The sequence below is a fragment of the Ekhidna sp. ABH4_415 genome (assembly GCF_056161305.1).
On record NZ_JBSWYW010000004.1, the window covers coordinates 173,015 to 230,685 of the forward strand.

The window sequence follows — 57,671 nt, forward strand, 5'->3', positions numbered from 1 at the left end:
TCATTGAGTATCATCCAAATGATCAATATCAGAATAAGAGTGCCTGATCACTCAACCCATTCAAGCAATATTAGAAATTTCATTCGCATCAATTCGGAATCTCACAAGTGAGTTACTATTCCTTAACGGTAATAGCTGGTAGAAAAGTGACACGATGAAATCTTATTGATTCTTTTCATGCCACATGTTACTCAACAACGGAGGTCGTGAATTTACTTATCTTATCATTTGTAATTTTAAGATATGAGCAGAGCTTTTGTAAATGAAGACAATCAGGAGGAAACTCCTATAATACCTCCAAGAGCTCCATTACCAGATGGCGTACCGAACTACGTCACCAGGAAAGGTTTGACTTTACTCAAACATGAAAAAGAAAGTCTGCTTGAAGAAATAGAGCAAGTACGTTCGCTGGAAGACGAGAAAGACAAACGCTTTAAGATGCAACTCGCTAAAGGCAAGTTGGCTTTATTGGAAGAACGTATAAACTCCGCACGCATGCCAGAGGTCTCTGAGAGTGAAATGCATGAGGTGAGGTTTGGTGCAAAGGTGACACTTAAGTTTTCGAAGGAAAACCGCAAACAGTCATTTCAGCTCGTAGGTGTGGATGAAGCAGATGTAAAAGAACACAAGATCGCCTTTACTGCACCCATAGCCAAAGCTATTACCGGCAAAAAGATTGGCGATAAAGCAATTCTTCAACTTGGAAAGGAAACACAACCAATGGAGATCATATCCATTGATTATGACACATAAGCTCAGTTTGGTCGCTCGATGATATCACCCCTGGTATTCATAATCAACTGAACGTTTTTCACTTTATTGTAAGCTAAAAGCTCATGAAATGGGCCACATACCACACGATAACCGCCAAATTCAATGTCTTTATATGTTTTAATCCCCAAATCCCTTTCAAGTTTGTGAGCAAATGAAGAGGGAATAAATATTTTGGTTTCTTCTCGATTCTTCAATGAATCCTGAAGAATCATTTGAACAAGTAACTTGGTAATGACCTGTTGTGCATTCATGATATACATAGATTGTGAGTTAGAGTTAATAATGGTTCTTAATGGTTACATAAGTTAGTTTAATGTTCCGCTAACTGAAATACCCTAATTTGGGTATTTTGATAAAACATCAATTTTGATCGATGAATTTCATTGATTCATGTATTCAGATGAGTGGTTCAACGGATTACTTAACCGTCAGGTTGAATATAGTACATAAAAAAACCTCCACACATTATGCGGAGGCTCTAATAGTGATAGATAAATTATCTGATCATAAGTCAAGAATCTTATAAACGAGGATGGGGATTTTGGATTCGTTTACTACATCTTCAGCAATGGAACCGCCAATGATGTGAGCAATTCCTTTCTTTCCATGCGTTCCCATAACTATAAGTCCGGCGTTTACTTCTTCAGCAAATTTCACGGCCCCTTCATCGGCAAAGTCTGCCTCGATGGTATTCACCGTATAATCTTTTAGTGAATTTCTCTGAGCAAAGTGCTCCAACTGTTTTTGAGCTTGCGATTCCTCCAACCAATTGTAGGGTGTTTTTACTTTTACCAGGTGCATATTTAATCCAAGTAGTCCCTGCATATCCTTGGCATGATCTGCAATCAGGTCTTGTTCCTGACTTAAGTCTGAGACATATGCCATACTTTTCATGTTTTTAAGGTGAGTCTCCCCTTTGATGATAAACACAGGACACGTTGCATGACGAATCATACGCTCTGCATTTGAACCTATAAATACTTCCCTTAGTCCGGATGAACCCTTAGACCCCATAATGATCCAGTTGGCATTCTCCTCTGCAATGAGCTTGCTTATGTTAGTGAAGGCATTACCAAATTTCATGTGCATAGATACTTCCTGGCTGGCATCAGACACTCGCTTGGACCACTCATCAAGCTTATTATGTGTGGCTTTGATAAACTCCCCAGTATAAAAAGCTTCCATACCAGAGGTGTTGACCTCACCTGTGAAGCTTAAATGGCCAACGGGAATTTCAATCACGTGAACAAGTACGATCTCCCCTTTAACCTTTTCATTGAACTCAATGGCGAAATTGAGCGCATGTGAGGCCATCTCAGAGAAATCAACTGGAACAATTATCTTTTTCATAGGGTATAATATTTGTTTTTAAGAAGTTAAAACTTCGATTTTCTTATACTCTGGTTTTCCGTGAGCATTTTTTACACTGTTTAAGCTAATGGATTTTTCTTTCTTATCCATCTTGAATGACCAAACCGGCACGTTAATGTGATTAACGGTATCCTCAGTCAAGCTACCAGATAACCAGTGAGAAAGACCTCTTCGTGCATGTGTTTGCATAGCAATCATATCTGCTTTTGTATCATCTGCGTGCCACAAAATTCCATCAGATGGAAATACATTTTTCACGATTGTGAACTCATAGTTTGAAATACCATGCTCATCTAGTAAAGTTCCAATTTCCTCACCCACAAGCTCTTCATTCTCAATATTATGAGGTGTCTTAACCCATAAAAACTCAAACCTTGCATCAAATTGTTTTTGAAGACCTGCAACTTCTTTAAAGAAGGATGTTTTCAATTCTCTGATATCAATTGGTACCAATATTCGTTTAACTGCATTCGCATCACTTCGACCTGGCACAGAAATAACCGGGCATTGTGCATGTCGTACCACCTTTTCCGTATTAGAGCCAATTAAGGCTTCCTCAAGTCCAGATGCTCCATGCGTTCCAACTACTACCAGATCATAACCATCTTCTTTTACTAGTTCTTTAATGGAGTTAATTAATGAAGACTCATGAATCAACATATTGATTTTCAAACGAGTATTAAACGTACCCACAAAATCTTTCATTTTAGCTTCCATTGCCTCTTTTACTTCTTCCATCATGGATTTTGCTGTAGCAAAGGAGGTAAACTGATAATCAGTAAAATAATCAAAATGAACGCTGTTGATCAGCGTTAAATGTGCATCATTCTTTTCCGCAATCTGTATGGCGAACCGAACGGCATCACCACTTATTTCGGAAAAATCAACGGGTACTAGAATCTTTTTCATGGCTATAATATTTAATCCACTTCAAATGTAGCCCTCCAATAAAGTCCTTATTATGATTTATAAAAGGGCAGCCATTGATTTTCATCACTCACTGATGAAGATCAGCTTCATTACTAAATATCATCACATTTTTAGTCTTAAGCTACTCCTAACTTGTGAGTCAAATTAGAAAGTCATGGAAAAGATTAAAACAGTAAAACAATTAGTTAGAGCACTTGATGATTGTCATGAATGTGGCAATCATGTGTTAGATGTAATGAGTAACGTTCATATACCACGAACTGAGTTTGAGCGGTACTATTCATGGAGCGATGATAGATATGCCAGAAACGTGTTGGCAAGAACTTCCGATTTTGAAGTGTTATTAATTTGCTGGGAAGTTGGTCAATCCTCTCCTATCCATGATTTCAATGCGCAGGAAGCTTGGATTCATCCAATCGAAGGTATGCTTAGAGAAGAGCGATATAAGATCAATGTAGAGGATGATCGGCTGGAAAAAGTCAGCAATGTACTGTTGGGTACTGATGAGTTTTCATACATGAATCAAATCGGTATTCATCGTTATTCCAATGCCAACAAAGCACGGTCCGTTAGTTTAAACATCTATCGCAAGCCAGTCACTGAATGGCATGTATATGATGTAGACAGCTCTGATAGTACCATGGTAGAAACGTGGGAAAACAAGCACTATGATCTGCTAGGACAGGAGGTTTGAAGCCTCCTTTTTTTAAAAATCTTTCACTGCAGATTTCCTTATCATAAAAGTAACTGGGATTATTACCCATACCAGAAGGATTCCAACGGATATCAGAAAACCAAACTGTGTTCCGAAAAACTTCTGAAACAGAGCGCCTGTATATCCGAGAAGTGCAGAAATCTCCAGCTTCAGCAAAATCATGATCCGACTTAAATCAATAGGATTGAAAAGGGAGGCTCCAAGCGCAAATTTGTCCAGTGGATAATCCCCAAACACAATTAGTGAGATCATGAACAGGCCATCATAGATCACCGCAAAAAAGAGCCACATCAGAATGGCGTAACCAAAACCTTTAATTTTGTTTGAGTTTCCCAGCCCGATATTGAGTGATAATGCCACGAAAATGAATGTAAGAAATGTGCCGGAGGCTAATAATGTGATAAAGTTGCCTACCGCCTCTGATTGGGTAATTCCATACAACAAAAATGGAATGCCGAGACCGATGATCAAGCTCATGGAGAGCGATAATGACAGTCCAAGGTATTGTCCCAGAAAAATGGTAGAACGTTTCACCGGCTGAGAGAGTAACAACTCTGTGAACTCACGAGAATTATAGAAGTACATGATGCCAAAGATGGTACCGATCATGGGTGTAAGCACGACGATGATATTCATCAACGTGATCGTAGCTTTTGACAAGTCTGAATTCAGAAACAGTAATACAAACCCCAGAAGCATGTAAAAAGCCAGGTACACGTAGCTCCATCTGCTACGCATCAAGTCATAAAAACTGTATTTTAATATTTTTATCATCGTATCGTATTAAGCTTGATTAGGCACAAGCATCGCTGCGATTGCGTGTTCCAAATCTTTCTCATTCGTCTGCTTCTGCATCTCTTCCAGTGTTCCCTGAAAGTGGATCTTCCCATCTAATAGGAAGATGATCTCTTCAGCCACCTCTTCCACCAAACTCATGATGTGGGTAGTGATAAGTATCGTCTTCCCTTTCTCGCGTTCTTCTTCAATCAGCCTCTTTAACTCTATGAGTGCTACCGGATCCAGTCCAGCCGTGGGCTCATCCATGATGCAGATGTTCGCATCGAACATGAAAGCCAATACAATATTCACCTTCTGTCTCGTACCCCCAGAAAGATCAGACAGCTTCTTATCCAGAAATTGCTCCAATCCAAAACGTTGAATTAGCTCTACCTCTCTACCCTTCCGATTTCTAATATCCAAAATCATCTTGATAAGCTCATTGACTGTCAGGTTCTCCGGAAAACGAGCAATCTGTGGTAAGTAAGCTATGTCCTTTCGGTATTCCCAGCTTCTTTTAATGGTTGTTCCATTGATCTGAAGTTCACCATTATTAGGAATGACCATACCCAAAATGGTTTTTAGCAGCGTCGTTTTACCGGATCCATTGTGCCCTAGGACAGCAAAAACACCGGGACGATCGATTGAAAAGCTCACACCTTTCAATACCTCCAATTTGCCAAAGCTTTTATTTAAATCTGTAACTTGAATCATTTGAATGCGTTCATTGCCGGTGTTTGATCCACCAGGTTGTCAGGAGTAAAAACAGGAGAAACCCTTTCGGAAAAGTTCATGATATCCACAAACAAGCTTCTGAGTAAAATGATGGTTTCAGGGGTTTTATTTACAATGTATGAAAACAACTTAACCGGGCGATACGGCACGTCACCCACGCCATCTTTATCCAGATCGTATCCGGTATAATCCCCCCAGTAATTTCCATCAAACGTATTGTCATTCATTTTGGAGTTATAGGACACATCAAAAGAGTTTCCTTTGAAGTCATTTCCGGTGATCCGATTGGTGTAGCAACCTCCGGATACCTTAATCGCCCACCCATTTCTATTAAATACATTACCTACATAATTAATGCGGCTGGTACCATCTATAAAAACAGCCGTCGTGTTTTCGGTGAATTCATTATCCAGCACTTCAGCATCGTATATTTCTTTTAATAGCAGCCCATAACTTGCCGGTCCCCAATTATTAATAAAGACATTGCTTTTCATGATAATAAACTTTGAAAACATGACAGCCACCCCTGCTCCATTGTGTTCAAATCGATTTCCGATATAATCATCATTATTGGAAAACATGAAATGCAATCCATATCTAACATTGTCATGTGCATAGTTTTCTTCTATAATGCTTTCATCCACAAACTCCAGGTAAATACCATCCCTCATTCTGAATACTTCATTGCCATGGATCTGAAGGTTGGAGCAATGCCATGCGTGAATGCCATTCCCCGCTTCATCCTCTTTTACATTCTCTCCATAAACCCTATTATTCCTGATTATTACATGCTTCGATTTTTCAATCAACAAACCGAAAAATGGATCTACCACAATGTTGTTTTCTATAAGCAAATGATTCGCTCTGGAGGCATAGATCGCAGCATAGTCTTTCGTATAGCTTTTACCGGCATTGATAATTTTCAGTCCGGAAATGGTAATGCTGTCAGCGAGCAACTTTAACACGTAGCTTTTATTCTGACCGTTCAATATGGCGCCCTTTTCCCCAATAAGTGATATGGGTTTGGTTATTTCAAGATCCATTACCGGATAAACACCGTTTTTTATGATGAGGGTATCATGTGGCTCAGCGAGGTTTACAGCTTGTTGCAAATCCTTGATCTCACAGCTTGGACAAATAATGGATTGTCCACTTATCTGCAGAAAAATCAAAGTAAGAAGTGAAGCAAGCAATAATCTCATGTTAAATAGCATATCTCAGACCGATCGTAAATGAGCCTTTTTCGTTCATCTGGATTCCTTCCACCTTTTGGTACACAGGCAATCCATAGGATAGTCCGGCTTTGAAATCCCTCAACACCGGACTTTCACCAAAGGAAAAGTTAAGGGCTACATTGGAGTATACCTTAGTGAATCCGGTATTTTTTGTGTCTGCAGTGGTCACCATCATGGGGTTTAGCATTTCATCGCGACCCTGCAATTGTGTTTGCTTTTTAGCGCTGAATTGGCCTGCTATGCTTACCCATTCTGCCAGATTATATCCAACCCAGGTATTAATTACGAATTCATTCCCCCACTTGTAGCCTTCCGTGTTATCTCCGGTACGGATCGTAGCTAGTGGCTGTACTCCCCAGCTGACATTCTCAGACGAACCTCTGTACGTCCCTCCAAAAGTTAAATCAACTGTTCCCGTTCCTAGCTGCATCGGATATGGCAGACGCATGCCTTCTGCCATTGGTGTGTCTCCTTGATTCTTGATGCTTCCGGTAGGTATGCTCACACCTGCATTTAGGTGCAATGAATGCGTGGACTCACTAAAAAGACCGTATAATGCACTGATTTTCAAATCTCCGATTCCTTCACTTTTCGTGCTGAAGTTCATACCCATCATTGTGCTTAAATCCATCTGATTGCGTTGAAAGTTTTGCATCAGCATCAATGTCAGTCGATCAGAAGGCGCATACATAACGCTAACCATCAACATATTCATTCGCATGGATTGGGGAGCCACCATGTAATTTTGAAAAATGGCCATGTCGTTCACCTTATTTGAGCCAGATAGATTTCCATCCATTTCCATGGTCATGTATCTGGCCGATACCATGAAGCCCCCTTTATGGTGTAAGTGATCTCCCATAATTCCTATCGGCGCATAGGCATCCGGACGATGGTGATGGTGTGTGGGATGATCTAAAAGTCCAAAACGAGAATCTTTGAATTTCTTCTTTAATTCTTCCCAGTTGTGAAGTTCTCCACCTTTGCTTTTCTGAACTTTTTCTGCTACTTCTTTTGATCCATAAGCCGAAAGGTAGGCACCCATTGGACTAGCAATGTTCTTACTCTTCAAATAGATGGCAGTTTTAGCATCAATGAGTGATCCGTTCTTTTCATAATCCGCTACCATGAGTTTGATGAAGCTGCTTTCATCTTTCTCCTTCAGATAATTCATCAAACATTCGATGGCATCAAACTTTTGTGTGTTGCCTTCTTTATCCACTGCCAGTGCGACAAATTGTTGATCCTTGATAAACATGTTGCAGTGTGTGCAGGCGTCTGAACCTATTTTTATCAAATCCTGAGCAAGGGTCGCCCCTGTCATCACCAACACGGTGACGATAAATACTATCTTTTTCATAAGAATTGATTTTAGTTTATTTCAAATTCCGCCTTTAAAGCCTTCCAATCCAGGGCGGTCCCGGATACATCCTGCACTGTTTCGTTTCGTTTATCTACACTTTCAAATGCCGTAAGGAATTCACCCATGGGACTAGGGATTTCTTGAGATATCAAATAAGCTGCACCTGAGGCGTCTGTCAATACGCCAGGATTGGCATAATCAGCAACGAGGTAGTGTTGAACCTCTGGATGTTCCCATTCCTTTAGATCATTGAGCATGCACTCAATGGCATCATACTTAAACGCCTTACCGGTTTTTGTTACTAGTTGTGCTGCATGTTGCTTATCTACAATGGTCATTTTACAGAAAACACACGCGTCTTGTCCATAATTTATGGGTTTTGGACCTGTGCTACAGGATAAAATGAAGAGTGACAACAGCATTGCATATATAAATCTCATAGTGCTACTGTTTTAGAAACTAGTCTGGCTTTTCGACCGATGAAAAAAGATACCAAACTCAGGAACATTCCAACGCCTAATAAGATACCTCCTAATCGGGGATATGAATATGCATCAAAGTTTAGCAATTTTTTATGACCCAGAAGTGGAGGATTATACTGCATAGGTGTACCATCCGGATTGATAAGCTTCAATATTGCATTTGGGTCCAGATCGGTACCATAATCCACCAGCCATAAATTAAAATCGTAGATACCAAGTGCTCCAAGTGTGCTCATCATTACAAACCATACAAGAAACAAGACCGGAGGTATTTTTCCCATTAAACCCAGGATACCAATAAGGATTCCAAGACCCGCCATTAACCAGACCACTTTCGGAAATACCGAAAACTCCCACATATCTTCTGGTTTAGGTAGCGTTTTCATTCCAATGTAATGGTTAAGGCCGTCTATGTTTTGAATATCAAATTCATTCTCGCCTTTCAGTCCATTTACATGGATATCTATTCCTAAAGGCTCAGGATACTGTGGTGCCCCCAATCGGATGTTCCACATTGGGAATACGAATAATCCTAAGAGCATAACGCTTCCGATTATCATTAAGATACCAGCCCGTTTCATTCGCTTTTCATGATTTAATTGGGAAAATTGAAAGAAACTGTAAGACCGAATGAATCATCAGCCTTACAGTTTTTCATTTTATATGTCATCACCATCCAGGGTATAACTCAACTCTATGTTTGAATTTGCAGGTGATACTCTAATGTATCCTTGCATTTCCTGGTGAAGTGCAGAGCAGAAGTCTGTGCAGTAGAATGGCCATACTCCAACTCTTTCTGGTTCCCAAAGTGAAGTTTTGGTCTGACCAGGCATCACAAGTATTTCAGATGTTCTCTGTCCGATCATGGAGAATCCATGGGGAACATCGAAATCCTGTTCATGATTGGTGATGTGGAAATAAACCTTGTCTCCCACTTTGATTCCCTCAATATTATCAGGAGTAAAGTGACTTCTGATGGTGGACATATAGATATGTACCTCCTTACCATCTCTTTCTACCCTGGCTTCTGCCGGACTCTTAATAGCATATGGGTGATTGTTCTCATCGATTCGGTAAATTTTCTTAGAGTTATTCACCAAAAGTTCTGCATTACATCCAGCTGCATAGTGCGGCTCTCCGTGCGTAGGGAAATCGTAAAGCAGCTCCATTTTCTCTCCTGAGATATCATAAATCTGTGCAGAGTGCTCCATCTCCGGTCCTGTAGGTAGGTAGCGATCTTTAGTGATCTTATTCATAGCTACCAGGTACTTACCATGCGGTTTTCTTGAGTTACCGCCTGGGATCATCAAGTGACCTACAGAGTAATAAGTTGGCTTTCTATCCACTACTTCCCAGGTTCCAAGCTTCCACTTTACTACCTCTGAGGAGATGAAGAAAGTAGTGTACGCATTCCCTTTTCCATCAAACTCAGTGTGCAATGGGCCTAAGCCACCACTCTGTACGCTTCCTGCCAATACATCGTCATAGTTCAAGATCGGAATACCATATGCATCACCATCAAACTTCTCAGCATCAATGGCAGCCAGCATTTTATCAAATGAATGAACGGTTATGTTTGCTGAAAGCTTACCTGATCCGATAATATACTGTCCACTTGGATCTACATCACATCCGTGAGGTGATTTAGGAGTTGGTAGAAAGTAAATAGCACCTGGTACATCCACTGGATTAACAGTAAGCACCTCGTTCTTCATGGTAGAAGTAGCTGTATGAGTGGATTCATCATAGACGTTGTGGGCAAATTTGGCAGGCATTTTAGTTCCACCTCCGTTATTCACATATTCTTCTATTTTCTTCCAGTTAATCGCAGCAATGAAGTCCTTGTCATTCTGTGAAGCATTTACTTCAAGCAGTGAATTTGCCTCTTCAGTGTTGTAAGTGGAGAAGAAGAACCAACCATGTGATTTGCCTCTACCAGGGTGCGACAGGTCATAGTTAAAACCAGGCATCAACAACTGAAACTTGATATCCATATGTCCATGCTCTTGATCAACTGCAATAAATGTCAGGGCTCCTTTGAAATTTGCCTTGTATTCACTGATTGGCATATCCTTTTGAGGTACTGGCACGGAGAAGCGTGTTCCAGCTACTACATATTCAGTGTTTTCAGTAATGAAAGAAGAACTGTGATTACCAGCACTATTAGGTACTTCGATGATCTCCTCTGTTTCGAATGTAGTCAAGCTGATTCTTGCAATACGTGGTGTATTATTTCCATTAGCAAAAATCCATCTTCCATCCAATTCACCATTCGTTTGGGAAATATCCGGGTGGTGAAGATCATCCCATGGAATGAAACCAAACGAAGTATTTAACATAGGTTTGGTTTCTTCCGAATAGCCATAACCTGAAGTTGGAAATTGAGAGAATACAGGGATCTCTTTAAAGAGTCTTCCTGAAGGCAATCCGTAAACGGTCAGGTTGCCACTATAGCCTCCAGACAGGAAAGCGTATTGTTCATCCCTTTCGCCGGGTGCTACGTACACTTTTTCAGCAATATTGCTGCTAAGCGCACCATTACCTCCTCTATCCCCTGCCTGACCACAAGAAAATAAGAAGGCAAGCGCACTTATGAATAAAGTATTTTTAATAATGTTAGTTTTCATTTTATTGGTTTTTTAGGGTAAAATCACTTTTTCTATTACATGGATGATTCCATTTGAAGCAGCCACTGTTCCGACTATTTTGGCACCACCAACGCTCACTTCATCTCCATCTACAGTCACCTCCAGGTAATCGCCAGTAGCCATATAAATTTTTCGACCCTTTTTAGCCTCTCTTTTTAGAGCCTCTAAATCGAAAGAACCAGGAGCAGCATGACGAGTGATTATCGTAGCAAGATCTCCCTTGTTTTCAGGCTTCAAAAGGTTGTCTAATGTGCCTTCAGGTAGTGCATCGAACGCTTCATTGACAGGAGCAAACACGGTAAGAGGGCCGGCGTTTACAAGCACATGCTCAATTTGAGCAGCCTGAACTGCGGCAACTAACGTGCTGTGTGGCTCTGAAGATATCGCCACCTGTAAAATATTCGGGTCTGATACTTCGTCTACAACAGAGGCTTGCCCCATCGGATGGCTATCGGTCCCCACAGAGGCCTCTGAAGAAGAATCACCCTCTTGCTGAGGTGTACACGACCATATCAGAGCAGAAAGCACCAATAAGGTCAAGGAGTTTAAAATTTTTACTTTCATAATATTAAAGGTTTGGTTATTATAAGGTTCTGAAGTACTCTAGAATATCACGAGCCTGCTCTTCAGTCATGTTTTGGTTGGCCATTGCTGCTCCGTTAAATTCGACTAAAAGATCCTTGGCACATCTGTCTTGCTCTACCATTAATTGAGGATCCAGGATCATATTCATGATCCATTCAGGACTTCTCCGTTGCATGATTCCTTTTGGTGAAGGACCAATAAAGCGCTTATCTATCTTATGGCAGGCGCTGCAGTTGGTATTGAAAAGTGCTTGCCCTCTCTCTACCATTTCCTGATCAATGGTCTCCGGAAGTGGCAAATCCTTAATTTTTCCTACGCCTTTGTTATCCAGTGTTACACGTTCGCTGGCAGGCACCTGCTCAACAGGTTCCATTTTAGATTGCTCTTTGATCTGATCAATTTTGCTTTTTCCGTCTCCACCACCACATGCAGTGATGATGAAAAGACCGGCAATTAAAGTGATTGAGATTACGCTTTTCATGACATTTACTATTTAATGGTTCAAAGTTTTAAAGATTCGGGTGTATGGAATATGATCTTCTTCAGCCCTCTTTATGATTTATATTATATTATAGGATTTAAAGATCATTATATCCTTTAATAAATTAAAATTAAGCTAATCCCATCCCTTTAGTTACTAATTCTGGATCTCTTATTTCCGTAGAAAGCAGCGTTTCATTCAATTGATCGCGTATCTCAACAAATTTGAAATGAACCGGACATGGGTTTTCGCCAGAGCAATTTTCAAGACCAAGTACACAACTTTCCATCAATTTATTTCCATCAATGGCTTTCACAATATCTACCAGTTTGATTTGTTTTTTGGGAGCTAATTCAAAACCTCCGGTGGGTCCTTTGTAAGAGACCAATAGCTTACTCTTAACAAGCTGCTGTAATATTTTGGCTGAAAAAGCAACCGGTGAGTTTATGGCTTCAGATATTTCTTTTACTCCTGTTCTTCTTCCCTCTTGTTCATTCCCAGCAATGTAGATCATAATTTTTATTGCATATTCACAAGCTCTCGAAAACATCTCTTTCCTTTTGATTGCTAAGCTAAACCCTTAATCTATTTCGGACAAATATATCCGTTATTATTTTAGCTTTCTTTTATCAACTATTTCTGAGTAATTGCTTAGATGGCTTTGCTCAATTGTGGCCTTCGATTGCTCCTACTCATTCTTGCATCCAGGGCGGTACAAATCACGCGGATCAGTTCACGGCCTTGAAGTAAAATATTCATTCCGGTTTCATTATATAAAATGAGTCCCTTCTCCTGCAACTGATCAAGTAATTCATAATTAAGCGCTACACAATGCTCCATAAACTCTGACTCCTGCCAGCTCGTTTCAAAATCACACATCAAATTCAAGATGTGCTTTCTGAAAAACAGATCTTGTTTAGTGTGTATGTGACCTTTAATAATAGGTAGCTCTCCCTTTTCTATTTGCTCATAATACTTAGGAATGCTTTTCTCATTTTGTGCAAAGCCCGACCAACTATCGCTGATGGAGCTCACCCCCAACCCTATTAGCAGCTTGCTGGTAAATGGTGTATAGCCCATAAAATTCCTGTGTAATTCACCGTTTTTACGTGCATTCAATAACTCATCGCCTGACAGCACATAGTGATCCATGCCCACTTCCTCATAGCCTGCATTAGTAAAGGCCATTTTACCAATCTGCATAAAATTCCATTTGTTGTCCTCATTTGGTAAGTATCCCTCATAGGATTTTTGTGCTGGTCGCATGGCAGGAACGTGTGCATAACTGTAGTAAGCAATTCGTTCCGGCTTCAATTCAATAATTTGATTCAATGTATTTTGGACAGATTCAATGGTTTGCCCCGGCAATCCATATACCACGTCATAATTGACTGAGGTGTAGCCGATTTCTCTTGCTTTCTCTGTAATCGCTTTTACCTGCTCCAAAGACTGCATGCGGTTGATTAGTTTTTGGACATTCAGGTCAAAATCCTGTATGCCAAAGCTTACACGATCAAAACCAATATCATACAGTGTTTGAAGGTGTTCAACTGTTGTATTAGCCGGATGTCCCTCAAAACTCATTTGAAATTCTTTCGATAAGCTAGCACTGCTAATGATTCCAGATAATAATCGGTTGAGGTTTTCCGGAGCAAAGAAAGTTGGGGTGCCCCCACCTAAATGAACCTCACGAATGAGAGGTTTCTCAGGCAGCCTTTCTAAATACAATTCCCACTCCTTCAATACATGATCAATGTAAGGATCCTCAACCTGATGGTTTTTGGTAATCCGCGTATTGCACGCACAATAGGTGCATAAGCTTTCGCAAAAAGGTAGATGAATGTACAAGCTCACTTCTTTGCTGCTTTCCCAATATGCCGATTGTAAGGTTTTTTGATAAGCGTCTAACGTAAAGCTCTCTGGCTCCCAGAATGGGACTGTTGGGTAGCTGGTGTATCTGGGAACGGGATGGTTGTAATGCTTCAGGTCTTGCATTTATATCAGAATTTGACTCAAAGCTATTCGGCCTACTAGGCCTCTGAACTGACAAACAAAATACTAGCATCTGATTTTTATCACGTGCATTTCAGCGTGATGATAAATGTAGTCCCCTCTCCTTTCTTCGATTTCACATCGAGTGCTCCTCTGTGTTCATCAATGATCATTTGAGTGATGAAAAGTCCCAGTCCTGTACCCTCTCCAGGTTCTTTGGTAGTAAAGAAAGGATCTGCCATCTGATCGATCTCTTTTTTATTCATTCCCAGTCCTGTGTCCTTAATCTTAATCCGAATCTTTTCCTTAATATTTTTAGTAGAGATCTTGATCTTACCGGTTTCTTCAATTGCTTGCTCCGCATTTGCAATAATGTTGGTGAAGACCTGATGGAGTTTCCCCTCATTGCCGATTATAATTTTTCTTTCAGCATTGAATTTTGTTTCAACTTCAATTTCCTTTTCTCTAAGCCTGTTTCTAAGTAGAGTCAAAGTATTCTGTATGATACTATGAATATCACAAGATTCATCCATAGCATCTCCGGCACGACTAAAATGAGAGAGCCCATTCACAATTTGACTGGCCCTTCGCACCCCTTCTTCTATCGCATGAAAATATGGATTCAATTCACCAGAATGATTTTCCTCCTCTAATCTTTCTCGTAGTGCGATTGCTCCATGTTTGATAAAGTTTAAGGGGTTGTTGATCTCATGCCCGATTCCGGCAGATAGTATTCCCAATGAAGCCATTTTTTCAGCCCGGATCAGTTGCTGTTGGGTTGATTGAAGTTTCTCATACCCCATTTTTAACTCCTTATTTTTCGCTTTCAGCTCTTTGGTTCTTTCCTGAACCTTATTTTCCAACTTTGTATTGAGTTCTTCCAGCTGATTTTGATAGCTTCTTATTTCAGTTATATCCTCTGCGAAGAAGGTAACCCCGACCAATAGATCACCATTAAAAACAGGATTATATGTGGACTTGAAGATCAGGTTCCCCTTAGGTCCTGGATAAACAATCTCCACTTGAAATTTATCTCCTTTCAGTGCTCTTTCAAAAAGTTGATTAAAATGGTCTACATGCTCTTTATGTCTGAGCTCCTCTAGTATGTCAATTCCTTTATGCAAATCCATACCATCTGTTAACTTGGCTGAAAGTCTAAAAGCACGATTGAATTCAACCAATTTTTTATTTGTATCAAACAGACCTATGAGATCCGAGGTACTTTCAATGATCGATTTAAGGTTAGCTTTTTCAGTTTGTAGGTTATCAATTGATTTTTCAAGGTTGGCTTTAAGGTAGGTGTATAAAAAAAGAAATACCGCAAGGAGACCAAGGTAGCCACTGCCAATAAACTTGATTCGATTAAATACCTCAGACGCAATAAATGATTTTGGCATACTAACAACCAACTGGTGATTGACAGGGTTAATACCCGCAGCTATAGCAATACATGATTGATTGTTAATAGGGTTGATACTGCTAAATAATGTCAAGTCCTCATTAACTTGTTTCCCTTCGTTTACATCAAAATCGTATTGTAAAGTATCCCTTCCCAGTATCCATTCATATTTTTCTTTTTCTAGTGGATACAATATTTGAGTGGTTCCGAAATGTTTATTAATTAGGTGGATCTGATAGTTTTTATTAAAACCAAAACGTTTTAAATCTTCCACCATGCTACTGTAATCTACTCCGGTTGTGTTGACTGCCACCAGATTACCATTTTCATCTCTAATGGGCACTCGTATGGGAATAACCCAATCACCAGCGAGAGAGGTGTAATAACATTCTCCGATCGATATTCCATCCCCTTTTCTGGCCAGGTCAAAAGACCGTCTTGTTTTTTCAGATTGCATCAGGTGTGGAAGAGAGTCAGTAAGAGATCTGCCGCTGAAGACAAGTATTTGTCCATCAGGACTAGCAAATCCAAAGGCTAATAGTTCTCTTTCATAAATCTGGAGGGCATCAGTAGCAAATGCGGCTTTTTCTTCTAATGACTCTATTTCTGCCAATCGTTTTCCAACACTCAATAAACTAAGCTCCCATTGTCTAAAACTAAGTTCATAGTACTCTTTAATCACAGAAGTAGTGTAACCCAAATCATTAATTCTATCCTGTCTTGTATCGGAGTAGATATACACCAAAACACCAGCGAGCGAAATTGTAAGGGTGGTGATAAGAAGGAAAAATATCCTTCTCAAGGACCTTATTTCGGATACGGATTTCAACCGATCGTTATTTAATCATATAATTTAGTCTAAAAAACCTGACAAGGAGAGATCGATCTAATAAAAATTCAATTCAAAGTCCACAAATGGTAATTAAGCCGGCTGCATTGGCCTGAACGAGTTGATTGAACTGGGGGAAGGTCGTGAGTAGTCCCCTGGTAATCAGCAAAAGTCCGGAGGCAATCGCGATTATTGGTATGGATCTGGGAATGAAAGATTTCATGGTGCCGGAAAGAACATTTCCCACAAATGAAAGCGATATCAAGGCTGGAAGTGTGCCCAGACCGAAAAGAACCATAAACATGGCCCCTTCAAATGGTCTTCCTAAGGCTACTGCTCCTGCTGCAGCAACGTATGTCAGTCCACATGGAAAGAATCCATTTGCTACCCCACTGAGAAACCAGCGCCGATTGGTTGCAAGGCTTTTAGAAAGAAAAGACTTGAGGAATTCGTAAAACCGCGATTCAAAGTAGAATCGTTCCAGCCTATGACGAATCGATGGGACGCCATAAAGCAGGATCAATCCAAAGCCCAGGAAGAAAGCCAGAAATTTTTGAAGCTGCATCAAAGCAACAGTAGCTCCAAGTAATCCTAATACTCCCCCAATAAGTACATATGCCAGAATTCTGCCCGAATGATAAAACGCAAATCCTTTTTTGGATTGGTTGGGACCCATAAATGCCATCATCACCGGACCGCACATGCCTACACAGTGCAAACTTCCAAATAAGCCGATGATGAATGCTGCTATCATTGGATATAAATGCTGGATTGTTGATAATAATCCTCATTTGCCGTTTGCCAGGTTATGTTTACCCGATAGCTTCCAGCTATCAGCTCAGAACGATCAATTTTCTGAATTTTTCCATTCGTCAAATCAATATCGAACTCCCTATCAAACAGTTTCCTTGATGGATGATAAAAATGAATACTGCCCTCTGCCTGACTGTCAGGGAATGTAAGAAAAATACTATCTCCTTTCTGCTTTACAATCACGGCCTTTTCCTTTTCTGCAGCATTGGCTAGCTTGTTTAGCTTTTGCTGATAGTTGATCTCCTGAGCGTAATAGTCTTCCGCTACCAGATCAAAATCCTCCTGAAATGCTCTTACTACCATGTAGCCAATGAAGGCCGCAAAGAGTATGAAGGCCAATACGATTTTGTTTCCCCAGTTCATGTTTCAATTCTTTAATTGTCAATTTGTAATTATCAATTGTCCATTATTTTAATTCGTTGGTCCAAGAAATTTGGTCTCGACTTTCTCTACTAGTTCATCACCCGAGTACACTCCTACCGAAATCATCGTACTCATTTTATTGATCTCTACGGGATCTATGATGACGAAAAAGGCTCCTTGCCCTATCCCCTGCTCCGTTAGGTCTATCTCTCCTCCTACCATTTCGATAATTCCTTTCGGTTCAAGAAGTTTGAACTTCACATCCATTGCGTCATTGGTTTTATTCACCATCTTCACTTGATAGAGATTCGTAATCATACCATCTTCACGTTCCTGATAGAGTATTCCCGGTGTGCGCATGATGGTAGTTTCGAAATCTGACCGAACCAGTAATAATGTAATCAAAACACCTACCAATACAATTAACACTCCTGAATAAGCATTCATCCTGGAAGTGAACCGGAATGGCTTATTCTCTGCAAAGTTTTCCTCAGATGCATATCGCACCAGCCCTCTCGGCTTGCCAATTCGATCCATGATGGAGTCACACGCATCTATACAGGCGGTGCAGTTGATACACTCAAGCTGCGTTCCATTTCTGATATCGATACCAGTTGGGCAGACATAAACGCATTGTTTACAGTCAATGCAATCCCCTTTACCCACTTCTGCTCTATCCTCTCCTTTTCTGAATTTTCCTCGCTCCTCACCTCGCATATGGTCATATGCTACCACCACGCTTTGCTTATCTAAAAGCACTCCCTGTAATCGTCCATAGGGACAGATCGTTGTGCAAACTTGTTCTCGCATTTGGCTAAAGACACCATAGAAGAGCCCCGTAAATACCACCATTGCGATGAAGCCCGCAGTATTCTTACCCGGACCCTCATCTATGATATCCCAAACTTCATCAACCCCTACCAGGTAGGCCATGAATGTATGCATGATGAGCACGCTGACAAGTATGAAAAGTGTATGCTTAACCGTCTTTTTAGTAATTTTTTCTTTATCCCATGCCTGTTTATCCAGCTTTCGCTGAGCCATGTAATCTCCTTCAATCCAATACTCTATTTTTCTGAATACACCCTCCATGAAGATAGTCTGTGGACAAATCCATCCACAGAAAATACGACCAAAAACTACCGTGAAGAGGATGATAAACACCAAAGAGGCCAGCATGCCAATCACAAACAGAAAAAAATCCTGAGGCCAGAAAACCTGCCCGAAGATTACGAATTTTCTTTCTAAAACATTGAAGAGCAAAAAAGGCTGACCATCTATTTTGATAAATGGCGCTCCAAACAAAAACAATAACAGGAGATAACTGACTAGCGATCGATAGTTGGTGAACTTACCCCGCGGTTTTTTGGGGTACACCCACACACGTTTCCCCTCTTTATCTACCGTGGTTAGGTGATCTCGAAACGTTTCCTCAGCGCTCTCCTGCTCTTGATATATGTCTTTAACATTGTCCATTAACAACACTCACCTTCTTCCAGGTCAGCTTCATCGTCTACATAATCCGGATTTGTTTCAGGATTCGCCTCTTCCATATTCCCTTCTTTATCAGGAATAACATCTGCTTTCGCTCTCTCAAATAGGTCTCCTTGTGGCTCTTTTGGATCAGCAGCTGTTTGCCCTTCCATCATATAGATGTAGCTGGCTACCTGCTGCATTTTCTTAGGAGAAAGTTGAGTTTCCCAGGCAATCATTCCTTTTGCAGGAACCCCATATTTAATCGTCTTGAATATCGCAGGCATATCACCACCATGAAGCCAATATTTATCAGTGAAATTCGGTCCGACTCCACCTCCCCCATCTGCTGCATGGCAAACGGAGCAGTTTTGCTCATAAATGGCCTTTCCTGCATTTAAGTCGGCAGACTCTGTCAATAATGTAACATTGCTTTCATCAATTAGATTATCTAAGGAAGCCAAATAAGTTTGCACATCTTCTTTAGCTTGCATCATCTCAGCCTGAAACTCTTCATCTTGTGTAGGTCCAGTGTCTAACACTTCATAGTTGATTAGATAAACCACAGCAAAAATGATCGAGATATAAAAGCCATAGAGCCACCAAGGTGGTAGACGGTTGTCCAGCTCACGGATTCCATCATATTCATGATCGGTTGCCACTTCATGCTCCTTGGCAACTGGGACAGAATCATTGATCCGATTCCAGAATCGTCTCCAGAATCCAACTCCCTCTTCTCCTTCTTTTACAGGAATCAATTCCTTTTCTTCCTCTTCAATTCCCATCTCCGCTCTTTTCAATTTAAGAACCACCTTTAAGGCTACCAATAATGTGTACATCGCGATAATCGCTACGAATGCAACCACCACTGTTAACCCAAGCACCAGCTCGATTTGATACTGATCAAAAAAGGTTTGTTGCGAGGCTTCTTGCTGAGCCATAGTTAGCCCAGATATCGCAAAAATGAGTATCGATAATACATATTTAAGATGGCTCATGGTCGGTTTCATTTTCGTTCAATGGAATATTTGAAATGTCTTTGAATAGCTTCTTGTCCACCTTCAAAACATAGATGGTAAGTGCTATGAAGAAGACGAAGAAGATGACAAAGGAGATCACGGGATATATCTCGATCCCGGCGATGGACTCCATATGGTGTTTGATAAATTTTAACATGACTTCAATTCATTATAATTATTCACCGGCATCTGCTACGCCTTCCACATTTTTGATGTCTGTACCCAACCGCTGTAGGTAAGCAATCAATGCAATAATCTCTGCATTACTGCTCATCTTGATTCCTTCGAGCTCCAAACCTTTGGAGATCAATGCTGCCTGTGCTTCAGCATCGGCTACTGCTTGCTGATCAAAACCTTCCGGGTACGGCACACCTAGCGTCTGCATTGCTCGAATCTTAGCCGGTGTTCGATTCTTGTCCCACTCCTGCTCAAAGAGCCATGGATATGGAGGCATGATTGATCCCGGAGACATACTGGTGGGATCAAGCATGTGGTAGAAGTGCCAGCTATCTGGATACTTACCTCCTAATCTGTGCAAATCCGGTCCGGTTCGCTTAGACCCCCATTGGAACGGGTGATCGTAGACAAACTCGCCAGCTTTTGAGTACTCAAGGTCTACAGGGTCATATCGCATTACCTCTGATCGGAATGGGCGTATCATTTGGGAGTGACAGGTGTAGCAGCCTTCCCTCACGTAAATGTCTCGTCCATTTAGCTCTAATGGTGTATAAGGTTTCACAGTAGAGATGGTCGGTACATTGCTTTGTATGAGGAATGTTGGAATAATCTCAATAGCTCCACCAATGGCAACCAGGATCAAACTCCAAACAAGCATTCTTACCGGTTTCCATTCGAAAATTCTTCTGTGCCAGTGTTCACTCTTCTCCGGCTTATAGTCTTTCATCAATGGTGCTGCCTGTGCTTCAGTGCTTGACTGGAACTTGCCAGAACGTGCGGTTTTAACAAGGTTAAATACCATAACGAATACACCACTCAGATATAGCAGTCCTCCGAATGCTCTCAGCGCATACATCGGGATGATCTGCGTAACAGTTTCAAGGAAGTTGCTGTATACAAGTGTTCCATCCGGATTGAACTGCTTCCACATCAAGCTTTGTGTGAATCCGGCCCAGTACATAGGAATCGCGTAGAATAGGATACCCATGGTGCCAATCCAGAAATGGACATTGGCTAATTTCTGAGAGTGAAGCTTGGTTCCATACAATTTTGGAATGAGATAATAGAGCATGGCGAACGTCAGGAATCCATTCCATCCTAACCCTCCTACATGCACGTGAGCTACAATCCAGTCCGTGAAGTGACCAATGGCATTCACATTTTTCAGTGAAAGCATAGGTCCTTCGAATGTGGCCATACCATAGCAAGTAATGGCTACCACCATAAATTTCAAAATCGCATCCTCTCTTACTTTGTCCCATGCACCCCTTAATGTCAAAAGGCCGTTCAGCATTCCTCCCCAGGATGGAGCGATCAGCATTACTGAAAATACAACACCAAGTGACTGTGCCCAGTCTGGCAAAGCATTATACAATAAGTGGTGCGGGCCTGCCCAGATATAGATAAATATCAGTGCCCAGAAGTGAATGATTGACAGTCGGTACGAGTAGATCGGTCGACCGGAGGCTTTCGGGATGAAATAGTACATCAAACCTAAGTAAGGAGTGGTCAGGAAGAATGCCACCGCATTGTGACCATACCACCACTGTACCAATGCGTCTTGAACACCCGCGTACCAGCTGTAGCTTTTCATAAAGTCAATTGGTAGCTCGAATGAGTTAACGATGTGCAGCATCGCTACCGTTACGAATGTGGCAATGTAGAACCAGATGGCCACATAGAGGTGACGCTCTCTTCGTTTGATGATCGTCATGAACATGTTCAAACCAAACACCACCCAGATCAGCGCGATAGCGATATCGATCGGCCATTCCAGCTCAGCATACTCCTTGCCGGAAGTCATACCTAATGGAAGCGTAATAGCTGCTGCCAGAATAATGACCTGCCATCCCCAGAAGTGAATCTTGCTGAGTAGATCGCTGTACATCCGTGTTTTACACAATCGCTGAAGGGAATAATATACACCTGCGAAAATCCCATTACCCACAAAAGCAAAAATCACCGCATTGGTATGCAGTGGTCTTACTCTCCCGAAGGTGGTATACTGTAATCCGAAGTTGGCTTCCGGCCACACGAATTGGCATGCAACAAGAAGGCCCACCGACATGCCGATTATCCCGAATACCGTGGTGGCAACCAGGAAATTTCGAACCGTGGTGTTGTCATAATGAAAGGTCTCCAGACCTACTTTTTCGTTGGTTTCTGACATTGGTTACTCGATTTTTTACTACTCTTACTTTTTGCTTGGATCGAAGGCCCTTCCTCGTCAAAGAGGATGCGAACAGATGGTGTATAATCATCCTCAAACTGCCCTGAACGAGACGCCCACAAGAACGCAGCAAGGAAGCTTCCTGCCAATAACAGGCTACATGCGATGAGAATAAATATGACACTCATAATCCAATGACAAGATTAGCAGAGAGACAAAGGGTAGCTAATGAGAGGTGTTAGTGACCCACATGATTTTTATCAGCCGGCGAGCCACTGCTGGCATTGTCTTATTTAGTGGCGCCATCCTGACGAGATGAAGTGGAGATCAGGAATCTAAAAGACAGTCATTCTAAATTGGTTTCAGGGTCTTTAAAATATAGATACTGAATCAAGTTCAGCATGACCATGACGATGCTTGGTTCATTCTACAATGAAACGATAATTAATAAATAGCACGTCACCCTGAACTGGTTTCAGGGTCTTTAAAATATCGATGTTAAGCCGAGTTCAACATGACCTTAAAATTGCACTTACTTTAACATCAAGAAATATCATCCTCTCATATGACATCCATCAGGAATAAAACATTTAGTAATTGAGAGATTTGAACTGTATCCAAAACGTAATGCTCATGGACACTTCAATTGTTATCGCCAGAGTCATCAGCATACTCTACCTATCAATAGGCGTTGGGTTTGCTTTTAGCAGTTCCTATTACAATGAGGCATTCAAAAAGATCGTGCATGATACAACATACATATTTCTTGGGGGATGGATTGCTACGGTACTTGGTGCCGTACTAGTTCACTACCATAATATATGGGTAAATGACTGGCGAACATTAGTCACGATCGTATGTTGGATTATTCTGATCAAGGGTGCTTTGCTATTAGCATTTCCAAGACTTCTCAAACATTTTGAAGGGTGGTTTACTCCGAATGGAATACAACAATATTACTTACCTATGGTCATCGCACTTGGATTAATATTTGGATATTATGGATTCCTCTCCTGAAAATATGGAACTTTCAATCTTTCTAGCACGAACCTTTGGGGTCATTTATCTTTCCGTGGGATTAGGCATGTTTTTGTATCGTGAAAGTTATATCCTGATTTTCCGTAGACTTACTAATAGCATTGATTATGTGATTCTAGGAGGCTTTATTGCTGTTGCAGGTGGAATGGCAATGGTATCTTTTCACAACCTTTGGGTGAATGACTGGCGAGTGATTATTACCATAGTAGGCTGGATCGCTTTGATCAAAGGAGTCATGTTACTAATAATGCCGGGGTATATACGTACCTTTAGAGGAGTTCTCCTGGTTAGATATGGAAAGTATTTGACAGTTGCCATTCTGATTTTTGGATCTGTGCTCACATATTTCGGCTTTTTCTAATTCAATGGATATACGGGTAAAATTTTTAGGTGGAGCAAAGTCAGTGACTGGCTCAAAGTACCTGATCACGATCAATGACTTCAATGTGTTGATTGACTGTGGCCTGTTTCAAGGCTTAAAAGAATTGCGATTGCGAAATTGGGATGAACTACCAATTGAACCGGGAAAAATCGATTGTGTGTTACTCACTCATGCCCACATTGATCATTCAGGGTATATTCCCTTACTCTTCAAAAATGGTTTTGGTGGAAAAGTACACTGCACAGAACCTACTTTAGAGCTCGCTGAGATTTTACTCACGGATAGCGCCAAATTACAGGAAGAAGAAGCTGAGTTTGCCAACAAAAAAGGATACTCCAAACACCATCCTGCAAAACCACTTTATACAGTGAGAGATGCCAATGAGTCACTTACCGGTTTTGTAGCTCACCCCTTTGATCAACCCTTTCGTATCCATGATCAAGTAGAAGTCCGATTCTTTCATGCAGGTCACATTTTAGGTGCTGCCAGTGTTGAACTAAAGATTTACACTAGTCAGGGTGTCAAAATCATTGTCTTTTCCGGGGATCTTGGTCCTAAACACAGCCCACTACATATTGCCCCTAAAAATCCTCCGCAAGCCGATGTGCTTTTTATGGAGTCAACCTATGGTGCCAGAAAGCATAAAGATGTAGATCTGGAAATGGAGCTTCGCAGGCTAATTCTGGAAAGTGACAAAAAAGGCGGATGCATCCTGATTCCCGCTTTCTCGGTTGGAAGAACCCAACTGGTTCTCTATTATATCTGGAAAATCTTTCAGAATATGAAATCAAGACCTGTATACATTGACAGCCCGATGGCGATCAGCGTGACGCGTCTTTACAAAGAGTACGCCAACTATCACCGTTTGGAAAGTGACAGTGAGTTTGGTCATCATATTTTTGATGCTCCATTTGTTCATTATGTGACGGAACAAAGCAAATCGAAAGTCCTGAATACCATCAAAGACCGGGCAATTATTATCTCCGCGAGTGGCATGGCCACTGGTGGTCGTGTGCTGCATCACCTGTTTCACCGACTCCCAAACAAGCAGGACATTATTCTATTTACTGGATTTTTGCCTGAAGGTACCCGAGGCAGAGATATTGCCAACGGAGAAAAGTCAGTGAAGATTTTTGGTGAAGAAGTAATGATAAACGCTAAAATCCACATACTTGATGGACTCTCTGCTCATGCAGACCAGGATGAATTGGTTGAATGGGCAGGCCATATTTCTGAACCTCCTAAGATGACCTTCTTGATCCATGGAGAAACGGAACAATCAAACGTATTGAAAAAGAGGCTTTTAGGTCGTGGTTGGAATGTCACGATCCCCGATTATCTAGAGACATTTACATTATATGATAATGTGTAGAATTGTCAATGTTTAGAATCACCTCTGACTGTGAATTATCTCATTGTTTTTTATATATGATTGCAAGAACATTTGCAGTATTAAAATGGATGTTTAACACAAAAATGGTCAAGTCATGTCGCTTATCAAGAGAGATTTTCCTATGCTCAATAATCTCACCGACTTCTTCGATGATGATTGGTTGCAAGCACGATTCACCAATGACTGGATACCAGCAGTAAACGTAATTGAGACTGAAAACAATTACGAGATCGAAATGGCAGCTCCAGGAATGAGAAAAGAAGACTTCCATGTAACACTGGAAAATGGCCTTCTTACCATTACGGGGACTACAGAAAAAGAAAGAGAAGAGAACACACGCAGGTACACCCGAAGAGAGTTCACTACTCGTTCATTTACAAAATCCTTTACGCTTCCAAAAAATGTAGATATGGAAGAAATGACTGCAAAGTATGATGATGGCATCCTGCGATTAACCATTGTCAAAAAGGAAACAGAATTACTTCCTAGAAAAGAAGTGGTTATTGATTAATTGACGCTGTTCAATTATCCTTTTCAAACTGGGCTGAGTGTAACCACTCAGCCTTTTTTAATCTCTCAGAAACTTATTAAGGAGGAATTAATGTTTCTTAACTATGTCAAAATTCAATGAACTAATCAATGGAGACCAGCCGGTGCTGGTTGATTTTCATGCAACGTGGTGTGGACCGTGCCAAACAATGGCTCCAATCCTGGAAGAACTTAAATCTGAAATTGGTAGCAAAGCGAGAATTATCAAAGTAGACATTGATAAGAACCCGGCTGCCGCACAGAAGTACAGTGTTCGTGGTGTTCCCACTTTTATCTTGTTCAAGAAAGGTCAGCAAGTTTGGAGACAGTCGGGAGCGATTCCAAAACATATGCTGGAGCAGGCTATCAGTCAGGCGAGCTAACTTAAACGACCTCCGTCTCAACAACCTTAATGGATGGATTCATAATCACCTCCGATTTTATGGAGTTGGAAATGAGGCAGGCTTTTTCAAACTTCTGAAGTACTCTCACAGCTCGCTCCCGATCCTTTTCATCATAGATGGTCACGTTCGGTTCCAGAACAATTTGTATCATTAACAATTTTCCATCTACCTTTTCCAGCTTACCTTTCGAATGGCAGCTAAAGTTTTCAAACTCCAATTTTGAGTTTTCAGCAATAGCTAAAAAAGTAGTCATCAGACAGCTGCTAACTGATGCAGTAAATAGATGCTCGGGTGACCATATTCCGGGGATCCCCTTCGGAAACTCCGGAGGAGTAGCCACATCGATGCAGCTATTAGCTTCCTTGTTCAATTCAGGAGAGCACATCACTCCCTTGCGATCCTGATTCCAGTTGATGTCTACGTTGTAAAAATGTGGTTCCATGACGTTTATTTTTTATCAGGATAAAATTGAAATGACAGCCTGAGGTAATCTATGATTTAGGTCATTAGAAAGGTAGATTTAGATCAAGTCGCTACATTTTTAACATTCATTTTTTTCCCTAAATACGTAACCATTAGTGTTACAAACCCAACAACAGTCACCGAACTAATCGGCATCAGAATAGCCGAAATAAGTGGTGTCAGGTGTCCACTCATCGCAAATGATAGCCCGACAATATTGTAAATAAAAGAAATGCCAAAAGCGATAAATACAACAGAAATAACTCTCCTTGAGAAATATAGCACCTGTGATATACGAGTAACTTTTTCTGAAGTAAGAATGGCATTACAAGCTGGAGAAAACTGATGGATGTCTTCTGCTATAGCCACACCAACTAAAGCTTCATTCAATGCTCCCGCGTCATTGAGTCCATCTCCTATCATTAGATGATTCGCTTGGTGATTTTTTATGTATGTCAGCTTACCGAATGGTTTTTGATTAAAATGAACCTCATCAAAATGTGGTTGCAAAACGTTTTTTTCTCCTGAGTTATCTCCGGACAAAAGTGTCAACTTGTATCGGTTTCTTAGGTGTTTTAGTAAATCAAAGACTCCAGGTCGATAGGCAGATTTGATTATAAAACAGCCTTTCTTGTCATTTACACTTATGTATACTCGTGTTTCATTTAGCGGACCTTCTGTCAGATGACCCGAAAATTCAGCCGATCCCACCTTAAGATATAGGTCATCTAACTCTGCCTCAAATCCTTTCCCTGTGATTTCCTTAAACGCTATAATCGGTAATTTATCAACTGATGGGAGTTCATTATGTATCAACCTACTCAACGGATGCGCAGAATTACCCAGAGCGGACTTTAAAGCCTGCATATACTTCCCATCAATTACATCACCCTGATAAGAGATTCCAGCTTGCACCATCGTGAGCGTGCCAGTTTTATCGAAAACAATTGAATCCACTTTTGCCAGTGACTCGATCACCTCCGCATTTTTTAGATATAGTCCTTCTTTGCCCAGTTTTCTCATGGCATGGCCATAGGCAAAAGGCAGCACCAGCGCCAGTGCGCATGGGCAAGCTACAATCAGAACGGCAGTCACCGAATTCCAAATCAGCAACGGATCATTGATCCACCAAAAAACCCCAGTTGCAATAGCCAGAATGATTATGGTTAAGGTGAAATACTTGCTGATTTTATCAACCCAGGTGTGCAAATCAGCCCGATCCTTCTTTTTAAACGAGTCGGTATTCCAGAGGCTGGTTAGTTCACTGTTATTAACCGTCTGACTTAGAGCTATTGATAATTCAGCCCCTTTATGTCTTCCTCCTGCATACACCTGCTGACCTTCAGTCCTGCTTTCAGGCTTTGACTCACCCGTAACAAAGCTATAATCAATATTGCCCGTCCCTGATACGATAATACCGTCTGCAGGTATCAATTCATCATTGTGAATCACTACTACATCCCCTTTTCTAAGATCTTTTAAAGGTCGCTGAAATTCTTCTTCATCAACTCTACATGTGACTGAAACAGGGAAATAAGAAGTGAAATCCCGATCAAAAGATAGCGCCTGGTACGTTTTCCCCTGATACCACTTTCCTATTAAAAGGAAAAACACCAACCCTGCCAGCGAATCCACATACCCTATCCCCACTCCAGTAATGATTTCATACGAACTACGACCAAATAGTGTGAGTATACCCAGCGCAATCGGCACATCGATATTTAAATTTCCATATCGAATCCCCTTCCATGCCTTGTTAAAGTAATCACTTGCTGCATATAAAACTACTGGAAAAGCAAGCGCGAAATTGATCCACTTGAATACCGTTTTAAAATCATCCGTTAGAAGGAAATTACGATCCAGGTATTCCGGCATACTCATCAGCATAGCATTACCAAAGCAAAAGCCTGCCACAGCTACCTTGGTTCCAATATTGGATTTAGCTACCTGCTTCTTCGTTTTATCCAGGCTACTTAAGGATATGCCCGGTTCGTATCCCAACTGTGAAAGCAATACCGCCAACTGTCTCAGGGATTTTTCATGATGATTGAATGTGATCGTCACCTCACGCTTCACGAAATTCACCTCTGACCTAATCACTGCCTGATCCAGTTTGGGCAAGTGCTCCAGCAGATAAATACATGAGCTACAATGAATCCCTGGCAAAAACCATTTAACGACCGAAACGTCATCACTTTTGAAACGCAGCAGTTGTTTCTGGATATCCTCATTATCAAGAAAAGCATATTTCCGCTCTGCCTTCAGCTCTGATAAAGATTTATTCTCCTTTGAGGTTTCTGTATAGTATTGATGAAGGTTACTTTGGTCCAGCAACTCAAAGACCGCCCGACATCCATAGCAGCAGAAATGATGATTTCCCGTCTGAATAGATTCGTCACATGAATCCCCACAATGGTGACACTCAAGTTCTTCAGCTTGCAATAACCCCATGTGAAGTACGATTTGGAACTATCATGACTGGTACACCACTCTCTTTGATTACGCGCACCGTGTGGCTACCTATTTCATTGTCATGTCCATTACTATTGATACCTACAATTACCAGGTCAAATGAGTGTTCTTTGATAAACTTCATCATCGTCTCCTCAACATTACCTGATAATACAACATTTTGAATACGATCATCTGATAGATCAGATATGTCATGAGATAATTGGTTCATCCGATGTTGAACCTCTTCCAGTTGCTTGCTATTTGCCGTAGGGCCGTTTTTGTGTGAATACCTTGATGAAACCGGATAAATATGTAAAAAAGAAATCGTGGCATCTTCGTACAGTTTCGACAGTTCCAATCCCATCTGAGCGGCTTGCCAGGATGCAGGAGAAAAATCAGTAGGTATCAGTATACTTGAGATCACATGCTAATCATTTAAGCTTCAAAGCTAGAATGCTCGGCGTGCGTGTAAATTGACATTCGTCAATGTAGGTATTGAATTTTGTCACATGACAGATATAGGTTTATTTTACTAAGTCTAATATGATAAAACTAGGGAGTCAGGAGTTTATTTCAGATGAAGGCATAGAACTTTTAAAAAGTCTCTTTAAAAGCTCTGGTGAGGGAATTATGCTCTTCAATAAAGATGGGGAAGTGGTCATGGCAAACCCTCGTGTCACTGAAATGTTTGGGTATGATGAAGGTGAAGTGCTTGGTCAGAAGGTAGAAAAATTTGTTCCTAAGAATGCTCAAAAAAAACATCAAGGTTATCGTAAAGAGTATATCAACCACCCGGAACCACGACGCATGGGAATTGGGCGTGACCTGTCTGGCCTTAGAAAAGACGGCTCCACTTTTCCTCTTGAGATCAGTTTAAGCTACATGCAGCACAATAATGAGAAATTGGTAGTAGCATTTGTTACCGATATCTCTATCCGAAAAGAAAACGAAAAGAAGCTTGAAGAACAGCGTAAAAAACTTGAGGAGTATACATCTGAGCTGGAGCAAAAAGTAAAAGCCAGAACCAGTGAATTGGAGCATATGAACCTAGGGCTTCAAAGCCAAATTCAAGAACGAAAACTGGCAGAAGCGGCATTAAAACAAAGCCTGGAAGATCTGAAAAAAGCAGAACAAGAGATTTTAAAATCATTGGAAAAGGAGAAAGAATTAGGAGAATTGAAATCTCGCTTTGTCTCAATGGCAAGCCATGAATTCCGAACGCCACTAACTACTGTACTTTCGTCCGCCAACTTAATTGGCAAATACACCGAAACTGACCAGCAGGGAGCCAGAGAAAAACACATCAATAGAATCAAGAAAAGCGTACAAAATCTAACGAACATTCTTAATGACTTCCTTTCGCTTGAAAAACTGGAGAGTGGTGCTCAGAAAGTGAATTTTAATGAGGTGGACGTGAATGAACTCTTGCAGGAAATAGTTGAGGAAATGAGCCAAAGTGTAAAAAACGATCAGGAAATTCTTTTGAATGGCACTGCTCCAACTATCCAAACAGATGAACACATTCTAAAGAATATCTTATTCAATCTGATCTCTAATGCCAGCAAGTATTCATCTGAAGGAGAAAAAATTGAAATAAACATAGAGCACGATAAACATCTAAAGATTCACATTGTGGATCATGGGATCGGCATTCCTAAATCTGAGCAAAAGAAGATGTTTGATCGGTTTTTCCGAGCTGCGAACGCTACTAACATTCAAGGAACCGGCTTGGGTTTAAATATTGTAAAAAAGTACGCTGACTTATTAAAAGGGGAAATTTCCTTCACAAGTACCGAAGGTCAAGGGAGCACATTTACGCTTACTCTTCCCTTTAACTAGTCCCCACAATAGATTTTCTCTTCAGTAGATATATAAGTGGACCCACTATTGGGAAAATCACTACAAGAGTAAACCACAGTGCTTTTTTGTTATTGGACATTCGAGCCAACAGTACATTGACCATGGCAAATACAGCGATCGCTGCTCCGAATAGTGATATGTATAACCAGTAACTCATAACATTAATCTTTTAATCAAAAGAATAGTGTTTCATGATCAAAATAGATGAGTTTCCTTAATTCAAAAGATGATTATCGTCAGTCTTTTATTTAATTTGGTTAATCTAAAACGAACCTATACACATGGATAAAAAACGCATTTTGGTTATAGAAGATCAGGATGATGTGAGAGAAAACATCTCCGAACTTTTGGGACTTTCCAATTATCACGTTGACGCTGCTTCGAATGGAAGAGAAGGAGTTAAAAAGGCACTGGCCTCTCCTCCTGATCTTATTCTATGCGATATCATGATGCCCGAAATGGATGGGTATGAAGTGCTTTATATCCTTTCAAAAAATCCGGAAACTACCTCACTCCCATTCATCTTTCTAACAGCCAAAGCAGAAAAAACTGATTTCAGGAAAGGAATGAATATGGGTGCCGATGATTATATCACAAAACCATTTGAGGAAATGGAATTGTTGGGTGCCATTGAGCGTAGGTTAAAAAAATATGAAGAGCTTTCGAAAATATCTGAGGTTGAGGAGCTTGTTCACCATGCATCCAATTATCAGAATATTAAAGACCTGGAAAAAGAGCGTAAAACTCAGCAGTATAAAAAGAAAGATATCATTTATCGTGAAGGGGACTTCAGCAATTTTGTCTACAAGATCATCAAGGGAAAAATCAAAACTTATCACATCAATGAGGATGGAAAAGAGTTTATCCACGACATTAGAAAGGAAGGTGATTTTCTCGGAGAGAGATCCATCATTCAGGATTCTTCCAGAACTGAATTTGCAGAAGCCATGGAAGACTCAGAATTGATGCTAATCCCTAAAGATGACTTTCAACAATTAATTTTCAACAATAGAGAGGTTTCGGGACAATTCATTAAGCTACTCTCAAACAACCTATCTGATCGGGAGAAGGAACTCATGGAAATGGCCTATAATACAGTAAGAAAGCGTACAGCAGACTCTTTGATGAAATTGCATGATGCCTACTCTGGCGAAATGGAAAAAGTAACTGTTGATGTATCCAGGGCAGACCTGGCTGGAATGGTGGGAACAGCAACAGAGTCTGTCATTCGAATTTTATCAGAATTTAAAAAGGATCAATGGATCGAAATAAACGGCAGTGCCATTACCATTCTCGCTCCAGAAAAGATCCAGGCTGTTAAATTTTAGTTGTTTAGCAAACAAAAACTTAATTCTTTGATTATATTAACTGGGCAAACTTTTATAGCCGCTATTAATCTTACTTAAGAAATAAATTTGTGCAAAGAGTATTCGCTGATAGTAAGATTTATCTACTCTTTCTTACTGCTCTGATTGGGGGAGGTATTACCTATTATTTCAATTATCAATTGCAAGATTATGAGAGAAATAGGCGCCAAAATAATTTGGCGAATACCCATGAGGTAGCTGTAGAAAAGTTTTCAGAGTCAATCAATCGTTTCGCATATTTAATGTCAGGAATGAGGTCACACCTTCGTTACGCTGATTCTTTTCCTTCACAGGATAAACTTCAAAAGTTCTTACTGTATCAAACCAACCAACTAAACATAAGGGACTCACTGATTGTCTCATTTTTAAATACTGATCATCAGTTCATTTACAGCTTTACAATAGATGAAATAGACCCGGGGAATTTAATTGGGACTTCTGTAAAAAAATTTCGAGATAATGCGCAAATTAATCTTCTTGAAGACATGCTCTTGGAGGATAAAATAAAACTGTTCCCCCCTATTAATCTTGTTGAGGGATGGGTTGGCATTCCACTTAATTTTCCGGTCATAAGAGAAGGCCAACTGGTAGGGTATGTTGCCTCGATCATTAATTTCAGAAACATCATTGAACCAATTTATAGATTGGAACAGGCTAATCAGTTTGCGTTTCAATTTTCGGTTGAATATGGGGATTATTTTGATCGTGAAAGAGTCCATGACCAGAGTAAAGTCTACCACGATCGATCTGATGATCGATTCTTCAAAAATTACAATATACCTGATGAGAATTTCGTGACCTCTGAGATCACCATACATGGTTTGACATTCGTAATTGGGACGGCTTATATCTCAGAGAAGTTACCAAACCCATATATTAGATGGGCTTTTTTAACGGCATATGTACTTATTTTTGTTTTTGCAGGGTATTCAATCTATCGTTATCAACAATATAGGCAGCTGAATGAGAAATTAATCAGCACTAACAAACTGATTAATGAGCAAAATCAAGAACTAAATGATTTGAATGCAACTAAAAACCGGCTAATGTCTATTGTTGGTCATGATTTGAAGGGGCCAATCTCATCAATTATAAATCTAATAGAGTTACTTGAAAGTGCTTCTATATCATTGGATGATGCAAAGAAGATACTCAATCAACTAAACCCAATTGCAAAAAATACAATTAGTTTGTTAGAAAATCTCTTGCAGTGGGGGATGCTGAATAGTAATCAAACGCTATTCAAGCCAGAACTACTATCGGTTGATAAGGTTGTAAAAGAAAACTTCTCATTATTATCATCGGTCGCAAAACAAAAAGAGATAGACTTAAAGAATGATATTCCATCAAATCTAACTGTTTTTGCTGATGCCAATATGTTTTCGACAATCATCAGGAATCTCATATCAAATGCAATCAAATACAGCAAAAACAATAATCCTGTGCAAGTGACAGGGTACACTGAGGGAAAACTGACAACCATTCAGGTTATCGATAACGGTATAGGGATGACTGAGAAAGAAATCCATTCAGTTCTGAATGTTGAATTGGATGTTTCCAAAAATGGCACTGCAGGAGAGAAAGGTACTGGCCTGGGATTAACACTATGTAAGGCTTTTATTGAAAAAAATAAAGGATTTTTAACTATTCAAAGTGAACAAGGTAAGGGTAGTACCTTTATAGTTAGGCTTCCTTCATCATAGAAAGGATCATTGCTCCTATGCTAAGTGCGTTTGAACCTTATCAAGCTCTTCTTCTACTTCCTCTAAAAATGACGGAAGCTCTTCCCAGAAATTGTCGGCCTTATAATCCGGCATTTTAGAAGCCAGCTCCCTTAAGTCCAGATTGGCAAGATTTGACTTCATTCTGTGGAGATAATTATATGTGCGCTCTCTATCTTGTAATGGAAGTGAAGATTTACTTCCTTTTAAATCATCATTTATGGACTTCACAGCCAAATTAGCAATCATCATTACCTGCTCCTCATCTCCACCCAAAACATTTGTCAAAAACTGGAAGTATCCATCTTTACTTTTTTGCTCCACTGCGGTCTTATCATCTCCTTCCTTTATTTTATCTCCTCTTCCCAAACGACTAACTTTTTCAAAGAGATCAGGTGGGTCAAATGGTTTGGATACAATCTCGTTCATCCCACAAGCTTCCATTTTAGAGCGTGACTCTGCCAGAGTGCTAGCTGTCAATGCGATGATTGGGAGATTTTTATAATATTCTCCCTTCATTGCCCTTATCTTGCGCGTGGCTTCATACCCATCCATGACTGGCATGCGTACATCTATGAGCATAAGATCATAGGCTTTGGACTTAATTTTTTCAATCGCTTCTTTACCATGATTGGCTAAATCGACCTTTACTCCCCACCTGTTTAAAAATCCTTTCGCAATTTCCTGATTAGCATGGTTATCCTCTACTAATAATACATGAAGATCCAGGTTTGCCTCAGAAATTTTTCGTTCTTTCTTATCCTCTTTCACCATCGAAACCTCCAAAGGTAATTGGAAATAAAACCTAGTTCCTTTATTAACCTTAGATTCGACCTTCAACTCTCCTTCCATTAAATCGACAAGTCGCTTGGAAATAGATAAACCAAGTCCAGTTCCACCTGCCTTGAGAGATTGAGGGTTATTGATCTGCTTAAACGACTCAAATATGGTTTCAAGTTTATCTGCAGGAATGCCAATGCCAGTATCAGAAACTGAGAATTGAATATGCTTTTTAACAGGCTCTACTTTTAGTTCTACAGTACCTTTCTCTGTGAACTTCAAGGCATTACTTATCAGGTTGTTCAATACCTGTGTAAGTCTCACCTCATCACATTTGTAGAACTGTCCAAGTTTGTCTGAATAGTCAAGTTTAAGCTTTACCTCACCACTACGGGGAACTGCCTTCCAGGTGTCAAGAATATTGCCTGTTAAATGCTTTAAGTTGATGTCCTCTTCAACAATTTCCAGGTTACCAGACTCAATTTTTTGTACGTCCAATATATCATTGATCAGCGCCAAAAGGTTATTACTACCGAATTTGAGCATTTTCAACCTGTTGCTGTCTGAAAGCTCGGGGTGCTCCATTTCAAGTAGTTGCGTGGTGCCAATGATCGCATTCAATGGAGTCCTAATCTCGTGGCTCATTGTAGAAAGAAATTGTTCCTTAATCTTACCTGCAGCCTCTGCTTCATCTTTGGCTTTTCTCAACTCTACCTCCTGTCGCTTCATATCAGTCAGATCATTGATAAAGATGATGATCCCTCCAATTTTATCTCTGCTTGTATACCATGGATGTATCTCACCTTGTAGCCATTGTACTGAGCCATCTGCTCTCTCAAATTTTTCAATGCCCGGTTTGATAACCTCACCTTTAAGCGCACGCTGGTGCATCTGCTTCCATTCTACTGGAATTTCAGGAAAAACCTTATAGTGCGATTTACCAATCACATCTCCTTTTACATTTTGATCCTTCAGCCATTTTTCACTAGCAGAGATATAGTTCATGTGCTTGTCAAACATGGCAATGGCAGCCGGAGCTGATGAGATGAAGGTTTTGAGCAATTCTCGTTCTGCTTCCAGCCTATCCCTATTCTCCTGAAGTTCCATCAGGGATCCAACCCATTTAGAGACCAGCGTTACAAAATCTACTTCATAGTCTGAAAAAGGCTGCCTGCGAGCCTTGGTACTTGTAAAATTGACCGTGCCTGCAACCTTCCCTTCTACCCGATATGCAGCTCCAATGTAAGACTCCAATTTAAAGGTCTTAAAACACGGATGTCCTCTATGAACTGAATCATTCATATCATCGATACTTAGTACTTTACCTCGTTCACGGAGTGTAATATCGCAGTAAGTGTCTCCAAGCTTAAATTTTTGATTAATATCAAGTCCACTGCTTTCAGGACAAAAAGCGGTGACACGATATTCATCCATCCAAATCTTACTTACAATCCCCACTTCCAGCCCCAGGTATTCAAGGCAAAGTTTTAATCCATCCTCCAACCGATCCTGAATACTTAATTCAGTCTTCGCATTGAGCTCATTTAGCAGCCTGAGCCCTTCCTTATAACTTTCTTCTTTTTCTGTAGCAAGTTTCTGGTCGGTAATATCCTTACCAATATTATAGATAAGGTTCACCTTACCTGATTTGTCGTATGAGAAATCAGAGGTTTGACCAATCCATCGGATTGCTCCCGACTTTGTGACTATTGGAAACTCGAAATAGCATGACCGCTTTATAGCTCGTGCAGCATTTGTGTAATAGTCAATTACTTCAGTTCTATTATCCCTGTAGACATGCTCAAACCATCGCTTCATATTGGCTTCCTCTAAAGAATAATCTGTTAGTTTTTCAAAAGCCGGATTCACGAAGGTGTATTTACCATTTCCATCAAGTTCATACACCACATCATGTGTATGGCTGATCAGATTCTCATAGCGCTTTTTGGAGTCAAACAATTCATAGAAATAATTTTTGTGCGAATTAATTCGAAGACTGATCAACTGGATAGTGAAAATTAAAACTGAGAGTGCCGCTAGAACGACAGTCAAGCCAATGAACCAATACTGTCTTGATACGACTTGATTTAAGTTTTCATTTATGTTAGAGTCAAGGCTTTTGTATGCTGCAGCGAGTTCATTGATAAGTGGTAGAAATGTTTCATCTTGCTTGAGTACGCTGGCTCTGAATGCATGAATACTTTCGCCCTCCTGGATTCCAAAACTACTTCTTACGAGAGACGACAATGGCGCATTACTTGCTGAGTATACGCTATCTACTGATGACAAGTCTACCCAATCAGAACGCCTGAGTATATTGTTAGTGACCTTTAATAGCTGATGGTTTTTTTGGAACTGACCAAGTGCAGAGTCCAGTCGGTTGATGGTTTTTTGATTATCAACCTCATCATTCAGGAGCAAAACGTTTTTTGAAAGATACTGACTTAGCGTTTGTTGCTTCCAACAAATAGTAAGAGCCTTGTCAAGTTGACTATTTAATTCAGTGAATTTCTGAACTTGATTATTTGAAACATAGACTATTGCTAATACTGCAGTTACACCTGCTATAAAAGCAAAAATGATGCGTTTAGCTAATTTCTTTACACTTAGCTCATTAAATTTTGACGGTATCCTCTGCATCCAAATGTGGTCAAGGCGAGTATCTTTTCCCTATTCTGTGGTTGCAAAATAAGTTAAATAAGATTCGTAAATACTCCATTAATAGCCTCTTTCGATAGGTCTCATGTTACATCCGATGTAGTTACACACGTGGTAGCTGAATCATATTAACCTCCTATAAATTACTTAAAAAAATACAATTTTGATATTCATATTACATCCACACTTTCAGATACTTATTTTAAGTAGTAACTTCGCGGTTCATTAAAGAAATCCCATGATCTCAACGGAAAACATTTCTCTTCAGTACGGCAAAAGAATCCTATTCGACGATGTTAATATCAACTTTACTCCGGGTAATTGCTATGGCATCATTGGAGCAAATGGTGCAGGAAAATCAACATTCCTAAAGATTCTGTCTGGAGAAATCACACCAAACTCAGGATCAGTCAAAATAGAGCCGGGAAAGCGAATGGCTGTGTTGAAGCAAAATCATCATGAATATGACGAAACTTCCGTTTTAGACACTGTGATGATGGGCCACAAGGAATTATGGGACATTAAGCAAGAAAAAGACGCTATCTACGCCAAGCCAGACTTTAGCGAAGAAGACGGTAATAAAGCATCGGAGTTGGAGGCCCAGTTTGCGGATATGGATGGATGGAATGCAGAGTCTGATGCAGCTGCCTTGCTAAGTGGTTTGGGTATAGTTGAGGCAGATCACTATAAGCTGGTAAAGGAACTAAACGGTACTGAGAAAGTTCGGGTATTACTCGCTCAAGCACTGTTTGGCAATCCTGATATTCTTATCCTTGACGAACCAACCAATGATCTTGACATTCAGACCATTTCATGGCTTGAGGATCATTTGCTAGAATTTAACAATACACTTATCGTGGTTTCTCACGACAGGCACTTTCTGGACACAGTATGTACACATATCGCAGATATTGATTTTGGCCAGATAAAGCTCTATACAGGAAATTATTCCTTCTGGTATGAATCTAGTCAGCTGGCTCTTTCTCAGCGCTCTGCTGCAAACAAAAAAGCGGAAGAGAAGAAGAAAGAATTGCAGGAGTTTATTGCGCGATTTAGTGCCAATGCTGCTAAATCAAAACAAGCAACAAGTAGAAAAAAGCTACTTGAAAAGATCAATGTTGAGGAAATTCAGCCATCGAACAGGAAGTATCCTGCGATCATCTTTAAGCAAGAAAGAGCAGCCGGCGATCAGATCCTAGAAACTAAAGGACTAACCAAAGAATTAAACGGAGAGACCTTATTTAAGGACCTAGACCTCTTTGTTAATAAAGGCGATAAAATTGCTGTAGTGGGAGATGACAGCTTGGCTATCACCACATTCTTTCAGATCTTGATGGGAGAGCAAAATGCTACTGCGGGTACATTTAAATTTGGCCAGACAATAACTCACGCATACCTACCTAATGATAATTCAAAATATTTCCAGTCAGATGACAACCTGATTGACTGGCTAAGACAGTATTCCAAAGATGAAGAAAAGGATGAGGTATACATTCGCGGATTTCTTGGGAAAATGCTCTTTTCCGGACAGGAGACTTTGAAGAAATGCAGTGTGCTCTCAGGAGGAGAAAAAGTAAGATGCATGTTATCCAGAATGATGCTTCAGGAAGCTAATCTGCTTATATTGGACGAGCCAACGAACCACCTTGATCTGGAATCTATCACCGCCTTAAATAATTCGTTAAAAGATTTTCCTGGAACCATCCTGTTTACTTCGCATGATCATACGTTTACACAAACGGTTGCTAATCGGATATTGGAATTGCGGCCTGATGGCTATACTGATACACTAAGTACGTACGATGAATTCTTAGATAAGAAGAAAGCTGTTTTAGCTTAGGTTACAATCAAGCCTTAAAACCGATCATCATTATATCATCATTTTGACGATTGGCGCCCGTCCATGCTGTTAGGTATTGATCAGCCAGACCCTTCTGATCAGACATACGGATTTGTCGTTTTTCCTTCAGAAAATCACCAAGCTGTGCTTTGGTTAGCTTTTTTTCTTCAGGTCCACCGATAAGATTAAACACACCTGTACTGCACAAAAAGAAGTTAGATTCCTTTGTTTCTGATAAGGTGTTAGAATTATATCCCGGTCGTTGTTCTCTGGGTTCTCCGACCTGAATATCATCTCCATTAATTATTTTAACTCCCCTCCTGTTAACTTGTAAAAGATCCATATTCGCTCCAGCAAACTCCATTTCTTTGGTTTTGGTATTTACCTTCACAATACCAACGTTTGCATTAGTGTTGAGGAGAATGTTGTTTTTATCTTTGAAACGCGCCTGTACCTCTCGATGCAAGAATAGTAGAATGGATCCCGGAAAGTCAATGGCATATCCATCAACCATTTTTTTTAAGGCATTCATGTAGATACGAATCATCATGCTAGCCAGATGACCTTCTCCTACACACGTAAATAGTGCCAGATAGACATCATCATCGTGCTTATGTAGCCAGAAGCCATCCCCTCCTACACTGCCTTTTGGTTTATTCAAAACGAAACCATCTGAAAAAAACTCCATCAACCGCTCTTCCTGAGGTAACACTGAAAAATAATTTCTTCTAGTGCTGTCCTCAATCCGATCAAAGTTTACAATCCAGTTAGACTCCTTGCTCACTTATTTTTCCTTTTGCGACTTTCGCTTTTCCTATCAATCCAAACCTAACACCACAAACGCTTCGTGGTTATTCCACTTAATTGGAATAACATACATTGAAACGTTTTCGGGAATATTAAGTTCCTCAGGCATCCCTTCAAAGACTGTAGGTACAGAAATCATAAAATTAGCGCCAAGATTGGCACGCACATTTCCAGCAACAACATTTGAAATTTCTCCCGCCATATCCAGAATATCTTCTTCTGAAGGATCTTCTATCCCAATGAACATATTTATCAGGTCAGCAAACATTTCCCTGTTTGCTGAAATATAAACAAAACCCTGCCGACTACCTGATATTCCAATCATGCCGGTAAAGTCTTTGAGCACAAGTCCCTCGGACTCCTTCAGGTATGGAACCTTCATATCAGAATCAATTTCTGTGAGGTGCTTAAAATAGTTACTCACCGAATTGATAAACAGGTTACAGGTAGCCTCAAATTCTTCTTTCCTACTCTCCATCCCTCTTCAGTAATTTATCAAATGCCTTTGCAAGATCGTCTGCATTAACCGGCTTGTACATAAACCCTCTGGCGCCCTTATCAAGAGCAATAAGCCCAGTGAGTTTATCTGCCAATGCAGTAATAATCATCACTTTCGTATCAGGGTTGATTTTCATGATCTCTTCCAGGCATGCAATCCCATCCATTTCCGGCATGGTAATATCCAATGTCACAACATCGGGTTTATTGTCCATTACCATTTGTACGGCTTCTACTCCATTTGCTGCCTGGCCTATTATTTCCAGGTCATAATCTGCAAGATTTTTTTCAATGGTTCTTCTCATTACCGAAGAATCATCCACAATCAACAGTCGCTCTTTCATGCTTCTTCAGTTTCTTTTCCTGTATTCAATACTGGTAGCTTAATGATCATCTGAAACTCCTTACCTTCTGTGTAAGTGATTTCATAAGCACCTTTATGTTCATCTAAGATCGACTTCACCAAGTGCATGCCTTGCCCTCTTCCTGCATTTGCATCAGACTTATCGGCTGTTGAAAAGCCTTCATTAAATATCAAATCAACAATCTCGAAATCCTCCATCGAATCAAGTTCATCTTGTGATGCAATGCCATTCTTGACAGCCTGTTGCTTAATTCGGTTCATATCCAGCCCTCTACCATCATCCTTGTATCTGATAAACAACTCATGATCGCTCTTTGATAGTTCAATGAGTATCTCTCCCGTTATTGACTTTCCTTCATTCATCCTGACACTTGGCGCCTCGATACCATGAACTATGGAGTTACGAATCAGCTGAATCATCATATCCTTAAATGGCTCAATGTAAGTCTCAGGAAGGATCATATTCTCCAGATTATCGAAAGTCACATTGACTGTTTTCCCTTCCTCTTTTGCAATTAGCTCAGCACCTCTTTCAAGTGAATCAATCACCATGATATTGGAAACAGAGTCACCTTCTGCAGGGAATTTTTTATAGATATTAATGATCTTGTATAGCATTTCGGCTATTTCAGCAATCATTCGATCAGCTTCATCTACCTCATACAGGATGGCCAGGAAGTCTTTTCCTCTGACATCCTTAGATTGTAAAGCTGTAATTGCTTCCTCTATTTCATGGAACTTGTTTGCCATTAGCTCCATGCCTATCACTACTGCATTGCCTTTAAGGTTGTGAATAATGTCAAAAGTGAAACTAAGCAGTTCTGAGTATTCGTCTCCCTCATTCTTTTCATACTTTTCGGAAATGCTCTTCAGCATCTTACGTGAGTTATGCAAGAATCCACGCAGTATCGACGGATCAATTTTAAGAATACTGAGTACTCTTTCTGTTTCCTGCTGTTTCTTCTTCTCTGCCTCACTTAAATGCTGCTGTAACAAGATAGACTCAGTCTCATCAGAGACAGATACCATTATGTTCTGAATCTTATTTTTTCTGAAAATTCGCGTGAATTCTACCCGTATGTATTTTGTAGCTACTATTCCGTTTTGTTCTGTATGGATTTTGACCTGATCAATTGGATTTAATTGATTCACCACCTCTTCATCCATATCCTCGTTGAAAAGGTGTCTCATAAACATCTCCAACGCCTCTAATTCACGAGGTAGGATCAATGGGCGCATAAAATCAGTAAAGTTCTCTCCAGCAATTCGGTCATTGTTGAAAATCTCTTTCATTGCCTTGGAATGGAATTTAGAGATTTTAAACTCCTTGTCTAACAAGAAAATACCTTGCTCTATATTCTCAAAAACAACTAAAGAAACACCATAAATATTTTTGTATAGAAACTTAGCCTTGTCTCTCTGCTTACGTAGTTCAAATTGAGACTTTCGAATCTCCAAAACCATTTTATTAAAGGTTTTGGCATACTGACCAAGTTCATCGTTAGTTGGAATGACTACTTTTTTAGAAAGATCACCGGCTGAAATTCTTCTAGTGAAGGCCTCAAGAATGCTGACATTTTTAAGCAGGTTGCTTACCAATGTTGTCATTAACCAAAAAGCGATAATACCAATTGTAACATCCAAAATTAGGAATGTCCAAAAGTTCTTTACCGACTGGCTGGCTATCTCTTGAGTACGCGTCTGAATCTTATCAGACATGTAGTCTTCTACTCGCTTTAAACGATTGATCTTATCTGTACTTACGTCATACCAGTGATCCGGGCTTTCTGAGAGTGTGTCATTCAAAAAAACCACTTGTCTCATTCGCTCTACCTCTAAAACTTCCTCGCCCTGCACCATCTGAGCGTAATATGCAATGGATTCTTCATTGGCAATGATCTCAAAGGCATCCAAATAAGAATTCTGTCGCGCTACCAATGTAGTAAAGCGATTATATAGATCGAATCCTATATGGTTATGCGAAAAGGTCTGGGTTCCAATAGCACGCTCAATACTTGCGTATTCCTTTGACTTTAGAAAATATATGATCGCATGTATTTGTTGAGCAATTTCCTTGTCACGTGTTTCGTCAATAAGCTTAATAACAGTGTTTAATGCTGTGTTGTTGATGTCCGAAAAACGATCAATCGATTCTTCCGAAGAAATCCGATGCTGATCAATACTTTTACGTAACGTGGTTAATTTATCAAAGTAGGTATTCAGCTCGTCCAAATCCCCACGGTGCAACTCAATGAGCTCACCAAGGTCACCACTAGATAGCTCATTGTAGTATTGTTGAAGTGTGCTATCTGTTTTTTGTCTCTGCTGACTCAGTTTTACGCCGAAACTTTCTCCTTCATTGGCCAGGAAACCAGAGGATATACTCCTTTCTTTTTGAATTTCATGTACAACATGATTAATCTCAATTCCAACAGTGATGGCTTTGTTTAGCCTGACACTATCTGAATAATCCAAATAATGATATCTAACCTGAAGGTAATCAAAGGCCAAAATGATAATTATAAGCGGAATAATAATTACCGCAAATTTTTGGCGTATTGGAAGGTTGGTAAGTCGATTTATCATGAATATTGCATATTGGCTATGCAAGCACTTTTTCTACTACCTTGAGTAAATCCTCTTCGGTAAATGGTTTAACAATATATTCTGAAGCGCCTAGTGAAAGTCCCTTGTTTACAACTGTTTGCTGACCAACGGCACTTACCATAATAACTTTTGAAGGTACTTCTTCATCCTTCAATACTTTGAGTATTTCAAAACCCATCATATCCGGCAGGATGTTGTCTAATGTAATCAGATCCGGCTGTAATTGCACGGCTAAATCAATGGCACTTTCGCCATTTTGGGCTTCACCCACTACTTCGAAACCTGCTCCTTCCATCGCAGACTTTATTAATGACCTCATATAAATAGAATCATCAACGATCAATACTTTCTTGCTCATTTTACTTTAAATTACTGTTTTATCACTTTATTTAACATAACACACTTAGTAGTAGCACGATTAGGGTGATAATGAGTAATTAAACCAGGTTCTTAATTTTGTCCACAAACTTATTGTGAAACACCCAAATAAAATCTGGACAAATATCTAGTTCTTTTCCATGAAAAACTGCCTTGAAATGAATAATTGATTCGAATTCGCTGGATTCTTTAACTATAAAATCATTCAATTCAGTTGCTTTTAATACTTTCAGCGATGGGACATTTCCATATATCTCTACATCCAAAAAGTTAGAAAACTCTGTAATAACAGCCGCAGAAACCATGTTATCTATTTCTGTGAGAAACCCTAGCTTCATGATGGTACTTTCTTTAGAATCATCTTTAGCTACTTTCTCAGGAAGACATGCCTCATATAGCTTGGCAACTTCCTTTTCCGAAAAAATGAGGTGGCTGGTTCCTTTTAGCTCACCCATTAGCTCCGTTTTGATTAGGTGAACATCCTGATTGGGCCCACCAAAACGCTCCAAATCCAAATCTGCACTCACATAATCTATTTTTTCAATAGATATAGGGCTCTGTAGAATTTGCTCCATAGAAGACTTAGCCATCGACAACCCATCGAATATTAGCTTCGTGGCTATTTTAAGTTCACTTTCATTCAAATCTGCAATCATACGCTTCTTAAAATATGGTTGTTGGTTTTTTTTTGTCAAAATAGTCCTTTATTTCCAATCTGTTTAAAGTTTTAGGCGAACAATCAAGAATCTTCATCGAGTTCCTTCAAAATAGCGATTAACTCTGAATTGTCAAACGGCTTTACCAGATAATGTTTAGCTCCACTGGACATGGCATCCACGATTGCTGACTGCTGCCCAACAGCACTTATCATAATCACGGTTGCATTAAAATCATCTGTATTGATGGTCTTCAAAACATCCAGTCCTGTCATATCGGGAAGTATATTGTCCAGTGTAATCACATCTGGATTCAACTCCATCGCGAGATCGATGGCCATCTCTCCATTTTTGGCTTCTCCCACAACCTCATATCCCTGCTCTTCCAGAAGTGAACGAAGGCTGGAGCGGATGTAAGTGGAATCGTCTACGATAAGTACTCGCATAGGTCTTTTGTTTAATCTGAAATTTTCTTATAAATCCGTGTCTTTACATCATGAATACTGAATTTAGTTTTTCCGTATTCTGGCATTATGTCGTAATATCCTATTATAAGGTAGCCGTCATCTTTGAGGCAAGAATGTAAAAGGTCCAATACTCTATTTTTTAGTGTTTCATCAAAATAGATCATTACATTCCTACAAAAAATGATGTCAAACCGATCATTCATTGAATCCATTACCAGATTGTGCTTTTTGAAAGTCACATTGGTTTGATACTTCGATTGAATATTTGCATGTTTATCATGAAAATCAAAGTAATCCTCGAGCTGTCTATCCGGAAAGAACTTTAAGAAAGGGACGAGATACTGCTTGAGTGTTGGTAAGGAGTAGTCTCCTTTCTTTGCTTTATTTAAGGCAGTGGTGCTAAGATCTGTTGCTACTAACTTACTTTTATTGAGCATATTCAAAGTTTCCAAAACAATGTTCATGGTATAAACTTCTTCACCTGTGGAACAGCCTGCGTGCCATATTTTAATTGTGCTGCTTGAGATTGATGGGATTATTTCATCCCTTAATTTCATCCAAACATCTGGGTTTCGAAAAAGCTCAGTAAGATTCACCAGGAGATCATCTATAGCGGAAAGAAAGAATTCATTGTCTTTCAGTGTGAGAGACCATAACTCCAGTATGGTATCCATATTGTGTTTCATCATAAGCCGCACTATCCCCCGCTTGAGAGAGGTCCGCTCATAGTTCGTGAAATCAAGCCCATAACGATTGTTAATCGCCTGCATAAGCGCAGTGAGCTCCTCATCACTTATCATATCTGTCGTTATCGTTGCTATGACTCTACTTTTTTAGTTGCTGATTGAAATAAAATATCCATAATGGATGCTACATCCAACACAGGACAAACATTACCAGATCCAAGTATGGTGGTTCCACTTAATAACCGACTCGCGTCGAGTGGTTTGGGTAGATTTTTCTCTACAATTTCTTTCTGCCGTTGGAGTTTATCCACCACTAGGCCAAGTAATCTTCCAGAATGAGTTGCTATAATAACATTCAATTCAAAGGATTCATTAATATTTTTAAGATAGCTAAGTCCAATTTTTTCCTGATCAATCGAGTTGATATTGGTTGTTTTGATTAGACCTTCAAGGAAAATAACCGGAATTGACTTATCCTGGTAGTTGAACATCATGCTATCCCCTACAAGATGAATCTCCTCTTTGGTAATATAAGAAACAGAGTCAATATATGTTAGTGGTATGGCATAATCCTGTCCGGATACTTCAAATAGTAAAGCTCCCTTCAAAGCCAGTGATGATGGCAAAATCAAATGAATCGATGTTCCTATTCCTAACTCTGTCTCAACCAACACTTGCCCACCAATTGATTCAACAGATTTCTTTACCACGTCCATTCCCACTCCTCTTCCTGAAATGTCTGTTACTTTATCAGCACTGGAAAAGCCCGGTTCAAAAATATAGCGTATGATTTCATTTTCGCTCAACTGATCAGCAACTTCTTGTGTCACCATCTTCTGTCGAACAATCTTTTCTTTAATTTTTGTTTGATCAATACCCTTTCCATCATCAGAAACCGTAATCACCACACTATCCTTTTCAAGCTTTGCATCTAAAGTAACTTTTGCTGTAAGTTCTTTTCCTGAATTTCTTCTTTCCTCGGAGGACTCAATGCCGTGACCAACCGCGTTCCTTACCAGGTGAACCATAGAGTCACTAATTATCTTGAGGATATTTCTATCAATCTCTACCTCAGTTCCTTTTAACACTAACTCAACGGATTTGTTTTCTGATGAAGCAGCATCTCTTAATACCCTGTGAAACTTGTTAAAGAGAAAGCCCATCTGTACCATCCGAACATTCATGATCCCGTAATGCAGATTGGATGAAATTCGCTTGATTCGTTCAAATTCAAGTGTGCTCTTGCCTTCTGCACCAAACAAAGCAATGAGTCTGTCTCTTTCAATCACCAACTCACCCACCATATTGAGGAGCTCATCCATCCTTTTGACTGGAATCTGAACAACATCAGCAAACTTAATCGTCCCTGTCTCCTCCTCAACTACCTCTTGCTGAGGTTCACCTTCCACTGCAAGGTCTCCTCCATTTTGATCCTCACTGGTTCCTGCATCACCTTCACTTTCCTCAAGTGCATTTTTAAGGTAAACAGTGAGTTTTGTTTTGATGCCAAGATAGCTCACACGCTCACCGGATGTAACAGCATTTATTAGTCCTCCCAGTTTATCATTGGCTCTGAATAGGGCATCTACCAGTTCCTTATCAAGTGTGATTTCACCATTTTTGATAGCCCCAAAAATATCCTCCATCGTATGGGATAGATCTGCGATCTTCTCATATCCCATACCCATCGCATTCCCTTTTAGGGTATGAACGATTCGAAAGATGTTTGCAATGGCTTTCTTACTGGACTGGTCTTTTTCCAATTCCACAAAAAGCCTATTAAGCTCTTCGAAGTTTTCAAGTGCTTCGGTTAGAAATAACTCGCGATATTCTTCTTCTTTAGATGACACTTATAGGTTGTTGACTAAATAATTTCCAATATCCTTTATATCTAAAATAGCCTCAATTGCTCCCGCCTCCGATGCTGCCTTAGGCATTCCGTAAATCACACTACTTTCTTTATTCTGAGCAATTGTTTTTCCTCCGACTTCATTGATTGCTTTCATCCCTTTCACACCATCCTTGCCCATCCCTGTCAAAATAACACCTACCACATGATTCCCATACACTTTTGCAGCACTCAGCATCATTGCGTTTATGGATGGATTATTGTATTCCGGGTAAACTTCATCTGTAAAATCTACAAACACTTTACCCTTCTCTTTCTTAAGGATTAGATTGGCATGTCCGGGACAAAACATCACCACTCCGGGCGTTGGAGTCATTCCCTTTGTCGCAGAAACAACCTCTAGGTCTGTTAATGAGCCTAAACGCTGAACAAATTGAGGTATGAAAACATTCGGCATGTGCTGACACACCACTATGGGAATATCAAAATCCTCAGGAAGTGAGCAAATGACTCTTTCAATAGCCGTAGGACCTCCTGTGGAAGCTCCTATAGCAATAAGGTTATAATTAGATTTTCTCGCACGCTTACGAGGTACAACTTTTATTTTCGATTTTGCTGACCCTATTTTTTTTGGTTTAGCTCTGGAGGTGCTCTTTATTTTTTGCACTAACTCCTTCTGAAGTTCGCGCATTTTTGATTTGTTCCTGTCCGGTTTATTGATGTAATCAACTGCTCCGCTCTTAAGAGCTTCAAACACAGGCTGTAAATCGGTATTTCCTACAGAGCTAAGTATCAGGATTGGAGTCGGATTCTTTTGCATGATTCCTTTTACTGCATACAGACCATCATAGTCAGCCATATTAAGGTCTAGCAAGACTATATCAGGTTTTAACTGCTCGGTCTTCTCAATAGCCTCCAATCCATTGGTTGCAGTTCCGGCCACTTCAATCTCTTTGTCTTCTGAAAGCAAATCAGTAATAAGGAGCCGCATAAAAGCAGAATCGTCAACAACTAATATTTTAAGTTTTACGGCCATTAATTCTTCAATTCATCAGGAATTACAATTGCCTTATCATTCCTCAGCATTTCAATAATATCCAGGTAGTAAACAAGGTTATCATCCATGTGAATGATCCCCTTTATATAAGACAAATCCAATGTTGCATCCTCAATCATTTGTATTTCCGATGAAATACTTTTCCCTTCTACTTTTAGTGTGGTTGGCAAAGATTCTAAAACCAAACTAGCTTTAACTTCCTGGTGATTTAATATCATCAGGAAGTTAGGGTCTGCAATATTCTCAATTCCAAACCGTGAGGCTAAATCAAAAACCACATATGAGGTACCCCTTACATTAGCGAGCCCCTTTATGTGCTTGGGCGTATTGGGAGTTTTGGATAGTGATGGGAGTTTCACAATCTCCTTGACAATATGAATATCAACACCGTATAACTCGCCATTAATAATAAAGCTGACTAATTGAATGGTTTGATTCTGTAACTCAGCAATCTCTGCCCCATATTGTTTTCTCAACTTTATTTTCCGTTCCCTTAGCTCTTTTGCTATATAATTTGAAAGCACAGGGTCAAACTGTGGAGCAGGTTCTTGTCCTTTCTCCTTCTGTTTCTTGCTTGTTCCTTTAGCGGTTTTAGAAGTGGATACTGTATTCTTTTTATTTTTTGCTATTGCATCCTTATCACTTGTTGTTTTTTTAGATGATTTAGTCGTTTTTTTGGCTGATTTAACTGATTTCTTAACAGAATCCTCTTTTTTGATCAACGACCTCTTTTTCACCTTCTTAGGTTCCTTTTCCTTGGACTCCTCAGTGATTAATTTCTTCCGCTTTAAATTCTTCCCTAGTGCCATATCAACTATGCATTTAACTCTAAGATTTCGTCACCAAAGTGCATATAATCAACAGCAGCATTGGAAGTGGGTTTATAGTTAACAACACTTTTACCAAATGATGGAGCCTCAGAAGCCTTTACATTGCTTCGGATCATGCTATCAAAAATCTTAAGCTCATAATTCTCAAGGATGTAATCCTTTACCTCCTGACTTAGCTTTCGACGCTTATCAACCATCACAGGCAATACGCCTTCAATAATCAATTCCTTTGAAAAAGTAGAAGTCACTTTCTGAATAGTTTGCATGATCTGATCCAGTCCCTGAAGACTCAATACTTCCATCTGCATGGGTATAATCACCCTATCTGAGGCTAATAAGGCATTGACAGTGAGTGTTGAAAGGGATGGTGGGCAATCGATTAATACATAGTCATATCCACTTACATCTTTGAGGACCGTATCGAGTGCTTTTTCATGTCCACCAGCAGTAGCCAGAGATAGTTCCGCATCTGCCAGATCATTATCTGAAGGAGCAAGGGCTAACCCCTCGCTGGTTTTGAGAGTTTCTGTTAATGAACATTCCCCCAAAAGCACATTAGCCATTGATTTTTCAAATTCGTTTACGCCTAGCGAATAACTCAAATTTCCCTGGGCATCCAGATCAATTAATAAAACATCCTTTGCTCGCCTATTTAGAGCAGCTCCCAGGTTAATGGCGGTTGTCGTTTTACCAGTCCCCCCTTTTTGATTTATAATGGAATATATCACCATTATTCATTGTCTTTCTTTGAAAGCTTAAACATTCCCACCCGCTCTTTAAGTGTTCTTGCTATTTCAGTCACTTCCTCTGATCGCTGGGTGTAGCTTTCCATTCCCGCAGAAAGCTCCGTGGCTGAACTTGCCACCTGTTCAGTACCTGCTGCAGTCTCCTCTGCGATTACTACAATTCCTTCTGTGATTGTAACAACATTTTTGATGCTATCCATCTGTTCTTTTGTCGCCTCTAGAATCTGCTTGGAAATCTCAAGGTTTTGATTAGATGAAGAAGCGATTTCTCTAAAGGCTTCAGATGCATCGGTAGATGCACTCTCACCACCTAAAATACTCTCATTCATCACTTCAATTACCTTAGCAGCTGCAGCGGTATCATTCTGCACGTCTGTAATCAGCTTCTCAATTTCTCGAGCAGAGTTCCTGGAGTCTTCCGCCAGTTTTCTGATCTCTTCTGCTACTACTGCAAATCCTCTTCCGGCATCTCCTGCCTGTGCTGCTTCAATTGCAGCATTAAGTGCAAGTAGATTAGTTTGTGAAGCAATATCTGTAATGATTCCTAATACTCTTGTGATCTCTTTCGACCGTTCAGTCAATACCTGTATCGACTTATTTGTTTCATTGGCAAAGGCTTTTATATCCTTCATGCTGAAACCTACTTTGTTAACCATGGTAAGTCCTTTTTCTGAACTTTCAGATACCTTATGGGCTGCAGCATTGATTTCTTCTGCCTGATCGCTCATACTGGTAGCTGCACGTTGAATGTTTTCAACAAGATTTGAAGATTCATCTACTTTGCTTACCTGAGTTTGTGCACCACTACTCATCTCCGCAATGGCCGAAGCAATCTCGCCTGTATTTGTATTCATCTCCTCGCTAGCAGAAAGCATCTCCATTGAACTGTCACCAATGATGTTTGCATTTTTCACAATACCATCAAGTAATTCGTCCAAATTGTGAAGTGCTTTATTCAGATTATCCTTGAGGTTAAGGATGTCCCCTTTTGCTTCTTCATTATATCTGACAGTTAAATCACCCTCAGCCATCCTGTTTGCCATTTCATTCAGCACAGAAAATGGTTTTGAAACTGATTCCAGCAGACTATTTATTGAAATACTCAATTCTCTCCAGGCTCCTGATTTGTTATCAGGATTGATCCTTGAAGTAAGATCCCCTTCGCCCTCCGCATGCTGAACCACCTCGTTCGTTTCATCTATTACAGAACGCAGGTTATTTCTCATCATGATCAAGGATGCTCCTAACACATCATTCTCGCCTGAGATTTCAAAATCTGCATTAAGGTTTCCTTCACCAACCTCTCTCGAAAATTCAGCTTTCTTTCTCAACTCACCCAGGAGCTTATTCACAGATTGTGCAATCTCTCCTAATTCATCTTGAGATATCTTTTTAATTATCAGTGAGTTGTCCAGCACTCCTTTCGCCAGACTTTTTAGCAATGTATTCGACTTATCCAGTGAATCAGTAATTCGATTGGCTAACGTCCATACAGTAAATGAAAGAAGAATTAAACCAATTAAACCTATAATGATTGTCCACCGAAAGGTCGAATTAAATGGAGCGGTGATTTCAGATACGGGCACGACAAACACCGCCCACCACGATTCGCCTGATCGCCCGATTGGGATGCTGGCAAAAGAAACATAGACGTCATCGTTAAGAGTTTCGTCATGCGCACGATAGGAAAAAGGTTGTCCTCCTTTCATTTTTTGAGCCACATTCAACGGGCTGTCCTTGATGATATTTAAGGTATCCATTGGTTGATTAAAAAGGTGAGCATCTTGATGAGCAGTAATCACTCCACCATTAGATACCAAAAGCGCATAAGCATTGTCATAGAAATCCACCTGAGAAATGCTCTGAAAATCATCTACTGACATATCAGTTCCAATTACTCCTGCAAACCTTCCATCAACTTCCATTCGAACAGTTGGAGAAATACCTAATAGAGAATCTCGTGTATTGGAGGAATAGTCATAGTCTAAATACCAATAAGGCTCACTTAGTAATTCGATGAGATCATCTTCTGCTTTGAATCTTTCATATAGTGTACTTGCCTTGCTACCATCCAGCTCAGCTAACTCTAAAGAGGATTTTACTTCATCCCCATCCATGTATGAGTTAAATCTTTCTCTACCATAACTTTTATCCCAGTTGGGATCAATGAATTCCAACTGCCAGCTCATCCAGGTAGCATCGTATTTTGGATACAGCATTAATACCTTTTCAAGGAAAGTTTTTCTAAGCTCGTTACGCTGTTGATCTGGCATATAGGTAAACTCTTCTACCGCCTCCGCCATGATTCGGGCTACAGCTAAATCCTCATCGATTATTACTTTAATTTCATTGGCTTTTTGTGTGGCATAGGAGTCAGCCAGCTTTTCTGCCTCCGTAATAGCATTTTGCCGCAGATTGTAACTGATGTATCCAATGGTAATTACATATATGATGACTGATAATCCGAGGATAAACAGCATCATTTTTCGGCGTATGGTAAAATTCTTTAGCATCTTAGAATTGGTTAACTATTCTGTAAATAAAGCATTTAGCTTACTACGGTGAATTTGTCACTCGAAATCATTCCTAATATATCGAATAGGATAATCATTCGGCGATCTTTTTTAATAATTCCTTTTAAGTATTTCTGACCTACTGTGGATTTTAGTCTTGTGGTTGATAATGACTCAATCATATCATCTGAAACTATTAATGTATCCGGGACATCCGGAATTGCAATTCCCATTTGATAGTTTTCAACATTCAATACCAATAGGTATTTTGGTTGAGCACTATTTTCAATCTTAAAAAAATCAGCTAAATCTAGAATTCCATATATATTTCCCCGTACGTTAGCCATTCCTTTGATATAATCAGGCATTTGTGGCACATAAGCAAGGGGTGGATATGGCACTACCTCCCTAACCAGATTGATTGAAACCGCATACTCCTCTCTACCTGACTTAAAGACACAAAATTGCTGATAAGATTTTATAGCTCCCTCACTCTCTTCCTGCTTTTCCTGTTCACTCGATTCCTGATTGGAATCATTTTCAGCAACCACCTGTGCCGGTTTAGCTGTGTCTTCGTCAGCTTTATTTGAAGTTTGAAGTTTTGTAAGATTTTTCCCCAGAGCCATTTAAAATATTCCCACCGTAAAAATGAAAGTTCTAATAAACTAAATTCAAATGACTTTTACCTAAAAGTGTATCAGTAAAATGATGAGCCCCTCATTAGTGGAACCACACAACAACCCTGAAATGTGATTAAATAATCAGCTGCAAAAGTTCTGAGTCGTTTTTCTAGATATCATAATATAAGAAACCAATCAAAGCCTATTTTTGCCTGCAACTCAAACAATGGAAGGCAGTAGAAAAAGACATTTTGTCAAGACAATAACCTGGAGAATCATAGCAACGGGAACAACCTTTGTGTTAACGATGATTTTCTTTCGAGATGATCCAAACGCCACAGAGAAAGCAGGTTGGGTTGCTTTGTTCGAGACCATTATAAAAATGGCTCTTTATTACTATCACGAAAGAATCTGGTTTAATGTAAAGCTGCAAATAAGAAGTGCAGTTCGTCATTTTTTCAAAACCATTACCTGGCGGGTCACGGCTTCGTTGACTACCTTCCTTATTGCCTTCATAATCTTTAGAGAAGATCCTGGGGCTGCTGAAAAAGCCACAGGTATAGCACTAATAGAGAGTGTACTGAAAATGCTATTTTATTATTTACATGAAAGAGCCTGGCATACTTCTAAATTTGGGCTCAAATAATTGTTTTAAGGTAAATTGGCCCGATAAGTGTTTGATGAATGTAATTATTAGTTTAATCTTGAATTTGAATTGACGATAAACAAACCAATCTCATGAAAAAGAACTTTATACACTTCTCATTATTTGCTTCCGCATTCTTTTTGATCTCTTGCGGTGGAGGAAAAAAGTCAGCTGAAGAGTCTACATCTGAAAAGAAAGAGGAAATTGAGAGTTTTGTGGAGAAGGAATTTACTTATCCCCTACCAACAGCCTTCGAAGTTTCTCAAATGTTAAGCAACGCAAATACATCTTACTCTCAGGATATTGTAAATGACCCGGCGAAAGTAGATCAGTATGTTGCTACGTGGCAAAAAGCTGCAAACCTTGGAGTCTATGGAGCTGACCTTAGCTATGCTGCTACTTTTGATAAAACTCAGGAAACCATTGATTTTCTTGACGTATCTAAAAAACTTATAGAGGATCTTAACATCACATCTGCTTTCAATGAGTCTATGGCTCAGCGAATTGAAAACAACATGGACAATGTTGACTCATTGATATTTATCGTTACAGAATCATTCTATGATACATATAATTATCTCAATCAAAATGGAGAAGAAAAAACTTCCATCCTTGTTATAGCAGGAAGTGTAATCGAAGGATTGCATATTACCTGTGAACTTGTAAAAATGAGTGAGAACAAAGGAGAGCTAATGGCCGTTCTAGCCAATCAGAAGGCTCAAGTTGTCAAGCTGGTGGAACTGATGGAGAATCACCAAGATGATGAAAACGTACAGAAAGTGCTTCCTAACTTAAGATTTATAAGCTTAACTTATGACCAGTTAGGAGAAGGAACAGAAATGACTGAGGGTCAGTTTACAGATATTGCTAACAATGTGAAAGAGATGAGAGATCACATCGTTGGATAATCTGAATTGAAAATATATTTTTAGAGCCTCAACCTTTGTTGGGGCTTTTTTTTACCTAATAAACCATGACCGAATCCATAATAAATGCATTAGTTCATCTTTTTGCCATCATAGAGAGCGCTAAAGAGGATACTGGTGTAGTGGATTCTGGAGAACTGGTCATTCGCCCCTATCTTCAAAAAAACCTTAACAACGAAACACTCACAGCGGAATACATCAAGCTTTTTTATGATTATCTCAATTTCTATAAAGATCAGCCCGCACCTAAAGATGCTGAAGGGATTACAATAGACAGTACCAGTATTCTCCAGATTGCAAAAATCTGTAATCAATTAAACAAAGAACTTCTTCGGTCCGAACGATTAATTGTATTCATGCAATTGATGGAGCTTATTCGTGCAGACGATAAAGTCACAGCCAAAGAAGAGGAATTTGCTGCGCTTGTTGCACTGAACTTTAACCTTGATCAGGAGGATGTGCTCAATCTTAAGAGCTTTATCCTTAAACCGGATGATAAAGACATTAATAAGGACAAGATCCTGATCATTGACAATAAACAGACAGAATGGCCGGAGGAGATGGCCTGGATCATCCGAAAAAAGAAAAAAGAAAATCAGGTTAGACATTTATTTGTACAGAATCTCTTCGGTAAGATCACTGTCCTATATCTTAAAAGTGTAAATACATTTGTTTTTCGATATGACGGTCCACTCAACCTCTTTCTGGAAGGGGTAAAAATCATTCCGGCTAAATCCTACATTCTCAAACCCGGCTCAATCATAAAGGGTCCCAATATCTCCTCCATTTATGAGTCTGAAATCACTAGAAAGTTCATTCAGGAGGAGTCTACTACACCAGTGGTTCTGGCTGGCGATAAGATTGAATTCAAATTCAAGAATAGCAGTAACGGCCTCAAGCCCTTTTCTTTCTCTGAAGACTCAGGGAGGTTGGTAGGCATCATGGGTGGTAGCGGTACAGGAAAAACCACGCTGATGAATATTCTGAATGGCAAGATTCCTATTGATAATGGGCGTCTGCATATAAATGGTTTTTCGCTTGAACAGGCTACTACAGAGGGGGTTATTGGATATGTCCCGCAGGATGACCTCCTTTTTGAAGAGCTAACAGTATATCAAAACCTCTACTTTAATGCTAAAACATGCTTCAGTGACTTTTCAGAAGACCTGATTGACACAACGGTTAATAAAGTTTTAGAAGATCTTGATCTTGAAGATATCAAGGACCTGAGAGTTGGTAACCCACTTAATAAAACCATTTCTGGAGGACAAAGAAAACGGCTAAATATAGCATTAGAGCTGATGAGGGAGCCATCTGTGCTCTTTGTAGATGAGCCTACTTCCGGGCTCTCATCCATGGACTCAGAGAAAATGATGTTGCTGCTCAAGGACCTCACAAGAAAAGGTAAACTTGTAGTCGCCATTATTCATCAGCCTTCCTCCGAGATTTTCAAGTTGTTTGACAGGCTTTGGATACTGGATAAGGGTGGTTATCCGATCTATAATGGGAATCCCATCGACGCGGTTGTCTACTTCAAAACCATGAATACTCAGGTAAATGCTGCTGAGAGCGAGTGTCCTCGCTGTGGCAATGTCATTCCTGAACAGATCCTTCAGATCATTGAAGCAAGGGAAATAGACGAGCGTGGCAGAAGCACCAAAAAACGTCGGGTAAATCCATCGGTGTGGTACTCTAAATACAAGGAGAATATTTTACCAAAGCTGGTTCGACTGAAATATGAGTCGGTTCTCCCTCCTACAAACTTCCGTATACCGGACGGCTGGAATCAGTTCAAAATATTCAGTAAGCGTAACCTTCTGTCTAAGATTTCCAACAGGCAATATGTATTAATAAATATGCTTGAAGCTCCGGTTCTGGCATTTATTCTAGGCTACTTCTCAAAGTATTCGCCTGAAAAGACTTATGCCTTTTCGGAGAACATCAATCTTCCGGTTTACCTGTTCATGTCCATTGTAGTTTCCCTTTTTATGGGACTGACTGTAAGTGCGCAGGAAATTTATAAGGATCGGCAAATTCTTGAGCGAGAATCTTTTTTGAACTTATCTCGCCTTAGTTATATCAACTCTAAGGTGGTATATCTCTTCATTTTATCGGGTGTTCAAACGCTCTCGTTCGTCTTGATTGGAAATTACATCCTGGAGATTCACGGGATGACACTATACTATTGGGTTGTGCTATTCACCGTATCATGCTTTGCCAATATGATCGGATTGAATATCTCCTCGGCACTCAACTCGGTCATAAATATTTATATACTGATACCTTTCATCCTTGTACCTCAGCTTCTGCTTGGCGGAGCAATGATCAAGTTCGATGAGTTGCATCACTCCATTAATAATCAGAAGAATGTACCAATCGTAGGCGACATGATGGCTTCCAGATGGGCATATGAGGCCTTGGCGGTGGCTCAATTCAGATATAACCACTACGAGAAACACTTTTTTGAAGCGAATATGGAGATCAGTAAGAATTCGGCATACAGATCTTATATGGTCCCTGAAATGAAAAGCCTCAATATGGGTATTTTGAGAGATAGTATTGACTGGAGCGATCGAACACGACAATTTAGGATTCTTAAACATGAAATCAAGCAGCTTTCAAAAGTTCACGGGTTAAGACCATTCCCATATACGGATCAAATAACACCTGAATTTTATTCAACTTCAATAGCAAGAAGGTTAAATACTTATCTGGCTTATGCAAAACAATATTTTGCAGATGCTTACTTAAAATCTCAAAAAAAGCGTGATGAAATTATTGAAGGTTTAATCGACAAGCTTGG

The 57,671-nt window shown here is 39.9% G+C and carries 56 protein-coding genes (2 of these 56 running past the window's edge); 15 read left to right on the top strand and 41 right to left on the bottom strand.

The window, feature by feature from the left end; genetic code table 11:
- Both ACXAH9_RS08055 and ACXAH9_RS08060 read left to right on the top strand, forming a co-directional pair.
- Positions 1 to 47, top strand: the end of a protein-coding gene (locus ACXAH9_RS08055) for a DUF1987 domain-containing protein (protein WP_474894349.1). The gene continues 355 nt to the left of window position 1, outside the view; only the last 47 of its 402 coding nucleotides appear in the window; its start codon lies off the left edge, out of view; the stop codon is at positions 45 to 47.
- A 196-nt stretch (positions 48 to 243) separates the two neighbouring features.
- Positions 244 to 753: a GreA/GreB family elongation factor gene (locus ACXAH9_RS08060; protein ID WP_474894350.1), complete on the top strand. Its 510-nt coding sequence runs from the start codon at positions 244 to 246 to the stop codon at positions 751 to 753.
- 2 nt (positions 754 to 755) lie between these two features.
- Here ACXAH9_RS08060 and ACXAH9_RS08065 read toward each other — a convergent pair whose 3' ends face one another.
- The 3 genes from ACXAH9_RS08065 to ACXAH9_RS08075 all read right to left on the bottom strand — a co-directional run bounded on the left by ACXAH9_RS08065 (position 756) and on the right by ACXAH9_RS08075 (position 3,054).
- A complete protein-coding gene (locus tag ACXAH9_RS08065; protein ID WP_474894351.1) occupies positions 756 to 1,025 on the bottom strand; it encodes a hypothetical protein in 270 nt (89 codons plus the stop codon).
- 253 nt (positions 1,026 to 1,278) lie between these two features.
- Positions 1,279 to 2,124, bottom strand: a complete 846-nt coding sequence (locus ACXAH9_RS08070; protein ID WP_474894352.1) for a universal stress protein — start codon at positions 2,122 to 2,124, stop codon at positions 1,279 to 1,281.
- 18 nt (positions 2,125 to 2,142) lie between these two features.
- Positions 2,143 to 3,054: a universal stress protein gene (locus ACXAH9_RS08075; protein ID WP_474894353.1), complete on the bottom strand. Its 912-nt coding sequence runs from the start codon at positions 3,052 to 3,054 to the stop codon at positions 2,143 to 2,145.
- A 175-nt stretch (positions 3,055 to 3,229) separates the two neighbouring features.
- Between ACXAH9_RS08075 and ACXAH9_RS08080 the strand changes: the two genes are divergently transcribed.
- Positions 3,230 to 3,769, top strand: coding sequence for a cysteine dioxygenase (locus ACXAH9_RS08080; protein ID WP_474894354.1), 540 nt, complete (start codon positions 3,230 to 3,232; stop codon positions 3,767 to 3,769).
- Positions 3,770 to 3,781: 12 nt separating this feature from the next.
- On the opposite strand, the gene ACXAH9_RS08085 is transcribed toward ACXAH9_RS08080, so the two are convergent.
- The 19 genes from ACXAH9_RS08085 to ccoS form a co-directional block, all read right to left on the bottom strand.
- Entirely contained in the window at positions 3,782 to 4,564 is a 783-nt protein-coding gene (locus tag ACXAH9_RS08085; RefSeq protein ID WP_474894355.1) for an ABC transporter permease, read from the bottom strand.
- Positions 4,565 to 4,573: 9 nt separating this feature from the next.
- Positions 4,574 to 5,281, bottom strand: coding sequence for an ABC transporter ATP-binding protein (locus ACXAH9_RS08090; RefSeq protein ID WP_474894356.1), 708 nt, complete (start codon positions 5,279 to 5,281; stop codon positions 4,574 to 4,576).
- Positions 5,278 to 6,504: a nitrous oxide reductase family maturation protein NosD gene (locus ACXAH9_RS08095; RefSeq protein ID WP_474894357.1), complete on the bottom strand. Its 1,227-nt coding sequence runs from the start codon at positions 6,502 to 6,504 to the stop codon at positions 5,278 to 5,280. The genes ACXAH9_RS08090 and ACXAH9_RS08095 overlap by 4 nt, the downstream gene beginning before the upstream one ends.
- A gap of 1 nt (position 6,505) precedes the next feature.
- Positions 6,506 to 7,897, bottom strand: coding sequence for a nitrous oxide reductase accessory protein NosL (locus tag ACXAH9_RS08100; protein WP_474894358.1), 1,392 nt, complete (start codon positions 7,895 to 7,897; stop codon positions 6,506 to 6,508).
- 11 nt (positions 7,898 to 7,908) lie between these two features.
- Positions 7,909 to 8,340 (bottom strand): nitrous oxide reductase accessory protein NosL, encoded by a 432-nt coding sequence (locus ACXAH9_RS08105; protein WP_474894359.1) that lies wholly within the window; start codon positions 8,338 to 8,340, stop codon positions 7,909 to 7,911.
- Entirely contained in the window at positions 8,337 to 8,924 is a 588-nt protein-coding gene (locus ACXAH9_RS08110) for a hypothetical protein (protein WP_474894360.1), read from the bottom strand. Before ACXAH9_RS08110 ends, ACXAH9_RS08105 begins: the two co-directional genes overlap by 4 nt.
- A gap of 117 nt (positions 8,925 to 9,041) precedes the next feature.
- Complete coding sequence (gene nosZ / locus ACXAH9_RS08115; protein ID WP_474894361.1) at positions 9,042 to 11,009, bottom strand: Sec-dependent nitrous-oxide reductase; 1,968 nt, start codon at positions 11,007 to 11,009, stop codon at positions 9,042 to 9,044.
- 12 nt (positions 11,010 to 11,021) lie between these two features.
- Positions 11,022 to 11,594: a fasciclin domain-containing protein gene (locus ACXAH9_RS08120; RefSeq protein ID WP_474894362.1), complete on the bottom strand. Its 573-nt coding sequence runs from the start codon at positions 11,592 to 11,594 to the stop codon at positions 11,022 to 11,024.
- Positions 11,595 to 11,613: 19 nt separating this feature from the next.
- Positions 11,614 to 12,096: a c-type cytochrome gene (locus ACXAH9_RS08125; protein WP_474894363.1), complete on the bottom strand. Its 483-nt coding sequence runs from the start codon at positions 12,094 to 12,096 to the stop codon at positions 11,614 to 11,616.
- A gap of 130 nt (positions 12,097 to 12,226) precedes the next feature.
- Positions 12,227 to 12,646, bottom strand: coding sequence for an RrF2 family transcriptional regulator (locus tag ACXAH9_RS08130; RefSeq protein ID WP_474894364.1), 420 nt, complete (start codon positions 12,644 to 12,646; stop codon positions 12,227 to 12,229).
- Between the two features lie 101 nt (positions 12,647 to 12,747).
- A complete protein-coding gene (hemN, locus tag ACXAH9_RS08135; RefSeq protein WP_474894365.1) occupies positions 12,748 to 14,091 on the bottom strand; it encodes an oxygen-independent coproporphyrinogen III oxidase in 1,344 nt (447 codons plus the stop codon).
- An 80-nt stretch (positions 14,092 to 14,171) separates the two neighbouring features.
- On the bottom strand, positions 14,172 to 16,289 hold the full coding sequence (locus ACXAH9_RS08140) for an ATP-binding protein (RefSeq protein ID WP_474894366.1): 2,118 nt from the start codon (positions 16,287 to 16,289) through the stop codon (positions 14,172 to 14,174).
- A gap of 100 nt (positions 16,290 to 16,389) precedes the next feature.
- Positions 16,390 to 17,070 carry a sulfite exporter TauE/SafE family protein gene (locus tag ACXAH9_RS08145; RefSeq protein WP_474894367.1) on the bottom strand — a complete coding sequence of 227 codons (681 nt, stop codon included), beginning with the start codon at positions 17,068 to 17,070 and terminating at the stop codon, positions 16,390 to 16,392.
- Positions 17,067 to 17,492, bottom strand: coding sequence for a FixH family protein (locus ACXAH9_RS08150; protein ID WP_474894368.1), 426 nt, complete (start codon positions 17,490 to 17,492; stop codon positions 17,067 to 17,069). The genes ACXAH9_RS08145 and ACXAH9_RS08150 overlap by 4 nt, the downstream gene beginning before the upstream one ends.
- 48 nt (positions 17,493 to 17,540) lie before the next feature.
- Positions 17,541 to 18,968, bottom strand: coding sequence for a cytochrome c oxidase accessory protein CcoG (gene ccoG / locus ACXAH9_RS08155; RefSeq protein ID WP_474894369.1), 1,428 nt, complete (start codon positions 18,966 to 18,968; stop codon positions 17,541 to 17,543).
- A complete protein-coding gene (locus tag ACXAH9_RS08160; RefSeq protein ID WP_474894370.1) occupies positions 18,968 to 19,906 on the bottom strand; it encodes a cbb3-type cytochrome c oxidase N-terminal domain-containing protein in 939 nt (312 codons plus the stop codon). Before ACXAH9_RS08160 ends, ccoG begins: the two co-directional genes overlap by 1 nt.
- 43 nt (positions 19,907 to 19,949) lie before the next feature.
- Positions 19,950 to 20,141: a CcoQ/FixQ family Cbb3-type cytochrome c oxidase assembly chaperone gene (locus ACXAH9_RS08165; RefSeq protein WP_474894371.1), complete on the bottom strand. Its 192-nt coding sequence runs from the start codon at positions 20,139 to 20,141 to the stop codon at positions 19,950 to 19,952.
- An 18-nt stretch (positions 20,142 to 20,159) separates the two neighbouring features.
- Positions 20,160 to 22,331, bottom strand: coding sequence for a cytochrome-c oxidase, cbb3-type subunit I (ccoN, locus tag ACXAH9_RS08170; RefSeq protein WP_474894372.1), 2,172 nt, complete (start codon positions 22,329 to 22,331; stop codon positions 20,160 to 20,162).
- A complete protein-coding gene (gene ccoS, locus ACXAH9_RS08175; RefSeq protein WP_474894373.1) occupies positions 22,307 to 22,519 on the bottom strand; it encodes a cbb3-type cytochrome oxidase assembly protein CcoS in 213 nt (70 codons plus the stop codon). Before ccoS ends, ccoN begins: the two co-directional genes overlap by 25 nt.
- A gap of 445 nt (positions 22,520 to 22,964) precedes the next feature.
- On the opposite strand from ccoS, the gene ACXAH9_RS08180 reads away from it, so the two are divergent.
- The 5 genes from ACXAH9_RS08180 (at position 22,965) to trxA (ending at position 26,055) form a co-directional block, all read left to right on the top strand.
- The gene (locus ACXAH9_RS08180) at positions 22,965 to 23,348 is read left to right on the top strand and encodes a hypothetical protein (RefSeq protein WP_474894374.1); all 384 of its coding nucleotides are present in this window, start codon (positions 22,965 to 22,967) and stop codon (positions 23,346 to 23,348) included.
- The gene (locus ACXAH9_RS08185) at positions 23,332 to 23,730 is read left to right on the top strand and encodes a hypothetical protein (RefSeq protein WP_474894375.1); all 399 of its coding nucleotides are present in this window, start codon (positions 23,332 to 23,334) and stop codon (positions 23,728 to 23,730) included. The genes ACXAH9_RS08180 and ACXAH9_RS08185 overlap by 17 nt, the downstream gene beginning before the upstream one ends.
- Before the next feature lie 4 nt (positions 23,731 to 23,734).
- Complete coding sequence (locus ACXAH9_RS08190) at positions 23,735 to 25,123, top strand: MBL fold metallo-hydrolase RNA specificity domain-containing protein (protein WP_474894376.1); 1,389 nt, start codon at positions 23,735 to 23,737, stop codon at positions 25,121 to 25,123.
- Positions 25,124 to 25,238: 115 nt separating this feature from the next.
- On the top strand, positions 25,239 to 25,655 hold the full coding sequence (locus ACXAH9_RS08195) for an Hsp20/alpha crystallin family protein (protein WP_474894377.1): 417 nt from the start codon (positions 25,239 to 25,241) through the stop codon (positions 25,653 to 25,655).
- Between the two features lie 103 nt (positions 25,656 to 25,758).
- Positions 25,759 to 26,055: a thioredoxin gene (trxA, locus tag ACXAH9_RS08200; RefSeq protein ID WP_474894378.1), complete on the top strand. Its 297-nt coding sequence runs from the start codon at positions 25,759 to 25,761 to the stop codon at positions 26,053 to 26,055.
- Position 26,056: 1 nt separating this feature from the next.
- On the opposite strand, the gene ACXAH9_RS08205 is transcribed toward trxA, so the two are convergent.
- The 3 genes from ACXAH9_RS08205 to ACXAH9_RS08215 all read right to left on the bottom strand — a co-directional run bounded on the left by ACXAH9_RS08205 (position 26,057) and on the right by ACXAH9_RS08215 (position 29,416).
- On the bottom strand, positions 26,057 to 26,518 hold the full coding sequence (locus ACXAH9_RS08205; RefSeq protein ID WP_474894379.1) for an OsmC family protein: 462 nt from the start codon (positions 26,516 to 26,518) through the stop codon (positions 26,057 to 26,059).
- Between the two features lie 83 nt (positions 26,519 to 26,601).
- Positions 26,602 to 28,989 carry a heavy metal translocating P-type ATPase gene (locus ACXAH9_RS08210; protein ID WP_474894380.1) on the bottom strand — a complete coding sequence of 796 codons (2,388 nt, stop codon included), beginning with the start codon at positions 28,987 to 28,989 and terminating at the stop codon, positions 26,602 to 26,604.
- A complete protein-coding gene (locus tag ACXAH9_RS08215; protein ID WP_474894381.1) occupies positions 28,970 to 29,416 on the bottom strand; it encodes a universal stress protein in 447 nt (148 codons plus the stop codon). The genes ACXAH9_RS08210 and ACXAH9_RS08215 overlap by 20 nt, the downstream gene beginning before the upstream one ends.
- Positions 29,417 to 29,535: 119 nt before the next feature.
- Between ACXAH9_RS08215 and ACXAH9_RS08220 the strand changes: the two genes are divergently transcribed.
- On the top strand, positions 29,536 to 30,831 hold the full coding sequence (locus ACXAH9_RS08220) for a PAS domain-containing sensor histidine kinase (protein ID WP_474894382.1): 1,296 nt from the start codon (positions 29,536 to 29,538) through the stop codon (positions 30,829 to 30,831).
- On the opposite strand, the gene ACXAH9_RS08225 is transcribed toward ACXAH9_RS08220, so the two are convergent.
- Positions 30,824 to 31,009: a PLD nuclease N-terminal domain-containing protein gene (locus ACXAH9_RS08225; RefSeq protein ID WP_474894383.1), complete on the bottom strand. Its 186-nt coding sequence runs from the start codon at positions 31,007 to 31,009 to the stop codon at positions 30,824 to 30,826. The genes ACXAH9_RS08220 and ACXAH9_RS08225 overlap by 8 nt on opposite strands.
- Before the next feature lie 124 nt (positions 31,010 to 31,133).
- On the opposite strand from ACXAH9_RS08225, the gene ACXAH9_RS08230 reads away from it, so the two are divergent.
- Positions 31,134 to 32,180 (top strand): response regulator, encoded by a 1,047-nt coding sequence (locus ACXAH9_RS08230; protein ID WP_474894384.1) that lies wholly within the window; start codon positions 31,134 to 31,136, stop codon positions 32,178 to 32,180.
- An 89-nt stretch (positions 32,181 to 32,269) separates the two neighbouring features.
- Positions 32,270 to 33,922, top strand: a complete 1,653-nt coding sequence (locus ACXAH9_RS08235) for an ATP-binding protein (RefSeq protein ID WP_474894385.1) — start codon at positions 32,270 to 32,272, stop codon at positions 33,920 to 33,922.
- Between the two features lie 15 nt (positions 33,923 to 33,937).
- On the opposite strand, the gene ACXAH9_RS08240 is transcribed toward ACXAH9_RS08235, so the two are convergent.
- A complete protein-coding gene (locus ACXAH9_RS08240; protein WP_474894386.1) occupies positions 33,938 to 37,360 on the bottom strand; it encodes an ATP-binding protein in 3,423 nt (1,140 codons plus the stop codon).
- A gap of 256 nt (positions 37,361 to 37,616) precedes the next feature.
- On the opposite strand from ACXAH9_RS08240, the gene ACXAH9_RS08245 reads away from it, so the two are divergent.
- Positions 37,617 to 39,218: an ABC-F family ATP-binding cassette domain-containing protein gene (locus ACXAH9_RS08245; protein WP_474894387.1), complete on the top strand. Its 1,602-nt coding sequence runs from the start codon at positions 37,617 to 37,619 to the stop codon at positions 39,216 to 39,218.
- Between the two features lie 7 nt (positions 39,219 to 39,225).
- Here the strand turns inward: ACXAH9_RS08245 and ACXAH9_RS08250 are convergent, their stop codons facing one another.
- The 14 genes from ACXAH9_RS08250 to ACXAH9_RS08315 all read right to left on the bottom strand — a co-directional run bounded on the left by ACXAH9_RS08250 (position 39,226) and on the right by ACXAH9_RS08315 (position 53,302).
- Complete coding sequence (locus tag ACXAH9_RS08250) at positions 39,226 to 40,002, bottom strand: hypothetical protein (RefSeq protein ID WP_474894388.1); 777 nt, start codon at positions 40,000 to 40,002, stop codon at positions 39,226 to 39,228.
- A 33-nt stretch (positions 40,003 to 40,035) separates the two neighbouring features.
- Positions 40,036 to 40,503: a chemotaxis protein CheX gene (locus ACXAH9_RS08255; protein WP_474894389.1), complete on the bottom strand. Its 468-nt coding sequence runs from the start codon at positions 40,501 to 40,503 to the stop codon at positions 40,036 to 40,038.
- Complete coding sequence (locus tag ACXAH9_RS08260; RefSeq protein WP_474894390.1) at positions 40,493 to 40,867, bottom strand: response regulator; 375 nt, start codon at positions 40,865 to 40,867, stop codon at positions 40,493 to 40,495. The genes ACXAH9_RS08255 and ACXAH9_RS08260 overlap by 11 nt, the downstream gene beginning before the upstream one ends.
- The gene (locus ACXAH9_RS08265) at positions 40,864 to 43,473 is read right to left on the bottom strand and encodes a nitrate- and nitrite sensing domain-containing protein (protein WP_474894391.1); all 2,610 of its coding nucleotides are present in this window, start codon (positions 43,471 to 43,473) and stop codon (positions 40,864 to 40,866) included. Before ACXAH9_RS08265 ends, ACXAH9_RS08260 begins: the two co-directional genes overlap by 4 nt.
- A gap of 16 nt (positions 43,474 to 43,489) precedes the next feature.
- The gene (locus ACXAH9_RS08270) at positions 43,490 to 43,852 is read right to left on the bottom strand and encodes a response regulator (protein ID WP_349567155.1); all 363 of its coding nucleotides are present in this window, start codon (positions 43,850 to 43,852) and stop codon (positions 43,490 to 43,492) included.
- Between the two features lie 79 nt (positions 43,853 to 43,931).
- A complete protein-coding gene (locus ACXAH9_RS08275) occupies positions 43,932 to 44,567 on the bottom strand; it encodes a hypothetical protein (protein WP_474894392.1) in 636 nt (211 codons plus the stop codon).
- Between the two features lie 44 nt (positions 44,568 to 44,611).
- Positions 44,612 to 44,974 carry a response regulator gene (locus ACXAH9_RS08280; RefSeq protein WP_474894393.1) on the bottom strand — a complete coding sequence of 121 codons (363 nt, stop codon included), beginning with the start codon at positions 44,972 to 44,974 and terminating at the stop codon, positions 44,612 to 44,614.
- Between the two features lie 11 nt (positions 44,975 to 44,985).
- Positions 44,986 to 45,795 (bottom strand): CheR family methyltransferase, encoded by an 810-nt coding sequence (locus tag ACXAH9_RS08285; RefSeq protein WP_474894394.1) that lies wholly within the window; start codon positions 45,793 to 45,795, stop codon positions 44,986 to 44,988.
- Positions 45,796 to 45,812: 17 nt separating this feature from the next.
- Complete coding sequence (locus tag ACXAH9_RS08290; protein ID WP_474894395.1) at positions 45,813 to 47,531, bottom strand: chemotaxis protein CheA; 1,719 nt, start codon at positions 47,529 to 47,531, stop codon at positions 45,813 to 45,815.
- On the bottom strand, positions 47,532 to 48,566 hold the full coding sequence (gene cheB, locus ACXAH9_RS08295) for a chemotaxis-specific protein-glutamate methyltransferase CheB (protein WP_474894396.1): 1,035 nt from the start codon (positions 48,564 to 48,566) through the stop codon (positions 47,532 to 47,534).
- A complete protein-coding gene (locus ACXAH9_RS08300) occupies positions 48,566 to 49,396 on the bottom strand; it encodes a chemotaxis protein CheW (RefSeq protein ID WP_474894397.1) in 831 nt (276 codons plus the stop codon). Before ACXAH9_RS08300 ends, cheB begins: the two co-directional genes overlap by 1 nt.
- Positions 49,397 to 49,401: 5 nt before the next feature.
- Entirely contained in the window at positions 49,402 to 50,148 is a 747-nt protein-coding gene (locus tag ACXAH9_RS08305; protein WP_474894398.1) for a ParA family protein, read from the bottom strand.
- Positions 50,148 to 52,676: a methyl-accepting chemotaxis protein gene (locus tag ACXAH9_RS08310; protein ID WP_474894399.1), complete on the bottom strand. Its 2,529-nt coding sequence runs from the start codon at positions 52,674 to 52,676 to the stop codon at positions 50,148 to 50,150. The genes ACXAH9_RS08305 and ACXAH9_RS08310 overlap by 1 nt, the downstream gene beginning before the upstream one ends.
- Before the next feature lie 35 nt (positions 52,677 to 52,711).
- Positions 52,712 to 53,302 carry a chemotaxis protein CheW gene (locus tag ACXAH9_RS08315; protein ID WP_474894400.1) on the bottom strand — a complete coding sequence of 197 codons (591 nt, stop codon included), beginning with the start codon at positions 53,300 to 53,302 and terminating at the stop codon, positions 52,712 to 52,714.
- Between the two features lie 220 nt (positions 53,303 to 53,522).
- Between ACXAH9_RS08315 and ACXAH9_RS08320 the strand changes: the two genes are divergently transcribed.
- From ACXAH9_RS08320 to ACXAH9_RS08330, 3 genes are all read left to right on the top strand, one after another.
- On the top strand, positions 53,523 to 53,942 hold the full coding sequence (locus ACXAH9_RS08320; protein WP_474894401.1) for a DUF2061 domain-containing protein: 420 nt from the start codon (positions 53,523 to 53,525) through the stop codon (positions 53,940 to 53,942).
- Between the two features lie 92 nt (positions 53,943 to 54,034).
- Positions 54,035 to 54,850 carry a hypothetical protein gene (locus ACXAH9_RS08325; RefSeq protein WP_474894402.1) on the top strand — a complete coding sequence of 272 codons (816 nt, stop codon included), beginning with the start codon at positions 54,035 to 54,037 and terminating at the stop codon, positions 54,848 to 54,850.
- Positions 54,851 to 54,915: 65 nt separating this feature from the next.
- Positions 54,916 to 57,671: the 5' portion of an ATP-binding cassette domain-containing protein gene (locus tag ACXAH9_RS08330; RefSeq protein ID WP_474894403.1), read on the top strand. 436 nt of this gene lie beyond the right edge of the window; only the first 2,756 of its 3,192 coding nucleotides appear in the window; its start codon is at positions 54,916 to 54,918; the stop codon falls past the right edge of the window.

What these genes read in the sequence shown, in the direction of transcription:
- ACXAH9_RS08060 (WP_474894350.1), top strand. Translation starts at nt 244, where the DNA reads ATGAGCAGAGCTTTTGTAAATGAAGACAATCAGGAGGAAACTCCTATA.
- ACXAH9_RS08065 (WP_474894351.1), bottom strand. Translation starts at nt 1,025, where the DNA reads ATGAATGCACAACAGGTCATTACCAAGTTACTTGTTCAAATGATTCTT.
- ACXAH9_RS08070 (WP_474894352.1), bottom strand. Translation starts at nt 2,124, where the DNA reads ATGAAAAAGATAATTGTTCCAGTTGATTTCTCTGAGATGGCCTCACAT.
- ACXAH9_RS08075 (WP_474894353.1), bottom strand. Translation starts at nt 3,054, where the DNA reads ATGAAAAAGATTCTAGTACCCGTTGATTTTTCCGAAATAAGTGGTGAT.
- ACXAH9_RS08080 (WP_474894354.1), top strand. Translation starts at nt 3,230, where the DNA reads ATGGAAAAGATTAAAACAGTAAAACAATTAGTTAGAGCACTTGATGAT.
- ACXAH9_RS08085 (WP_474894355.1), bottom strand. Translation starts at nt 4,564, where the DNA reads ATGATAAAAATATTAAAATACAGTTTTTATGACTTGATGCGTAGCAGA.
- ACXAH9_RS08090 (WP_474894356.1), bottom strand. Translation starts at nt 5,281, where the DNA reads ATGATTCAAGTTACAGATTTAAATAAAAGCTTTGGCAAATTGGAGGTA.
- ACXAH9_RS08095 (WP_474894357.1), bottom strand. Translation starts at nt 6,504, where the DNA reads ATGAGATTATTGCTTGCTTCACTTCTTACTTTGATTTTTCTGCAGATA.
- ACXAH9_RS08100 (WP_474894358.1), bottom strand. Translation starts at nt 7,897, where the DNA reads ATGAAAAAGATAGTATTTATCGTCACCGTGTTGGTGATGACAGGGGCG.
- ACXAH9_RS08105 (WP_474894359.1), bottom strand. Translation starts at nt 8,340, where the DNA reads ATGAGATTTATATATGCAATGCTGTTGTCACTCTTCATTTTATCCTGT.
- ACXAH9_RS08110 (WP_474894360.1), bottom strand. Translation starts at nt 8,924, where the DNA reads ATGCTCTTAGGATTATTCGTATTCCCAATGTGGAACATCCGATTGGGG.
- nosZ (WP_474894361.1), bottom strand. Translation starts at nt 11,009, where the DNA reads ATGAAAACTAACATTATTAAAAATACTTTATTCATAAGTGCGCTTGCC.
- ACXAH9_RS08120 (WP_474894362.1), bottom strand. Translation starts at nt 11,594, where the DNA reads ATGAAAGTAAAAATTTTAAACTCCTTGACCTTATTGGTGCTTTCTGCT.
- ACXAH9_RS08125 (WP_474894363.1), bottom strand. Translation starts at nt 12,096, where the DNA reads ATGAAAAGCGTAATCTCAATCACTTTAATTGCCGGTCTTTTCATCATC.
- ACXAH9_RS08130 (WP_474894364.1), bottom strand. Translation starts at nt 12,646, where the DNA reads ATGTTTTCGAGAGCTTGTGAATATGCAATAAAAATTATGATCTACATT.
- hemN (WP_474894365.1), bottom strand. Translation starts at nt 14,091, where the DNA reads ATGCAAGACCTGAAGCATTACAACCATCCCGTTCCCAGATACACCAGC.
- ACXAH9_RS08145 (WP_474894367.1), bottom strand. Translation starts at nt 17,070, where the DNA reads ATGATAGCAGCATTCATCATCGGCTTATTTGGAAGTTTGCACTGTGTA.
- ACXAH9_RS08150 (WP_474894368.1), bottom strand. Translation starts at nt 17,492, where the DNA reads ATGAACTGGGGAAACAAAATCGTATTGGCCTTCATACTCTTTGCGGCC.
- ccoG (WP_474894369.1), bottom strand. Translation starts at nt 18,968, where the DNA reads ATGGACAATGTTAAAGACATATATCAAGAGCAGGAGAGCGCTGAGGAA.
- ACXAH9_RS08160 (WP_474894370.1), bottom strand. Translation starts at nt 19,906, where the DNA reads ATGGCTCAGCAAGAAGCCTCGCAACAAACCTTTTTTGATCAGTATCAA.
- ACXAH9_RS08165 (WP_474894371.1), bottom strand. Translation starts at nt 20,141, where the DNA reads ATGTTAAAATTTATCAAACACCATATGGAGTCCATCGCCGGGATCGAG.
- ccoN (WP_474894372.1), bottom strand. Translation starts at nt 22,331, where the DNA reads ATGTCAGAAACCAACGAAAAAGTAGGTCTGGAGACCTTTCATTATGAC.
- ccoS (WP_474894373.1), bottom strand. Translation starts at nt 22,519, where the DNA reads ATGAGTGTCATATTTATTCTCATCGCATGTAGCCTGTTATTGGCAGGA.
- ACXAH9_RS08180 (WP_474894374.1), top strand. Translation starts at nt 22,965, where the DNA reads ATGGACACTTCAATTGTTATCGCCAGAGTCATCAGCATACTCTACCTA.
- ACXAH9_RS08185 (WP_474894375.1), top strand. Translation starts at nt 23,332, where the DNA reads ATGGATTCCTCTCCTGAAAATATGGAACTTTCAATCTTTCTAGCACGA.
- ACXAH9_RS08190 (WP_474894376.1), top strand. Translation starts at nt 23,735, where the DNA reads ATGGATATACGGGTAAAATTTTTAGGTGGAGCAAAGTCAGTGACTGGC.
- ACXAH9_RS08195 (WP_474894377.1), top strand. Translation starts at nt 25,239, where the DNA reads ATGTCGCTTATCAAGAGAGATTTTCCTATGCTCAATAATCTCACCGAC.
- trxA (WP_474894378.1), top strand. Translation starts at nt 25,759, where the DNA reads ATGTCAAAATTCAATGAACTAATCAATGGAGACCAGCCGGTGCTGGTT.
- ACXAH9_RS08205 (WP_474894379.1), bottom strand. Translation starts at nt 26,518, where the DNA reads ATGGAACCACATTTTTACAACGTAGACATCAACTGGAATCAGGATCGC.
- ACXAH9_RS08210 (WP_474894380.1), bottom strand. Translation starts at nt 28,989, where the DNA reads ATGGGGTTATTGCAAGCTGAAGAACTTGAGTGTCACCATTGTGGGGAT.
- ACXAH9_RS08220 (WP_474894382.1), top strand. Translation starts at nt 29,536, where the DNA reads ATGATAAAACTAGGGAGTCAGGAGTTTATTTCAGATGAAGGCATAGAA.
- ACXAH9_RS08225 (WP_474894383.1), bottom strand. Translation starts at nt 31,009, where the DNA reads ATGAGTTACTGGTTATACATATCACTATTCGGAGCAGCGATCGCTGTA.
- ACXAH9_RS08230 (WP_474894384.1), top strand. Translation starts at nt 31,134, where the DNA reads ATGGATAAAAAACGCATTTTGGTTATAGAAGATCAGGATGATGTGAGA.
- ACXAH9_RS08240 (WP_474894386.1), bottom strand. Translation starts at nt 37,360, where the DNA reads ATGCAGAGGATACCGTCAAAATTTAATGAGCTAAGTGTAAAGAAATTA.
- ACXAH9_RS08245 (WP_474894387.1), top strand. Translation starts at nt 37,617, where the DNA reads ATGATCTCAACGGAAAACATTTCTCTTCAGTACGGCAAAAGAATCCTA.
- ACXAH9_RS08255 (WP_474894389.1), bottom strand. Translation starts at nt 40,503, where the DNA reads ATGGAGAGTAGGAAAGAAGAATTTGAGGCTACCTGTAACCTGTTTATC.
- ACXAH9_RS08260 (WP_474894390.1), bottom strand. Translation starts at nt 40,867, where the DNA reads ATGAAAGAGCGACTGTTGATTGTGGATGATTCTTCGGTAATGAGAAGA.
- ACXAH9_RS08265 (WP_474894391.1), bottom strand. Translation starts at nt 43,473, where the DNA reads ATGATAAATCGACTTACCAACCTTCCAATACGCCAAAAATTTGCGGTA.
- ACXAH9_RS08270 (WP_349567155.1), bottom strand. Translation starts at nt 43,852, where the DNA reads ATGAGCAAGAAAGTATTGATCGTTGATGATTCTATTTATATGAGGTCA.
- ACXAH9_RS08280 (WP_474894393.1), bottom strand. Translation starts at nt 44,974, where the DNA reads ATGCGAGTACTTATCGTAGACGATTCCACTTACATCCGCTCCAGCCTT.
- ACXAH9_RS08285 (WP_474894394.1), bottom strand. Translation starts at nt 45,795, where the DNA reads ATGATAAGTGATGAGGAGCTCACTGCGCTTATGCAGGCGATTAACAAT.
- cheB (WP_474894396.1), bottom strand. Translation starts at nt 48,566, where the DNA reads ATGGCCGTAAAACTTAAAATATTAGTTGTTGACGATTCTGCTTTTATG.
- ACXAH9_RS08300 (WP_474894397.1), bottom strand. Translation starts at nt 49,396, where the DNA reads ATGGCACTAGGGAAGAATTTAAAGCGGAAGAAATTAATCACTGAGGAG.
- ACXAH9_RS08305 (WP_474894398.1), bottom strand. Translation starts at nt 50,148, where the DNA reads ATGGTGATATATTCCATTATAAATCAAAAAGGGGGGACTGGTAAAACG.
- ACXAH9_RS08310 (WP_474894399.1), bottom strand. Translation starts at nt 52,676, where the DNA reads ATGCTAAAGAATTTTACCATACGCCGAAAAATGATGCTGTTTATCCTC.
- ACXAH9_RS08315 (WP_474894400.1), bottom strand. Translation starts at nt 53,302, where the DNA reads ATGGCTCTGGGGAAAAATCTTACAAAACTTCAAACTTCAAATAAAGCT.
- ACXAH9_RS08320 (WP_474894401.1), top strand. Translation starts at nt 53,523, where the DNA reads ATGGAAGGCAGTAGAAAAAGACATTTTGTCAAGACAATAACCTGGAGA.
- ACXAH9_RS08325 (WP_474894402.1), top strand. Translation starts at nt 54,035, where the DNA reads ATGAAAAAGAACTTTATACACTTCTCATTATTTGCTTCCGCATTCTTT.